This window comes from Thiocystis violacea (genome assembly GCF_016583565.1).
Taxonomy (GTDB): Bacteria; Pseudomonadota; Gammaproteobacteria; order Chromatiales; family Chromatiaceae; genus Thiorhodococcus; species Thiorhodococcus violaceus_A.
Map to the genome: position 1 here is coordinate 1 of NZ_NRRF01000007.1, position 57,671 is coordinate 57,671.

Below are 57,671 nucleotides of genomic sequence, written 5' to 3' on the forward strand. Positions count from 1 at the left end.
CGCTTGTCCGGTTCTGAGAGGGGCCGGGTCGCAACTTGGACCACGGGCGAGATCATGTGGCACCGCCAGGAAACTAGGCGGCAAACAGAGAACACAAACGTCGCCCTACCGTCCGGGGAGTGCCCGGTCTACTCAAAACCCCGCTCTTCCGCTCTTCCGCGCTCTTCCCGCTCTTCCTGTCTTCCTGCGCTCTTCCTGAGCCCGCGTGACCCCGTGACCTTGTGCCACTTATAGTCTGTAGACCTATTGTCATCATGGCATAGATAATTCCTGGATGAAAGACCCCAAAGCACTCCTTGGTGAAAATATAAAGAAACACCGCCTTGAAAGAAATCTTTCTCAAGAGCAGTTAGCTGATCTTTGCTCACTGCACAGAACTTATGTTGGCTCCATTGAGAGAGGCGAAAGGAACGTTAGCTTGGAGAACATTGTTCTTATTTCCAAAGCGTTAGGAATAAGCCCTTCAATCCTTCTTCAAGGAATTAGTTAGTGATGAGCGACTCCCCGTATTCGGGAAAGGATAAGTCAGATTGGGCATCAATCACAGAACAACTCATAAAAGACCACCCGTTAGACGAAAACTCTCTTGTAGAGATGATTCTTAATGCCTGGAACAACATCTTTGAAACATCGATTGGGCGACACAATCTTAAAATTGGCGATCACATATTTCCAAAGCCCCAAGTTATCGGTGCGCTAATGCACGAACTAATTCCAGCGGAGATGGCTGCAACCTACCCGAAAGAATGGAGAGGTGAAAAAGATGCTGGTGACAAAGATATTGTTTATATTCCCAATGATTACTACTCGATAGAACTGAAAACGTCTTCCAATCCGAGCCGAATATTTGGTAATAGAAGTTATGCGCAAAAACCGACGCAAGGCAAAAAAGGGAAAGATGGTTTTTATATCGCCGTAAACTTCGAAAAATTCTCAAAAACCAACACTAAACCCGAGATTTTAGTAATACGCTTTGGTTGGCTTGATCATACAGACTGGAGAGGGCAAAAGGCCGAGTCCGGGCAGCAATCGAGTTTAGCACCGGAAACCTACGATCTTAAATTCAAAACGCTTTACCTAAAAAGCTAATGCGGTTTGTGCTTCACTAGCCTCTTTATCAGCCAAGTAGCTTTCAATTCGACTCTCAGCATAACCGATATATTTTTCTTCCAACTCGAAACCAATAACGAAGCGATTATTTCTTAGAGCGCATTCTGCTGTACTCCCCGATCCCATAAAAGGATCAAGTATCACATCACCAGCGTTGCTAGAGGATTTGAGCATTCTCTCAACCAAAGCCGTTGGGAATTGGGCCGGATGTGGGGTGCGTTCTACAGAGGAGCGGTTTTTACCTGACGTTACTTTGGTTATTTGCCAAACATCTGTAGGGTTTTTTCCGAGCGGATTGCACTTCAATTTCCCATTCTTTTTTTGGTTTGGATATTTGACATTTGGATCGCGAACATCGTCCAAATTGAACGTATAGTTATTCGGATCTTTAACATACCAAAGTAGTTTTTCGTTTCTTGGAGAGAAACGCTTTCTACATGCAACCCCCGCTGCATAGTTCCAAACTACTTCCTGTAGCAAGTAAAATGGTGTTCTATCCCACAGCAGATAAGGGATGGGTACAGCCAAGCCTTTCCCTTCCACTTCAAAATATCCAACATTTAGCCAAAATGTGCCATCTGGACAAGTGATTCGATGAATCTCACCTATCCAGTTTTCGCACCAATTAAGATAGTCGTTTATATGGGCAAGATCCTCGTATTCCTTGCCAATATTGTATGGAGGCGAGGTGATGGTAGCATTGATGATTCCTTCAGGAAGCTCTTTCATTCCTTCCAGACAATCACGTTTGTATATGGCTACGCCATCAGTTTCAAATGATGGCGCTCCCAATATGGACCTAATTCGATTGAAGTTTTCAGCACTCATGATGCTACTTATAGTATTCATCATCGGGCGGAGTGTCAACGTAAGATTCTCTCGAACGAGGCTTCAGAGAGGAGCGGGGGTCTTCCCTTTTGCCCTCTTGACATCCGCTGCTTGAACGATCTTGCTCACGCGCGAGTAGTGGATGCCGAAGAAGTCTCCAATGTCCTGCAGCGTATAGCTCCCGCTGCGATAATCGGCGACGATGGCCGCGTTGCGCCGCGGGTCGTCGCGGACATACTCGGGTAACGGCTTGGGGGGAGGCCGGTGCTTTGACCGCGGCACCTCGCGCAGGTCGCGGTTCTTCGGTAACTGTTGCCGCAGAGACTCCACGAAGCTGTCCGAGCCGAGGAATTCTTTGCTCCCAGGGTGCAGGTTGACACTTTCCTTCCGCGACGAATCGAGCGTAATGCGCGACGGCTTCCTGCCGGCGCTCGCGTGGTAGAACAGGCGTGGGCCTGCTACTCGAACCCATACCGAAATTCCCCCGCCTCGACGCCGATCTCCACCCGTGCGATCGGCTTGCCTTCCATCATGCGCGTCAGGAATTCCTCGCTGATTCGGGGTAGGACGGTGTTGGTCAGGATGGCGTCGATCATGCGCCCGCCGCTTTCCAGCTCGGTGCAGCGGGAGGCGATGAGCTTGACGACGGCGTCATCGTAGGTGAAGGGCACCCGATGATTCTCCTGCACCCGTTTGGCGATCCGCCCGAGCTGCAGCCGGGCGATGGCGCCGATCATCTCGTCGTTGAGCGGGTAGTAGGGGATGGTGACCAGCCGGCCGAGCAGGGCGGGCGGGAAGACCTTGAGCAGCGGTTCGCGCAGCGCCTTGGCGATGTCATCGGGCTCCGGCATCAGCTCGGGGTCGCTGCACAGGCGCATGATCAGCTCGGTGCCGACGTTGGTGGTGAGCAGGATGAGGCAGTGCTTGAAGTCGATGACGCGCCCCTCGCCGTCTTCCATCCAGCCCTTGTCGAAGACCTGGAAGAAGATCTCGTGCACGTCCGGATGGGCCTTCTCGACCTCGTCGAGCAGCACGACCGAGTAGGGCCTGCGCCGCACGGCCTCGGTGAGGACGCCGCCCTCGCCGTAGCCGACGTAGCCGGGCGGGGCGCCCTTCAGGGTGGAGACGGTGTGGGCCTCTTGGTACTCGCTCATGTTGATGGTGATGACATTCTGCTCGCCGCCGTAGAGGGTTTCGGCCAGGGCGAGCGCGGTCTCGGTCTTGCCGACGCCTGAGCTGCCGGCGAGCAGGAAGACGCCGATGGGTTTGTTGGGGTTGTCGAGCTTGGCGCGGGAGGTCTGGATGCGCCGGGCGATCATGTCGAGCGCATGGCGCTGGCCGATGATGCGCTGCTCCAAGGTGTCCGCCAGCTTGAGGATGGATTCCAGCTCGTTCTTGACCATGCGGCCGACCGGGATCCCGGTCCAGCTCTCGACCACGGCGGCGACGGCCTGGTGGTCGACGGTGGGGAGGATCAGGGGATGTTCGCCCTGCAGGCCGTGGAGCTGGGCCTGTAGCTCCTTGAGCTGGGTCAGCAGGGCGTCGCGATCGGCCTCGGGCATGGGTTCGGGCGGCGTGGTGGACTCGGCCTGGTCGGCGGTCTGGACCTGGGTCGTCTCGGCCGCGGCGTCGGCGGCCTCCTCCAGCTCGGTCGCCGTCCCCTCGACCTTGCCTGTCTTGCCCCGCAGTTGGCCGCGGATCTGGAGGATCTGCTCGACCAGCGCCTTCTCCTGCTCCCAGCGGGCTTCGACCTCGGTGAGACGGGTCTGCTCGGTCGCCAGCTTCTCGGACGCGGCGGCTTCACGCTCGGCCGTGTCGATGCCGACGACCGTTTCGCGCCCGATGATGGCCAGCTCGTTCTCCAGCGCGCCGATGCGCTTGCGGCAGTCGTCGACCTCGGGCGGGACGGCGTGCTGGCTGATGGCGACCCGCGCGGAGGCAGTGTCGAGCAGGCTGACGGACTTGTCCGGGAGCTGACGCGCCGGGATGTAGCGGTGCGACAGCCGCACCGATGCCTCCAGCGCCTCGTCCAGGATCTGCACCCGATGATGCCGCTCCATGGTCGAGGCGACGCCGCGCATCATGAGGATGGCCTTCTCCTCGCTCGGCTCGCCGATCTGCACGACCTGGAAGCGACGGGTCAGCGCCGGGTCCTTCTCGATGTGCTTCTTGTACTCGGCCCAAGTGGTCGCGGCGACGGTGCGCAGGGTGCCGCGCGCGAGCGCCGGCTTGAGCAGGTTGGCCGCGTCGCCGGTGCCGGCCGCGCCGCCCGCGCCGACCAGGGTGTGGGCCTCGTCGATGAAGAGGATGATGGGCTTCTGCGACGCCTGGACCTCCTCGATGACCGAGCGCAGACGCTGCTCGAACTCGCCCTTCATGCTGGCGCCGGCCTGGAGCAGGCCGACGTCCAGGGTGCGCAGGGTGACGTCCTTGAGCGGAGGCGGGACGTCGCCGGCGACGATCTTGAGCGCGAAGCCCTCGACCACGGCCGTCTTGCCCACGCCCGCCTCGCCGGTGAGGATGGGGTTGTTCTGGCGCCGCCGCATGAGGATGTCGACGATCTGGCGGATCTCGGCATCGCGCCCGACGATGGGGTCCAGCTTGCCGGTGCGCGCCTGTTCGGTGAGGTCGACCGTGAAGCGTTTGAGCGCATCCTGCTTGCCCATGGAGGCGGGGGCGATGGCGTCGCTCGCCTCGCCCGGTGCCGCCCCGCCGCCGACCTGCGAGCCGTCCTGGGCTGCCATGGCGTCTTCCGGCGAGCCGCCGACGATCTCGCCGAAGCGGTCGCACAGGGTCTCCAGCTTGATCTTGTCGAATTCCTTGGAGATGGCGGGCAGGGCGTTCTTGAGTCCAGGCGTCTTGAGGATGCCGACGACCAGGTGCCCGGTGCGCACCTGGGACTCCTTGAACATGAGGCTGCCGTAGACCCAGCCGCGTTCGACCGCCTCTTCCACATGCGCGGAGAGGTCCGAGATCGAGGTCGCGCCGGCCGGCAGCCGGTCCAGTGACTCGGTGACGTCTTTCACCAGCCGGGCCGGGTCGATCCCGAACGCCTTGATGATGCGGTGCAGGTCCGAGTCCTGGAGTTGCAGGATCTGATGGATCCAATGCACCAGCTCGACGTAGGGATTTCCGCGCAGCTTGCAGAAGACCGTGGCGCTCTCGATGGCCTTGTAGCCGATGCGGTTGAGCTTGCCGAATAGGGCGACGCGACTGATGTCGGGCATGGTGGGTTCCTCTCAGTTGTTCTCGGACTGCGCCCGCTCAAAGGCGTTTGGCGCATGCGCGCGGTCTTGTCGCTCCAGAGGGAGCCGCTTACGCTCCTCGGTTTTTGTTGCGTACGAAAATACGTACGCCTACGCTGTGGGGTATCACAGACTCCTTCGGGGACGACGACATGGATTCCATGAGCTACTCGGCATTCAGGGCGCATCTGGCGGGCACGCTCGACAAGGTCAACGACGATCACAAGCCGGTCTTGATCACGCGCCAGAACGGCAAGCCCGCGGTCGTCATGAGCCTGGAGGATTTCCAGTCCTATGAAGAGACGGCGTACCTGATGAGCAGCCCCAAGAACGCCGAGCGCCTCAGCCGCGCCATTGCCGATGTCGAGGCCGGCCATCTGAGCCAGCACGATCTCATCGACCCATGATCCTTTCCTGGGCGGAAGCCGCCTGGGAGGACTACCTCTATTGGCAGCAGACGGACCGCAAGACGCTCAAGCGCATTAAGACGCTCAAGCGTATCAATACGCTGATCAAAGACATCCAACGCCAGCCGTTCTCCGGACTTGGTGACCCCGAGCCGCTGAGGCACAACTGGTCCGGCTATTGGTCGCGGCGTATCGACCGCGAGCACCGGCTTGTCTACAAGGTGACTGAATCGGCGCTGATCATCGTCCAGTGTCGCTATCACTATTGATCTCTTTCGCTGGCTTTCGCGGCGCTCCGAGCCTTGCTGGGTTGTGGTTCATGCCGCCCGCTTGGTTGGTGGGAGCGGCGCCTCGCCGCGATCCCGCGCCCCGTCGCGCCGGGGCGGCGCTCCCACGTTGTCGCGCGCCTTACGCCGTCGCGGTCAGGAACCGCAGCGGCTGCAGCTTCAAATCATCCGGATCCTTCTCAGGTGTCCCGCTGGTCGCCCAGGTCGTCCAGCCGAGCTGGCTCTGGCCACCGAGCTGCATGGGCGGCGTCTCCTCGCGGCGCAGGATGAGATTCAGTTCCCAATCCAGTTCGTCCCCCAGATAGTTCCGGACGATGGCGACGAGTCTGGCGAGGCTTTCGCCGCCCGGCAGCAGGCGGCGGTAGTCGTCCAGGCCCAGCGGTCCGAGTTGGATGCGGAACTTGTATTGCCGGTCCCAGATCCGTGAGCCGACGATGGTGGTCAGGCCCAGACGGCCGGTTTCGCGCGAGCCGCCGAGCTTCCATTGGGAGTCTTCCGGCAGGTTGAGCCAGTGTCCGATGAATTCCTCGATGCGCGCCGGCAGGCCGAAGAAGTCCGCGATGATGGCCGTCAAGCCCTCCGGGTGCCGGCTCTGGGCGACCAGACGACCGGCGTAGTGGAGCTTGGCCAGGTCCGGCATGGCGTCGCGCGCGCGGAAGGCCGGCATGCCCTGGCCGAAGAGGGCGGCCAGGTAGACGGCGAAGCGGTCGGTCTCCGGGCGGTCGAAGCTGACGGTCGGGCGCCCGTTCGCCCAGGCGCGATAGAAGAGCGCCAGCATGCGGTGATGGAAGATGTCGGCGAAGCGCGCGAAGGTCGGGTCGCCGATGTTGCGCTCGCGCTCGCGGGCGTACTCGCTCAGATGTAGCGGCAGCGGACCGTTGGGGCCGAAGAGGCCGAGAAAGTAGACCGACAGGCGCGGCGGGCGTCCGGCCTTGTCCGGCTTGAAGCTCGCGAGGGTGGAGGGCGCGAAGCTGAGCGAGGGATCCTGCGCGAGGCGCACGGGCTCCTCGGTCGGACGCGATGTCTGACCGATGCGCGGATGGTCGCGATAGGCGCTTTCCAGCTGGCGCAGCGCCTGGAAGAAGCCGAACCCATGGGGCGACTCCTGCAGCGCCCGCAGCAGGGCTAGCTGGTCTGACGTCGGCCGATTCTCGCTGGCCACCGCATGACCTCGCCGTCGTCTGGCGTGTTGATGACTGTCTCCGTGAAGGAATTGATGGAGACGTATTTCGCGAAGAACTGCTCCAGCACGGCGCCGAGCAGGAAGACACCGCTGCCCTCGAAGGCGCTGGAGTCCATCGTCAGCGTCACCTGCAGACCTCTGGCGTAGGTGACGCGGCCGGGATCCGGCAGTCGGCGCGTGATCGGGCTCGTTTGCACGCTCCGCACGCCATCGACCTGGCGCCGTGTGGCGGCGTCCGCCAGATCGCTGTAGAGGGCAAGCAGCTCGCGCAGCGCGTTGGCGCCTTGCTCCGCGTCCTGGTTGCTGAGCGAGAGATAGTTGAGTGACAGGTGGCTGATGAGCCGCCAGGCACTGTCGCCCTTCGGGAACGACGGTCGTGGTTTGGTCGGACCGGCAACGCAGCGGATGGATTGCACCGGCGCGCTGATCTCCAGGGAGAAGTCCGTGTTGCCCTTGCCGAGCGGCAGCTGCAGCGGCAGGTCGCGGTTGGTGCAAAGGGTGCCGATGGCGAGCTGCCGCAGGCTGTGCCGGTAGGGCGCCTCGTCCGCGTCGACCAGGCTGACGAAGACCTCGCTGCCGATATAGCTGGAGCGCGGCCCGCGCAGCTGCTGCTGGGTGGAGGGGACGCGCGGCTCGCGATGGATGCTGTAGTAGGCGCGATGGGCGCGTCCGCCGACGATGTCCTGCGAGGTGTAGAAGGGTAGGAAGGTCTGCTCCGGGTCCGTGTGGGCGCCGATGCCGACGACCTCCTTGATGCCGAAGATCTCATAGTCCAGCGGCCGGGTGCGGTCCGGGATGACGTGGTGTTCATGGCCCCGGTTGCTCAGATGGACGCGGTCGGCGCGCTTGGGGAAGAGGTTGATGGCCGGCGTGCAGTAGAGCGCGAAGTAGGAGGCGTCGAAGGCGTCCTCGTCGAGCAGGCCGCTCTGATCGAGCAGCACGATGATGTCCAGCTGAGACTCGGCGCAGCGTTTGACCGAGTCGCCGAGGTCCGTGAAGTCGACAAAGAGGTAGCGGTCCGGGAAGGCGAAGTATTCCTGGAGCAGACGGTAGCCCTGGAACGACTGAGGCCCATAGGGCAGCAGCGCTTCGTGATCGTCGAAACCGACCCGTCGGATGCTGCCCGGCTCCAGGCGCGTCTGCCATTCGGGCTCGCTCTTGCTGGGTCGGACCACGACCGCCAGTGCGTGGCCCAGCAGCTCTTCGTAGAGGCGCATGCGCAGACCGTCGCCGCCGCGCAGGAAGAGGCGCAGACGCTCCAGCGGCAGTGCGTTGAAGGGAACGCCCGTGGCGCGAAAGCGAAAGCGGATCCCAGCCTTGACCCCTTTGACGCCCTGGGCGCCGACGGCCAGGGCCGCGGGGGTGTTGAGCGGCTTGGCCTCGATCAGCTCGATCGGCCAGAGCGTCAGGTCGCTCGCCGTGCGGTATTCGCAGGCGGTGCGCTCGCCCTTGCCGAGGATGCTGCGCAGGCTGGTGTCGCGCGGGACCTCGAAACCCTTGGCCAGGTCGCCCTTGGACAGGTCCGGCTGGAGCTGGACCACGGTCATGGAGGGGACGGGGGCGAGGTAGTGCGGATAGACCATTTCCAGCAGGTGCTGGGTGAAGCTCGGGAACTCGGCGTCGAGCTTCAGCTGGACCCGCGCGGCCAGGAAGGCGAAGCCCTCCAGCAGGCGCTCGACGTAGGGGTCCGCGCACTCGAAGCCGTCCATGCCGAGACGGCCGGCGATCTTGGGGTAGTCGCGCGCGAACTCGGCGCCCATCTCGCGGATGAACTGCAGCTCGCGGTTGTAGTAGCGCAGGAAATCGGGATCCATTTTAGTGCGGCGGTCCTGACTGCTCGGTCACCTGCACGTCGCCGAGATCCAGGTCCAGCTCGGTCTTGAGATAGATCCGGAGGGGGACGGGCTGCGCCCACAGCTCGCCCTCGATATCGAAGGTGAGCGCGTTGTGGGTCATGCGCTCGGGGTCGACGCGCGCGTGGACCTTCACGGTCTGGCGCAGGATACGCGGCTCGAAGTCCCAGATGGCCTGGCGGACGGCGCGCTCGATGACGGTGATGTCCACCCCGGATGAGGTGAGCCCGGCCATGTCCGGGATGCCGTAGTTCAAGACGGAATGCGCCACCCAGGGGTAGTCGTCGAGATCCTGCACGCTGTCCAGCCGCCCGGCGTTGAGCAGCCAGGCCAGGTCGCGCAGGACGCTCTCGCGCAACTGCCGCATGGAGAGGACGCGCTTCTCGCGCGACTCCTGCTGTTTGTCGGGCTCATCGTCGGTGAGGCGATCCAGGAGCGCAGGCTGCAGACGCTCCTTCTGCGTGAGCTCAGCCACCGGCGGAATCTGCCTCGTTGTCCGGGTCGTCCGCGCCTTCGGCGTGGGTGTCGAGATCGATACGGCGAACGTCCATGAGAGAGAAGTCGCCCGCATCCGTGGTCAGCATCCGCTGGCCGAGCCCCAGGTAGGTGCCGGGTGTGGGCTCCAGCCATTCGGTCTTGCGGGACAGGCGGATCTGCTCGTCCGCGCTGGACTCGGAGCCTGGATAACGTGTCGGGATCAGGCCGACGGATTCGCCGCCATTGGCCCAGGTGAAGTAGGCCGGCATCCAGACGACATCGCGCAGGTCGGCCGGGGCCTCGATCTGGATGGTCCGGATGCGATGGAATGGGATCCAGTAATAGCGGCCCTCGACCACGGCCTCCAGGATGGGGCCGAGGCGGGGGTCGGCGTCCGCGATCCAGGCGAACGCCTGGTCGTCGATCATGCCGCTGGTGGCCGGCGCCGCGGCGAAGGCCTCGTCGCGAAGCCGCGCCGCTTCGCCAAGCTGCCCCGCCGCCGTGCGCTGTAGCGATTCGAGCACCAGCGCCAGCCAGTGCTCCGGATCGCCGAAGATCAACGGGGATCGTTTGCCCGCGAAGATGGCGGCGCGCAGGTTTTCGCAGCGAATGGCTTCGCGATAGGTCTGCACCATGGACAGGGCCGCCGGATCCATCTGGCCCGAGACCTCCAGCTGATTGAGCGCCCGCTCCCAGTCGCCCTGCACGGCCAGCAGTTGGAAGAGGAAGATCCGGTGCCTGGGGTTGGCCGCGTCCTTGCGGACGGCCTGTTTGAGTTCGGCCAGCGCATCGTCCAGCCGGCCCTCGGCGAGCAGTTGCTCCGCGGACATGGCGTGCTCCCCCTGGCTCAGGTCGGTTTGCCCGTCTTGAGGTCGAAGCCCTTGTCCGTGGCCTCGGTCTGGGTACCGCCGGCGTCGAACTGGGTGTACTTCTGGATGATCTTGGTGAAGCTGACCATGAAGCTCTCCATCGGCCGCTCCCCGCCGCTCGAGAGCGAGTAGGAGGAGATGATCGGCTCGTAGAGTTCGTACTTCATGTAGACCTGGTCCGCGCCCTCGCCACCGGTCTGGATGAAGTGCACCTCCGCCATGTCGCAGATCTTCTTGCCGTAGATGGACTGGGCGAAGATCTCGTTGGAGGCGATGTCGGCGTCCTTGGAGCAAGCCACCTCGCTGAAGTTTGGGGTGCTGGTCTCGCGGTCCTTGCCCGAGCCGCTGACGGTGATGGTGCGCGCCACTCCAAGCTGGATGGAGGTCAGATTGATCCAGTCCTCATGGCCGGATTGCTGCGCGTCGCCTTTGATGATGCCGCCGAAGTCGATAAGGATCATGGTGAGCTCCTCAATTGTCAGTTGGCAGTTGTCAGTTGTCAGTGGACAGTTGTCAGGCTTATTTCTTGCCTGACGGCAGTTTGGAGACCAGGCGCAGGGAGACCGTCAGGCCCTCCAGCTGGTAGTGCGGACGCAGGAAGAACTTGGAGCTGTAGTAGCCCGGATTGCCCTCGACCTCCTCGACGACGACCTCCGCGCCGGCCAGCGGTCGCCTGGCCTTGTCCGACTCCGTGGCGGTCGCGGGATTGTTGAGCACGTACTTGCCGATCCAGTTGTTGAGCCAGGTCTCCATGTCGGCGCGCTCCTTGAAGGAACCGATCTTGTCGCGGACGATGCACTTCAGATAATGCGCGAAGCGGCAGGTCGCGAAGAGATAGGGCAGGCGCGCCGAGAGGTTGGCGTTGGCCGTGGCGTCTGGGTCGTCGTACTCGAAGGGCTTCTGCAGCGACTGGGCGCCGATGAAGGCCGCGAAGTCCGAGTTCTTCTTGTGGATGAGCGGCATGAAGCCGTTCTTCGCCAGCTCCGCCTCGCGGCGGTCGCTGATGGCGATCTCGGTCGGGCACTTCATGTCCACGCCGCCGTCGTCGGTCGGGAAGGTGTGGGTCGGCAGACCTTCCACCGCGCCGCCGGACTCGATGCCGCGGATGCGCGAGCACCAGCCGTAATACTTGAAGGAGCGGGTGATATTGGTCGCCATGGCGTAGGCCGAGTTGGCCCAGGTGTACTTGTTGTGGTCCGCGCCCTCGGTGTCTTCCTCGAAGTCGAACTCGTCGACGGGGTTGGTCTTGGCGCCATAGGGCAGGCGCGAGAGGAAGCGCGGCATGGCCAGGCCGATGTAGCGCGCGTCGTCCGATTCGCGTAGCGAGCGCCAGGCGGCGTACTCGGGGGTCTGGAAGATCTTGGTCAGGTCGCGCGGATTGGCCAGCTCGCGCCAGGAGTCCATCTGCATGACGGCGGGATCGGCCCCCGCGATAAAGGGCGCGTGCATGGCGGCGCAGACCTTGGAGATCTCGCCCAGGCACTCGACATCCGGCGGGCTGTGGTCGAAGTGGTAGTCGCCGACCAGGCAGCCGAAGGGCTCGCCGCCGAACTGGCCGTATTCTTCCTCGTACATCTTCTTGAACAGCGGGCTCTGATCCCAGGCCGTGCCCTTGTACTTCTTCAGGGTCTTGTGGACCTCTTTTTTGGAGATGTTCATGACGCGGATCTTGAGCATCTCGTCCGTTTCGGTGTTGTTCACCAGGTAGTGCAGGCCGCGCCAGGCGCCTTCCAGTTGCTGGAAGTCCTCGTGGTGGAGGATGAGATTGACCTGCTCCGTGAGCTTTTTGTCGATCTCGGCGACGATGGACTCGATGGTGCGGAGCACGTCCGTGGAGACGACCACGGTGCCGGCCAGCGCCTGCTCGGCCAGCGTCTTGACGGCCTCGGTCACGGCCTCCTTGGCGCGCTCGGACTTGGGTCGGAACTCCTTCTCCAGCAGGGCGCTGAAGTCGCCGGCTTCCAGGGCTTCGCCGGCGGCTTCCGGCTGGACTTGGGTGTCTGCTTCGGCCATGGTCAAGCCTCCGTCTTCGCAGATTCGTCAGCGGCGTCGGGTGCGTCCGCATCGCCCTTGGGCTTGGGGGCGGAGGCCAGCGCCTGCAGCAGCGCGGGATCCTGCAACGCCTTGGCGATGAGTTCTTCCGCACCGGACTTGCCGTCCATGTAGCTCATGAGGTTAGAGAGCTGCTCGCGCGCCTCCAGCAGCTTGCCGAGCGCGCCGACCTTGCGGGCCACGGCCGCCGGGGAGAAGTCGTCCATGCTCTCGAAGGTGATATCGACGCTCATGTTGCCTTCGCCCGTCAGCGTGTTGGGAACCTGGAAGGCGACACGTGGCTTCATCGCCTTGAGTCGATCGTCGAAGTTGTCGACGTCGATCTCGAGAAACTTGCGGTCGGCAACGGCGGGCAGGGGATCCGCGGGCTTGCCGGAGAGGTCGGATATGACGCCCATGATGAAGGGGAGTTGGATCTTCTTCTCCGCGCCGTAGAGCTCGACGTCGTATTCGATCTGGACCCGTGGTGCGCGATTTCTGGCTATGAATTTCTGGCTGCTTTCCGCCATGGGAGTCCCCCTCGTTGGCTGGTCTCAGGTCAGGGGTCTGGGGAAACGTCGCTTGACGCCTTACCCCGGCCCCCTAGTTGTCGGATTGTGGGCCGCGAATCACCTGCGCTTGCGAGAGGCCGTCCGGGGCCAGGTCTTCCAGGATCTCCAGAAAATCCTTGGAGACCAGTCGTTTCGCTCGAACCAGCAGCAGAGGGATGGGGCTGGAGGGCTCCTGGCGACGGTAGTAGTCGATCAGGAGGTCCAGGGCTCGCACCACGTCTGCACGGTTGTTGATCGCGCCCAGGTTGGCATTAGCAATCGCCTTGCCAGATGTGGCTCGATCCTCCGTTTCGGCCCCGGTTCCGGTCTCCGCGCATTCCCCGTCTTCCGCGTCAGGCGCGATGCCCGCCCGCTCCGTCAGCGGCTTGAGCACGGCCTTGCGCGCGGTCTGAATGAGTTCGCTCAGTGGCTCGAGATCCGGGGCCGCGTCGATACCGACGCGCTCGGCGAACTGGGTCTCGATGACGCCGGTGAGCGCGAGCGCACCCTCGATCGAGGCCATTGTGGCCTGCAGTCGGTCCAGATCGACCTCCTGGAAGGCGGCCTCGATCAACTGTAGCTCGGGAATTGGGGCCTTGCCGTCCTTCGGGGCCGGCAGCTCTTTGTTCGCGATCTGCAGATCCCGCAGGCTGAAGCGGCCGATCCCGCGCGCGTCGACCAGGGGTGCGGAGCGCAGGCCCTCGAGGGTCGACTCGGCGTCGGCGAGCGTGATGATGGTGTTGACGCGCAGCGTCGGGTCGTTGTCGTCGTCGGGATCGAGTTGGGGGTGCAGGCTCTCCCAGTGCTGTTCGACCAATCCCGTGATGAGCATGAGCCCTTCATGGAAACCGCTCCAGCCATGGGTGTGGGCGAGGGCACGCGCGAGATGCGTCGCGACCCTTAGATCCTTGGTTCTGGCCAGGAGGTCGACGGCTTGGCGTTCGACCTCGGCCCAATCGGGCTCCTCGGCCGGGATGATGGTGTCGCCGAACTGCTGCTCGGGTTTGCCTTCGGTGGCGCGTTCCAGCGCGCCGTAGGCCGGGTCGTATTCGAGGTTGTCGCCGCAGGGGGCGTCGGGAGAGATCACCGCGAGCAAGCCTTGGATGTCGATCAAAGCCGTACTCCTGTGCATCGTCGGGGTCCGAGCAGGGGCTTCGCCAGGGAGCGCCTGCGCAGGACCGCTGCTGCGCGAACGGGTTGCCGCCTGGCACAAAGTATAGGCCACTGAATGCTTGGCTGGTGGCGACAGTCCGCGATTGGTCTCGCGTTGGGCATTCGCTACGCACAGGACGGAAGACGCCGCGGTCAATAACCTTCTGTGATACTCGGGATAAGCTGAGGCATTCCGATCTTGCTGTCAATGGCCGTCAATTCGCGTTCGCTTGCGGCCTATCCCTGGGCCGTTCGTAGGCCGGGCCAACCTGAGCCGATCGGCTCGAAATGGCTGGTCCGGCGTCTGTTGAGTGCGGCCTGCCGTCTTCGGTTGTTATTGAAAATCAAGCGATTGATGACTTGGCATGGGTTCTGTAATGGGTGAGTTACCAGAGACGTGAATGGGACGATGAGTCAGAACCCGTTGAGTCAGAACCCATTGGGCGCACTCGGAGAACCCTGAACGCAACGACATCCGACCTAGGAGTTCACCATGATCCTTATCGACTTCGGCGGCATCATCAAAGGCGACGCGCAGCAATCCGGCCATGAGGACTGGATCAACCTGACCTCCATCCAGCTTGGCGTGGCGCGCACCATCACCGTCAGCGGCTCGGGCAAGGACCGCGAGACCAGTACCCCAAACTTCAGCGAGGTGGCTTGCTCCAAGGACGCCGACATCGCCTCCAACGAGATCTTCGCCCAGTCCATCTACGGCAAGAAGATCTGCGACATGGCGGAGGTGCACTTCATCCAGACCGGTGGCGAGGGCGCCGATCAGGTCTACATGAAGTACGAGCTCTACGAGCCGATCATCTCCTCCTACTCGCTCTCGAGCGGCGGGGAGCGGCCGATGGAGAGCTTCATGGTCAGCTTCACCAAGATCGTCCAGAAGTACACCCAGTTCGACGCCGGCGGCACCCAGACCGAGGCGACCGACAAGGGCTTCGACCTCAAGACGGGTAAACCGACTTAAGGGGCGGACTGGATGACCCGAGGCTGATGCCTTGCGACCTGGCGAGCCGGATGCCGATCCGCTCGGTATCCGGTGACGCAGGTCGACCCTTTCTTGGCAAGTGGGCTTGGCCGCGGAGTGCGGCGGAAGGGGCAGGGAGTCGATTCGCTTCAAGATTTTCGAGGTCCATGCGGGTTTCCGCTGCGCCGAGAGCAACATGCAATGCACTTGATCTTGGATTGTCTACTCTGTCTTCTATGCGTCTCCGCGGTCTTTTTTGTCTACGCGATCATCAGACCCGCTGAAATCGCGTACTCTCGGAGATCATCCGACCAGGGATTATCCGACCAGCGCCCATCCGACGCAGACACCGAGGAGCATCCGTCATGCCGTCCGGTTCGGAATACAGTCAAAACGCCAGGCTGATCGGGCTCACCACCCCGCTGGGCGAGGATGTCCTCCTGCTGCGCGGCATGGTGGCGCAAGAGCGGTTGAGCGCCCTCTTCGAATTCGAGCTCGACCTCCTGAGCGAGAACGATCAGATCTCCGCCGCGGACCTCCTGGGGCAACCCGCGACGATCCGGCTCGAGATGCAGGACCAGACCCCGCGTTTCTTCAACGGTGTCGTCAGCCGCCTGTCCCATGTCGGTTTCGAGGGCAGGCTGGCGCGGTATCAGGTGACGCTGGTGCCTTGGTTGTGGCTGCTCACCCGCACCTCGGACTGCCGCATCTTTCAGGAGATGACGGCGCCGGACATCATCAAGCAGGTCTTTCGGGATGCCGGTTTCACGGACTTCGACGATCGCCTGAGCGCGCAGTACCGCACCTGGGAATACTGCGTCCAGTATCGCGAAACCCACTTCAACTTCGTGAGCCGCCTCATGGAGCAGGAGGGGATGTACTGGTATTTCACGCACGAGGACGGCAAGCACACCCTGGTCATGGCGGACGGCTACAGCGCGCACCAGAGCGTGCCGGGGTATGCCGAGATTCCCTACCATGCCGCGGATATGGCCGCCGAGCGCGACGAGGATTTCATCTTCGAGTGGTCGATCTCCGCCGCGGTGCGCCCTGGCGCCTTCGTGCATGACGCCTTCGATTTCAAGAAGCCGAGTTCGGAGCTGCGCACCTCCTCGGCGATGGCGCGCGAGCATCTGCACGCCGACCACGAGATCTATGACTACCCCGGCGAGTATGTCGCGGTCGGCGAGGGCGAGCGCTATGCCGGCGTGCGCATGGAGGAGCTGCAATCCGACCGCGAGGTCGCCTACGGGCAGAGCTTCGCGCGCGGCCTGTCCGTCGGCTACCTCTTTCGCCTGAACGACTATCCGCGGGCCGATCAGAACCGCGAGCACCTGGTCATCTCCGCCAAGCATGAATTGCAGGGCGACGAGTTTCAGACCTCGGGTGCCGCGAGCAGCGGCATCCTCTATCGCTCCAGCTTCACCGCGATGGACGCCAGGGAGCCTTTTCGGTCCTTGCGTCTGACGCCGAAGCCCGTCGTCCAGGGACCACAGACCGCGACCGTGGTGGGACCCTCGGGCGAGGAGATCTGGACCGATGAGTACGGCCGCATCAAGGTCCAATTCCACTGGGACAGGTACGGGAAGATGGACGAGAACAGCTCCTGCTGGATCCGCGTCTCCCAACTCTGGGCCGGTGGCAAGTGGGGCGCGATGCACATCCCGCGCATCGGGCAGGAGGTCATCGTCGACTTCCTCGAAGGCGATCCGAACCAGCCGATCGTGACCGGGCGCGTCTACAACGCCGATCAGCCCGTGCCCTACGAGCTGCCCAAGTACGCGCGCTACTCGACCATCCGCTCCCACACCACCAAGCAGGGGACGGTGAGCGATTTCAACGAGCTGCGTTTCGACGACCTCAAGGACAAGGAGCAGGTGTTCCTGCATGCGCAGCGGCGGATGGACGTGCGCGTGAAGCGCAACAAGTACGAGACCGTTCAGGGGGCGAGCAACACCCAGATCGGCGGCGGGCACGTGCTGACCATCGGCAAGTCCTTCGATCTCCACGTGAAGGAGGACGTCTATGCGCGCACCGACGGGGAGATCGATCTTGGCACGGGCGGCGATCTGCTGGTGGATATCGGCGGCGCAGCCAAGATCCACGTCTCCCAGACGGTCGAGCAGAACGCCACCAGCATCCTGCTCGAGGGCAGCCGCCACGTCACCCTCAAGTGCGGCGGTTCCTTCGTCAAGGTCGCGCCGGACGGGATCACCATCCAGGGACCCATGATCCGCGTCAATTGCGGCGGCAGCACGCCAGGCGCCGCGAGCTTCGACATGACGGATCCGCTGGATGCGGCCGGTGCCGATACCGGTGTCCCCGGCTATGTCGACAACCTCCCGCGCGGTGGCGGCGGCGGTCGCCGCACCCGCCATGTCAGCCCGGAGCGTGCGCGCGCCATCACCCGCAACGCGGACGGCTCGGTCAACTACGGTGGTTCTGGGATTCGGATCTCGGGCTCCGACAGCTTCGTGAACAGCACGGTCGCCACCCTGGATTCGCTCGACGGCACCCAGACCGGGCATCAACTGATCGACAACCTGCAGGGCAACGGCCATGTCGCCTCCATCGAGGAGAACGCCGCCGCGTCCGCCGCCGGGGGCGGTGGCATGACGACCATGACCTCCGCCAACGGCTTCCCCTCCGGCACCAGCGTCAACATGGGGAGCGCGGGCGTCCAGACCTCGGACGGTTCCGGCTCCGACAGCGTGGTCAACTGGCAGCCGGGGGCCAATACGCAGTACACGGACGCCGCCGGCAATACCCACACGCAGCCGGATGAGGCGCTCCTGGGACATGAGCTCAACCATGCCGACCACAACGCGCGTGGCGTCAACGGTTCGGCGACGCCGGATCCGGCGGATCCGACGGGAAATCAGGAGGAATCGCGCACCATCGGTCTCAACGATCACGCCGATGAGCCGGTGAGTGAGAACAACATCCTGCGTGACATGGGTGAAGACTGGAGGCGAACGGATCATGACACGACCGCGCGGACCGTCCCCTGATCGATGGAGATCCCGGTTAGGCCCGGCCCAACTGGCCGGCCTGCTCCTGATGCAGCTTTGCGGAGGATTGACGATGACTGAGAGTGCGCTCGCCGTGGAGCTCCAGGCGCAAGTGAACAAGCAGACGGCGACCGAATTGACCCTGGCCTACGAGCTTCGCAATAGCACCGGATCGCGGATCTTCGTTTTCGACCATCTGCTGTATTTCGACGCCAAGGGCGCGACCCGGCGCGCGGATACTGGCGCCTATGTCTTTCAGGACGGCGGCGGCGTGGCACGGGTCGTGCGCGGCTTCATCGCGCCGCCCATGTTCATGTCCGTCGCGCGCCGCCCACCGATCGTGGCGTCCGCCATCAACCCCGGCTGGGCGAGTGCCGGGGTCATCAAGCTGGCGCTGCCGCTCGCGGAGGCCAACGCCTACTTCCCGCCGCAGGTCTGTGATCCCGCCTCGGCGCGGCCCATCACGCGGCTGCGGGTCCAGATCGGCTGGGTCGAGGAGCGCGAGGGGGTCAAGACCGGCCCCTTCGAGATCGACCACAAGTCGCTCGTTCGGCTGATCGGCGGCTGGGGCTCGCCCCTGCAGCGGACCGCGCAGATCGATGTCCTGGTGACCGGGATCAGGCTCTGCCCCTATGTCGGGCAGTTCGATCGTCCGCAACTGCAACACTGAGAGGAGACGCCGATGCCGCAAGGTCCAGCCGCGCGTTTGACGGATTCGGTCGCGCACCCCTTGCCGCCCGTGCTGACGGGAGGCCCCGGGAGCCCGAACGTCCTCATCGGCATGCGCCCGGCCTGGCGCGGCCTGCCGCTCGCCGCGGTGGCCGCGCTGCAGGCCGCGAAAGCGACCGCGGATGCGGCGATCCAGACGGCCCAGGCCGCCACGGTGGCCGCGGCCGGCACGCCGGGCGCGCCGGCCGCCTATGCGGCCGAGCAAGCCGCCAAGGGCGCCGCTCTATCGGCCATGAGCGCCGCCATCACGGCCGCGGCGGCGGGAGGAACCGATATCCACGCCTGCGCGACGCCCTCGCCGGTGCCACCGCACGGGCCGGGTGTCGTGATCAACGGCTCGGCGAGCGTCCAGATCAACAATCTGCCCGCCTGCAGGCTCGGTGATACCTTGCTGGAGGCCATCGGTCCGCCCAACACCATCACCAGCGGCGAGATGACGGTCATCATCGGCGGGTGAGGCGGACAGGCGCATGAGGTCTCTGCCATGACAGATCAGAACAAGGGTGCGGTGGCCGGGCGTCTTCCGGGGTCCATTGGCGTCCGTCCGGCGACCAGTGCGCGCACCGCCGCCTCGCCATCGCCCGCGCTCCTGGAGCAGCTCCACCACTACCGCTATCCCGTCCGCCGGCGGTTGCAGTGCTGTTTCTTCTGGACCAGCAACGCCCTCAAGAACAACGCGCCGGCCTATGTGGCGGCGGCGAACGCCCGGCTCGACGAGCACAACCTGGTGCTCGATATCTGTCCCGGTGTCGAGAAGACGGCCGCGCACACCGTGACATTCAACGAGTTGGTCAATACCTCGCACGAGGAGGAGCTGCGCAATCTGGTGCACAAGGCGCACGATCATGAGGGCCGTATCCCCGTCATCTTCTGCCGCTTCGCCGGGGCGCTCGGCGGCGACTCGGACACCCTGGGATACCTGGTGCGGCTGGAGAATTGGCTGCCCTTCATTCTGATCAATGCGGACAAGGATTCCGCGGACGGGGTGACCCTGCTGCACGAAATCGGCCATGCCTCCGGCTGTGGTCACGAGCAGTCGGCCAAGGGGGATCTCTATCCGAACTTCATGAGCTACCCGCCGCCGCCGCGCACGGGCATTCTGCGCAAGCAGGTGATCCGGCTAGCGCGCAGCTATTTCGCCCGCGATGCGTGACGCGCACGCGAGCCAGTGTGCTGGGCGCTAAAGGATACGGCTGTCCTGGTGCGGGGAAGCGCGGGAGAATGGCGCTGCGTGGTTTCGGCGCGATGCGTCTCTCGGACGGCACGCATCGGGGCCTTCTCGAACTCCGGACGAGCCGCGGCGGCGCGCCCGGAGTCAAACGACTGTTGGAGACTCACTGATGCTCATCGATCGCTCTCGTCCTTTGCATCCAGCTGCGCCCGCGCCTCGCGCTCGGTGGCGAACCCTCTGTTTCTGCGGCGGCGTGCTCTCCCTGCCAGGCACGCTGTTGGCGCAACCGGCGATCCCCGTCGGTCCAGACAATGCTGGACCCGTCGCGCCTCTGGTGTCCTCCTACGACGACGCCTTGAGTCTCACGACCGTCAATGGGGCTATTGCGGGCGAGGCGATTCTGGCCACCTGTGTGACCGGACGCAACGCCGACGGAACCGCGCGTAATCAGAAGTTCCAGGACGACTGCGATCTCATCGTCGGCGGTGCCTCTCAGGACGAGATGGGCAGCGCGGTGGCGCTCGAGCAGTTGGCCGCCGATCAGATCAATGCACAGAATTCGGCGGCGGTGCGCGCCGCAGGCGTCGGTGTCGCCATGGTGCAGAACCGCCTGCAGCGGATCAGACTGGCGGAGCGCGCTGGCGATGAGGATCCCTTCATGATCGCCTCGCGGGGCGTGCTGTCCACGGCATCGGGCGGGGCTGCCAGCGCGGACCTCGCGGCGGGTCCCTTCGGCGGCTTCTTCAACTACGAGTACGCGGGCGGCGATGAGGACCAAACGGCCTATCAGCCGGGCTACGACTTCTCGCGCTGGTCCCTGGCGGCGGGCATGGACTATCGCGTCAATGAGCGCCTCGTCAGCGGCCTGGCCGTGCGCTATTCCAACGAGGACGCGAACTTCGACAGCAATCGCGGCGAGCTAACCGGGGATTCCTGGGGGCTCCTGGGCTATGCCTCCTATTTCCTGCCGAGCGGCCTCTTCATCGACGGCTCGATCGGCTACGCCAACACGGGCTATGAGCTGGAGCGCCGCATCGATTACAGCATCGCCGGGAGCACGGCGCATCAACTCGCGAAATCGGACCCGGACGCGGATGTCTGGAATCTGAGTCTCGGTGCCGGCTACGACCTCTTTCTCAACCCCTTCACCCTCACCCCCGCGCTGCGCCTGAGCTATGTCGAGAACAGTGTCGACGGCTATCGCGAGACCATGTCCGACCCGACGGGCGTCGGCGGCGCGATGGCCCTGGCTGTCGATTCCCACACCTACGATTCCCTGACCTCCAACCTCGGCGTGCAGATCTCGCGGGCCATCAGCACCGAATCCGGCATTCTCCTGCCCCAACTGCGGATTGGCTGGATCCACGAATTCCAGAACGACCAGACGCGCGTGGGTGCGACCTTCGTCAACGACATCAACCAGCAGCCGCTCTACGTCCTGACCGACAAGCCGGACCACGACTACTTCGACCTGGGGCTTGGGCTGTCCGGCCAATTCTCCAACGGACGCTCGGCGTTCATCGCCTACAACACGCTGCTCGGCTACGAGGACGTGAACTATCACGCGATCACCGCTGGTGTGCGCTTGGAGTTCTGAGACGGGGGTGTGCAATGCCGTGGGCGGGCGAGCCGATGGTGCTCGCCACGCCCGCACAGAGCGCGAGCCAGGCTGCTCGCGCGCTCATCCAGTGGCCATCGCCTCCCTCTCCGCCCGATGGCGTCCGCTGCGATGACCCCGCTCGATGAAACCCGCTATGCGCCGCGTCCAACGCGCCAGGCGCCATTGCCCGCGTTGCAGCTCGACTACCTGGATGCGCGCGGCCAGCCACGTCGGATGCGGCTCTCGGACGCCCTGATGGTGGGCCGCGCGGACGACTGCGGTCTGCGCCTAGAGCACCCCCTGGTCAGCCGGCAGCACCTGGTCATCTTTCCCGAGGCGGGGCGCTGGTGGCTGCGCGACCTGCAGAGCAGCAACGGCACCCTGGTCGGTGGCCGGCCGATCGAGAGGCTGCCCTTGAACGGCGTCATCACCCTGGAGCTTGGCTCCGGCGGCCCCCGTCTGAGGCTCTCCCTGGCCGAGCGCCCGTCCGAGCCCGCGCCGCCGTCGTTCGAGGCGGTCTCGCGGCACTATTTTCAGGAGGATCGACCCGGCGGCGTCGGCGAGCACACGCGCTTCATCCGTCTGGCCTTTCACGACCTGAAGCGCCGTCAGCGCCGGCTCTATCTGGGACTGATCAGCCTGTTCATGCTGCTGCTGATCGCGGTCGGCGGCTATGCGCTCTTCCAGCACCAGCAGTTGGTCAAGACGGCGCGTCTGGCCAATGACGTCTTCTATGCGATGAAGGAGCTGGAGCTGCAGATCGCCGATCTGGAGGCCGGGATCGACGCGGACGCCTCGGCCGAGCTCAAGGCCCAGGTCGCCGACTCCAAGCGTCAGCTCATCGCGATGCGCGAGCGCTACGACGTCTTCGTCGAGCAGGTTCAGGCGGCGCGGCCGATCCCGCTGGATTCCGAGGACACGCTGATCCTGCACATCGCCCGGATCTTCGGCGAGACGGAGGTGGACGTGCCCAAGGACTTCGCGGCCGAGGTGAAGGCATACATTCGCAAGTGGCAGTCGTCGCCGCGGATGAGTCGCGCGATTCGCCGGCTCAAGGAGAACGGCTATGGCCCCATCATCCGCCGCGAGCTGGAGGCGCAGGAGCTGCCGCCCCAGTTCATGTACGTCGCGCTGCAGGAAACCAATTTCCAACCCCGTGCCGTGGGTCCGCCGACGCGCTATGGCCGCGCCAAGGGGATGTGGCAATTCATTCCGGCGACCGCTAAGCGCTACGGTGTCCAGCCGGGACCGCTTCAGCAGACCGGCCAGTACGACCCCGAGGACGAGCGTCACGACGTTGCCAAGGCCACTCGCGCGGCGGCCAAGTACCTGAAGGACATCTACCGCACCGATGCCCAGGCGTCCGGGCTGCTGGTCATGGCCTCCTACAACTGGGGCGAGGGCAACATCATCAAGCGGCTGCGCCAGATGCCCAAGAACCCGCGCGAGCGCAATTTCTGGAAGCTGCTGCGCGACCACAAGATCCCCAGGGAGACCTACGACTACGTCTTCTATATCGTCTCCGCCGCAGTCATCTGCGAGAACCCGGCCCTGTTCGGGTTCGACTTCGCGAACCCCCTGGCACCGGGATGAGCGATCTCGGGGCGATGCTCCTGCGCGCCTCGCTGCTGCTGTCGGCGGTCACGGTCGCGATGGTTGGCTGCGTCGCCACCCATGGCGAGCTGGCCCCGGATCGGATCGCCGCCGCTCATGGGATGCAGCGGCGTGTGATTCATAGCCAGCGCTTCGAGCACCTCGCCTACATGCAGGGCGATCTGGAGTCCGCGCGCGAGGTCCACCTCTATCTGGAAGGAGATGGGGTTCCATGGCGCGGCCGTTACCAGGTCTCACCCGATCCGACACCTCGCAATCCACTGGCGCTGCGACTCATGGCCTTGGATCCCGCCCCGTCGGTCTACCTCGGTCGCCCCTGCTACTTCGGCTTCGCAACGGCGGACGGCTGCAATGCGTGGCTCTGGACGCATGCGCGCTATGGCCCGGAGGTCGTCGAAAGTCTGGTCGAGGCGATCGAGCGTCTGCTTCCGCCGGATGGCGGGCGCCGCCTCACCCTGGTGGGCTACAGCGGCGGCGGTGTGCTCGCCGCCCTGGTCGCGCCGCGCCTCAAGGGTCGGGTTCGGCTGGTCACCCTGGCCGCGAATCTCGACATCGACGCCTGGGCCGACCGTCACGGCTACAGCCGTCTGAGTGCATCCATCAACCCGGCGGATCAGCCGCCCATCGACCGCGCCATCACACAGCTCCATCTCATGGGGTCGGAGGATCGGGAGGTTCCACCCGCGACCATCGCGCGCTTCATCGCGACCAACCGCGGCGCGCGGACGCAGCTCGTCCCAGGCTACGATCATCGCTGCTGCTGGATCCAAGGCTGGCCGGGGCTGCTCGATCGATTGGATGACTGACAGCCTGCACCAGGAGAGTGCGTATGGGGTACCATCAAGGGGCAGGGTGCGCGGGGGTGGATCGCGCGCGCAACCGAAAAGTACATGTTTTGCAGGTGTTTACCGACTGGCTTCGGTCTTGCTTCACACCAACCTTCACCATGTCGTCAGATCAGCAGCCTATCCGCGGGCCGGGCTCGATCCCCTGGGAGCACCCATGCGCACTCGGCGCGCTTCCCAGACTGACTAGCATGCGGGATTGCGATTTCGCTGACGGCACTCTTCAAATTCTGCGAGGAATCCCAGCGATATGAGCAGTGTTCACGACGGCGCCAAACGTACCGGCAATCAGAGACTGCTTCGGTGGGTCGACGAAATCGCCGCCCTATGCAATCCGGACCGTGTTTACTGGTGTGACGGCAGTCAGGAGGAGTACAACCGGCTGTGCGAGGAGATGGTCGAGACCGGCTCCTTCGTTCGGCTCAACCCAGAGAAGCGTCCGAACAGCTATCTCGCCTGCTCGCATCCCAGCGATGTCGCCCGCGTCGAGGATCGCACCTTCATCTGCTCGCGACGCGAGGAAGATGCCGGACCCACCAACAACTGGATGGATCCGCGCAAGGCCAAGCCCCTGCTCAAGACGATCTTCAAGGACTGCATGCAGGGCCGCACCCTCTACGTCATCCCCTTCAGCATGGGACCCTTGGGGTCTCCGATCGCCCATATCGGCGTCGAGATCACAGACTCGCCTTACGTCGTGGTCAATCAGCGCATCATGACTCGGATGGGTCAGGCCGTGCTGGATACGCTTGGCGATGAGGGTGAGTTCGTGCCCTGCGTGCACTCCGTGGGTGCCCCGTTGCGGCCGGGCGAGCAGGACGTGCCCTGGCCCTGTGCCTCGCGTGTCGAGGACAAGTACATCAGCCATTTCCCGGAGACGCGGGAGATCTGGTCCTACGGCAGCGGCTATGGCGGCAACGCCTTGCTCGGCAAGAAGTGCTTCGCGCTGCGGATCGCCTCGGTCATGGCGAGAGACGAGGGTTGGCTGGCCGAGCACATGCTGGTCATGGGTGTCGAGTCTCCAGAGCACGAGAAGCTCTATGTCGCCGCCGCCTTCCCGAGCGCCTGCGGCAAGACCAACTTCGCGATGCTCATCCCGCCCAAGGGCTACGAAGGCTGGAAGGTCACGACCATCGGCGACGACATCGCCTGGATCAAGCCGAACGAGGACGGGCGCTTCTACGCCATCAACCCCGAGTACGGCCTCTTCGGCGTCGCCCCGGGCACCAACGCGACCTCCAATCCCAATGCCCTGGCGGCCCTCAAGGACAACAGCATCTTCACCAACTGTGCCCTGACGGATGACGGCGACATCTGGTGGGAAGGGCTGACCGAGGAGCCCCCGGAGCATCTGATCGACTGGCAGGGCAATGACTGGGTGCCCGGCTGCGGCAGGCCCGCGGCCCATCCGAACGCCAGGTTCACCGCTCCGGCATCGGCCTGTCCGTCCATCGACCCGGAGTGGGAGAATCCGCGCGGCGTCCCGATCAGCGCCTTCCTCTTCGGCGGGCGGGTCAGCAAGCACTTCCCGCTCGTCTTCCAGAGCTACAACTGGGAGCACGGCGTCTACATGGCCGCCACCATGGGCTCCGAGGCGACCGCCGCATCCATCGGCCAGGCCGCCATGCGCCGTGATCCCATGGCCATGCTGCCCTTCTGCGGCTACAACATGGCCGACTATTGGCGCCACTGGCTACGGATCGGCCGCAGTCACGTCTCCACGCCGCCGCGCATCTTCCGCGTCAACTGGTTCCGCAAGGACGAGCATGGCCGCTTCATGTGGCCGGGCTTCGGCGAAAACATGCGGGTGCTGGAGTGGGTCGTGAAGCGCTGCAACCATCAGGGCGCGGCGGTCGAGAGCCCCATGGGTTGGATACCGGACTATGACGCCTTCAACTGGGACGGCCTGGACTTCGACCGCAAGACCTTCTACGCCATCATGAACATCGATCGCGAGCACGCACGCCAGGAGACCAACGACCAGGAGGAACTCTTCACCCGCTTCGGCGACCACCTGCCGCGCGAGATGGAGATCGAGCGCGAGCTGCAACTCGCCCGCCTCTTTCACTCCCCCAAGGTCTGGGATCTGTCGGCAACCTCGCGGGACTGAGGTAGGTGGACAAATAGGTGGGAGCGGCGCCTCGCCGCGACCGCGCGCCGATCGCGCCGGGGTAGCGCTCCCACCTTGGCGGCTGACAGCTGATTGCTGACAGCCCTTGCCTGGCTCAATAGAACTCCCACCGAACACCCGCGTCGATCAGGTGATCCGTCCAGTCGCTCTTGTCGATCAGGGTGCTGTAGTTGATGAAGGACGACACGCCTTTCGGGAACACCGCTGAGAGGCCCAAGCTGATGCGGAAGTAGTCCCGGTCCGGATCATCCGTATTGATGAGGAAGGTCGTGCTCGTCGGATCCGCGGCGAAGCGGGCCGACAGGGCCGAGGCGTCGTTGTCGTACTCATGCTCCCACTCGATGCGGGCCTGCGGCACCAGCACGGCCGTCTCGGTGTTGAAGACACGCGAGATGCGCGCGCCCAGTGTGGAGGTGACCGAGGTCGCGTCGAATCCGTCCATCTCCAGATTCAAGCCGCCCGCGTCCGTCTCACGATAGCTATCCACGTCGACGCTCAGATAGGCGACCCTGCCGTAGACGCCGTAGGCGAAGGGACCCTCGTTGATGTCGTAGCCGGTGCCCAGGCTGGCGCCGAACTGGGTGCCGCTGAAGGCGGCCCTGGCCTGGCGGCTGACCGTATCCAGCGATGAGGTGATTTGGTAGTCGATGTTGCGCTTGGAGTCGTAGTCGTTCCAGCCGTACTCGACGATGGCGTCCAGGTAGAGCCGTTCGGTGAGATAGCTGGTCGCATAGGCGGCGAGGTGCCAGGTCTCGGTATCCAGGCCGCCGTCGTCGGAGTCGAAGTTCACGTTGTTGGTTGCATAGCCGAAGGCGCCGCCGGCGATCAGATCCTCGGTGAAGCGGTAGTCGACACCGCCGGTGATGCCGGTCGTGCTGTAGTCGAAGCCGGTCTCGTTGGCGGTCTTGTCCTTGTCGCCGAAGTTGACGGTGCCGTTGAGGAAGAAGCCCCATTTGCCGAAGGTTCCGTCGGCACTGGCGCCACTCCCGCTCGCACCGGATGCGAGCGCGGCCAGCTGCCTGCCGGAGAGGCTCTCGCCGTCCATGTTCAGCGCGAGCGATCCGAAGTCGATGCCCTTGGAGCCGGCCCGCAGCGCGGCCAGGCGGGAGCCGACATTGGCCATCTGCTGCGTGCCGGTCTCGATCCCCGCGGTCTTGGCGGCGGTGGCCTTTTCGTTGGTGACCTGCTCCAGGGTGTTGGGAATCCCCGCCGCGCGCGGATTGGACAGCATGTTGGAGCATTGGGTGAGCAGGTCTTCCTGCGCGGCCGTGCGCTGCGACATGGACGCCAGCTGCGGACAGACGGTCTCGATGGCCTGCGCGACGCTGCGCTGGTTCGGGGTGAGTCCGGGAAGTGTCGAGAGCGTGTTGGACGCGGTCACGTTTGCCTGCACCGCGACGAAGGTCGCGTTGCCCAAGGCGTCCGTGATGCGGATCCGGTTGACGAAGGCGAGGTCGGATTGTGCGCTCGCCGGGATGTCGACCGAGTACTCGGCCGATCCGGCGGCGGAGAGCTGGGCGGGCGCGACGCTGCCCACGATGCCGCCGCTGACGCCGACGACGCTCAGCACGTAGGGCGCACGGCCGCCGCTGACGCTGAAGCTCTTCGTGACCGTGCTGGCGACGTTGACCAGCGAATTCGCGCTCAGGGAGATGTCCGACGGACTCGCCGACAGGGCCGGGCCGACAGGGGCATTGACGCTCAAGGTCAGGGTTGAGGTCGCGCTTTGCTGCAGGGTTCCCAGACCGCTGTCCTTCACCTCGACCGTCGCCGAATAGGTGCCGGACTCGGCCGTGGTCGGGATGGCATAGCTGAAGGTCAATGTTCCACCTGCGCCAGGTCCGGAAAGCTGCGCCCCGGTGGGACCAGAGACGATCTCGGCCGTGTAGCCGGGGATTCCGCCGGAGAGGGTCCAGGTCGCCTCGACCGTGTCACCGGGCTGGAATTCACCGAGATTCTGGGAGCTTGGGCTGAGGACGAGTGGGTCGGCGGTGAGGTTGACGTTGACCGCGACGGTTGCCGAGTTGTTGCCGCAGGCGTCGCCGCTGGAGGCGCCGTTGATCGTGAGCGTGTCCGAGAAGTCGCCGGTCGCGCTGGCCGGGATGGTGTAGCTGATGACGCCGTTGGACAGGCTGACGGTCGTGCCGCTGGCGCTGGTCACCTGATAGGGCGAGACGCCGCCCGAGACCTGGACCGACAATGACTGTGTGCTGCCGGGCGTCCCCGCGATGCGGGTGCCTGCAGGGCTCGCGACGAGCGGGTTGTTGACCGTGATCCGGATCGGGGTCGTCGTGCTTTCCTCGGCGCGACAGAAGAACTCCGCGCCGTCTTGGACACAGTCCCGCTCCCAGATGACGTCGAGGCTGTCCGAGAGGACCGAGCAATGCTCGGCGTCGGTCGGCACTCGAACGTCGACGAAATCGCCGGTCGGTGTCAGCGTCTTGGACCCTTGGATGGTGCCGTTGTCTTCCGTCCAGGTCGCGCTGCTGAGACGCTCGTAATAGGTGGTGGCGTTGGCGGTGTCTGGGCTCGTTCTGGGGGGCGCGGGCTCGATGTCGATTCTCAGGGCGGATCCAGGTGTCAGCACCTCGTTGGGCGACGCTGGACTGAACGTCGGCTCGGCGTGCGCGGCCCCCATCGTCAGACTCGCCAGCAGCGTCGCGGCCGCGAAGGCGCCTGCGCGGAATGTTGAGCGTCTGCCTGCGCCGCTCACCTCGATATCTCTGGTCATCATGTACGCCCCCATGGATCAGGATCTTACTGTTTGGTCCAAACCCGATATCACGACTCCAGTCAGGTGTTTGATTGGAAAGTCGGACATCAGGCTTGTACGAACGTCTGCGGTGTCTCGCCTTGGCATGCCTAGCGCTGCTGGAGAGAGCCTTGTCGTGCGAGTGCGGTTGCCGTCCGGCCTGGCGAATGTTGCGTTTCCGCAACAATAAAGTCGGCGTGACCGCGCCGGCTCGGTTGTGACTCTCGATCTTATAATCACAACAATTTGATCTGGAGAGCTTTTTTTTGCCGTTCCGCCGTAGGTCTGAGTTGATGCGAGAATCGCACGGTTTTCATTCTAGACTATTTCGCCCGATTGTCCCCTCTGCCGGGTCGCCTTGGAGATGCGCGCAAGCATGACCCTCGCGCGAGTCGCCGAGGGCCATCCGATCGCTATACTGAAAACCAGGTCCACACTCAGACTAAAGCCAAGGTGAACCAGATGCTTCGGGACTTCGGTAAAGCTGTGCGCGTTTCAATCTGCTCCGGCCTGCTCGTGATCGGTGTAGGAGGTTGCGTCAACACACAAGAGACGAGCGACGTCGCCGGCATCGAACCCATCGCGCCTGGGCGCGGGGTCGACGACTACGTTTTGGTCGACTGTCTGCTGCCGGGCCAGATCCGCCAGCTGGGGACCCGCATGACCTATCTGGCCCCACGGCGCATGGTCAAGTCCACCAAGTCGGACTGCGGCATCCGGGGGGGCGAGTTCGTCCTCTTCGACCGCTCGGACTATGGCAGCGCCTTGCAGGCGCTCCTGCCCAAGGCGCAGGGTGGGGATCCAGTCGCCCAGACCTATGTGGGTGAGATCTATGAGAAGGGGTTGGGGCTTTCCGCTCCTGACTACGCCAACGCGGCCAGCTGGTATCAGCGGGCGGCGGTGCAGAGCCACAGCCCGGCTCAGACCTATCTCGGCTCCTTGTACGAGCGCGGGCTGGGTGTGCCGACGGACAAGGCGAAGGCGCTCGACCTCTACCGCCAGGCCTCCGGGCTGACCGAGGATCGGCTGATCTTCGAGTCCAAGCTCAAGGCGGAGCGGGCGGCCTTCCAGCAGGAGATCGCGGTGCGCAATCGGGTTGCCGCGTCACTGCGCACCCAGTTGCGTCAGGCGTCCGCGAGCAAGCCGAGTCCCCGCAAGACCACCTCGGGCGGTGGCGGGGCGACGCGCGCGCAGTTGGCGCGTCAGGCCAAGAGCCAGCAGCGCGATGCCCAGAGCGAGGCCGATCGCGTCAAGAAAGAGATCCATGCCATCGAGCAGATCAAGCAGAGCGATGCGGATCGCGGGGCGTCCGGGGACAACGGGAAGACGGCACAGCTCGGCAAGCTCGAACTGACACGGCGGGAGCAGTACCGGTCGCTACTCGATACCTCGCGTCAGCTGTCTCAGGTGGATTAGGGCGGCGGGTTCAGTCCTGGTCTTTCTTGGCGGGGCCGTCGTGTGCCAGCCGAAAGCCGACGAAGCTGAAGCGTGACTCGGGGAAGTTGCGATTGCGGTAGGCGCAGCGGACCAGGGCGGGGCCGCTGTTCCAGGCGCCGCCGCGCATGACCCGTGGCCCGTCGAGCGTTGCGGGGGCGCAGAGCAGCTCGTTGCCGCGGTAACCGGCGTCGTACTCGGAGCAGGTCCACTCCCAGACGTTGCCGAGCAGATCGAAGAGGCCCCAGGGGTTCGGTCTTAGGCTGCCGACGGGTGCGACCCATTCCTGTCCGTCACCGCATGCGAAGCCGAAGGCCCAGCCCGCTTTCTTGTCCGCGGAGTTGGAGTAGAGGCAGGCGTCATTGCCCTCCGAGGCATCGCCCCAGAAGCGCGCGCTGGTCGAGCCGGCACGCGCGGCGAATTCCCACTCCGCCTCGCTCGGCAGGCGGAAGTGGCGACTGGTCTTTTTATTGAGCCAGGCGAGGTATTTCATGGCGTCGTTCCAGCTCACGCAGCTGACTGGATCGGCGTCGCCCGTGGCTTGGTACTTGTTGGGCTTACGCCAACTCGCCCAGGGCTTGGTGCCCCAGGTGCTCGGTTTGTCGTTGCGGTCCAGGGCCTCGCAGCCATTCATGTTGCCGGCCCCGCGCTCGGCGTCCGTGCGGTAGCCGGTCGCCTTGACGAAGGTGGCGAACGCCTTGACGGTGACTTCGAAGCGTCCGAGCTGGAAGTCCTCCACGCAGGCGCGATGTTGGCGTTCATCCAGCTCCCGACCTTCCTCGCTCTCCGGGCTCCCCATCTCGAAGCAGCCGCCGCGGATGTCGACCATCTCCGGCAAGACATCACGCCGGCGCTGCAGATCCTCCTGCAGGCTCGCAAGTTTGGCGTGGTCCGGGCTGATTCTCTGCAGGCGTGCCAGCGCGGCCTCGGCATCGTCCAGCCGGTAGCTGTCGAGCAAGGGCGGGATCAGCGCGGCGACCCTGTCCCCCAATGCCAGCACGGCCGAGGCTGCCCGCGCATTGGCTGGCTCCAGGGCGAGGATCTGCTGGTAGCACGCGTGGGCATCCAGCGCATTCGCTAGCGTCAGCTCAGCGGGTGGGAATCGGGCATCACAGTCCGCCAACCGCTCCGCGATCTGCTGTAATTTCGCCTGGATGTCGCGGATGCGCTCGCGCAGCTCGGACAGGCCGGCGTGCGTCGGCAGGATCTTGAGACCTTCCTCGACCAATGCGAGGCTGGTGTCCCGGTCGCCCTTGTCGAAGGCTGCCAGCGCGCGGCTCAGGAGGTCATCGGCGCGGCGCTGGCGCTCTGCGTCCTGTGCGGCTTGGATGCCTTCCTTGAGCTGCTTGAGATCGGCATCCTCGGGATCCAGTGCGAACCCCTGCTCAACCAGCGCCAGTGCCTGTTGATGGTTGCCGCTCGCGAGCTGTGCCTTGGCGTCCTTGACGATGGCGGCGATCTGTTGGCGCTTGCGTTGATCGCGCTGTCGCTTGACGGATTCGCGTAGGTCCAAGAGCCGCGCATTCCGCGGGTGGCTTCCCAGCGCGAGGTCAATGGCATCCCGTGCCTGCTCCAGCTGCTCGGCGGCGATCAGGTCCGTGATGTGATGCAGGACATCGTCCAAGTCCTGTTGCTTCGCCAGCTTGTCCGCGACCTCTGCCTTCAAGGCGAGCAGTCCACTGTGGTCGGGCACAAGCGCCAGGCCCTCGTCCGCGAGCCGCCTGGCTTCGTCGAGCTGGTTTGCATCCATGGCGGCGCGTGCGCGTGCGAGCAGATCCTCCGCCCGCCGTGCGCGCTGTGCGTCGATCGCCTGCTCCAGCTCCGCCTTCAGCGCCGTGAGATCGGCGCGCCCGGGCATCAGCGTTAGCGCCTCCTCGACCTTCGCCAGGCTTTCCGGCAGCTGGTTCTCGCGCCTCAGCGCCTGGGCTTCGGCGAAAAGCCTGTCGGCGCGGGCGCGATGCTCGACCAGCGACTTGAGCGTCATGAGCCGGGCGTCGTTCGGCGTAATGGCGAGTCCAAGCTGAAGCGCTCGCAGGCTTGAGTCGAGTTCGGACTTGAGGAGGTGCCTGATCGCGAGGTCTTCGTACTGCGCGGCCGTCTCCGGGCGATTCGGTGGCGGTGCCGGTAGCTGCGCCAGGATGGCCGTGCGCGGACCCTCGTTGATGCGGGGGACGATGATGACGGCGCCGATGCCCAGCACGAGGATGATGCCGATGAGGGCGAAGAGGTCCCGCTTCCTGCGGCGAGCCGGCTTGGCGGGCGGTGCCGTGGGGCCAGTGTCGTGGCCGCGCGGGACGATGCGCGTGGCGTCATCCTCGGCCAGGGTCGAGGTGGTGGTTTCCAGGGACTCGAGCGCGCGGATGAGCTGACCGGCGCTGGCGAACCTGTCGTCCGGCTTCTTGGCGATGAGTTTGTCGAGAATCGGCTGGTAGGCGGACAACTCTCGCGGAAGACGCGGGATGGGGTCGTTGCAATGCTTCATCGCGAGACTGACCACGTCGTCCGCCTCGTAGGGCAGGTGCTCGGTCAGCATCTCGTAGAAAACGACGCCCAGGCTGTAGAGGTCGGAGCGGGCATCGAGCGGCTGTCCGGTGCTCTGCTCGGGGCTCATGTAGCGCGGACTGCCGATGACCATGCCGTAGCTGGTGAGCTGCATGGAGTCCGGGTCGCGGGTGACCGCCCGCGCGATGCCGAAGTCCGTGAGCACAGGGGTGCCGTCGCTGCGGAAGAGGATGTTCTGCGGCTTGACGTCGCGATGGATGACGCCGCGCGCGTGCGCCACCGCCAGCGCCTCGGCGATCCGTTTGGTGATGCCGATGGCGCGCGAGGCCGGCATCCCACGCTTGATCTCGTCGGCCACCGTCCCGCCCGGCAGGTATTCCATCGAGAAATAGTGGTAGCCGTCGCTCGAATCGAAATCGTAGATAGTGACGATCTGCGGGTGCTGGAGCTGGGCGATGATCTGCCCTTCCTTGACGAAGCGCGAGGTGAAGTCGCCACCCGTCATGGCGATGGGCTTCATGACCTTGAGCGCCACGTCGCGCGTCAGGCGATCCTGGCGGGCCAGGTACACAGTGGCCATGCCGCCGCTGCCGAGCTCACGGATGATGGTGTACCCAGGGATCTTCACTGATGGGCTGCGTCCGGAGAGAGGTGGGTGAGGGCCAGGAGGCCCGCTCGCTGCATCCTAGCCAGGGGCAACTGGCGGGGCAACCGCGGACGCGCTGTCCGGCCACTGGCATTGCGCTGTCCCCGACTTGTCTATCGCGGGTGAATGCGCTGCAATGTCTTGGCCGTTCTGTCCGATGATCCGTCTCGGCGAGCGGCTTCGATGAGCAGGGCGGCCCTGTCAGAAGCCATCTCGCGGGATCTCATGGCCCCGCGTGGGAAACGCCGCGAGCCGAGGGCTCGCGAGTCCTTTGTCCGGAGAGCCACTGAATGGAGCTGAACCTTCGCGTCACGAACCGTCAGGGGCAGACCTCTCCGCGCGAGGTCACGCTCAGCCTCGCCCAAGGCGGCATCACCATCGGGCGCGGCCTCGGCAACGATCTCTGTCTCGAGGATCCGGAGCGCGTCATCTCCGGCAGCCATGCCAGGATCGAGGCGCGCGACGGCGGCGTCTGGATCACCGACAGCAGCCGCAATGGCACCTATCTCAATCACGCCGCGGACCCGATCCCGTCGCACCAGTCCGTCGCCCTCTACGACGGCGACCGACTCGGGATCGGTCCCTATGACGTGGTCGTCGGCTTCGGTGATGAGTCCGCCTTCAACGACGACGAGATCGCCGACCCCTTCTCCGAGATCGACGCGGCCGACCTGGCCGACCTGGCGCCCAGTGGACCAGCGGCGGACATTCTGGATCTGCTCGGCCCGGGCGGCGGCCACGGCGGGGGCGATCTGCTCCCGGATCTGCCGCCCGAGAGCCAGTCGACTGACCGCCGGCTGCCCGAGGATCCATTCGGCGATGCCTCGGCGCTCGACGAGGGGCTTGCCGGGCCTGCCCAGGAGGCGCCGCCGCGCGGCGCGCCGCATCACCACACCCCGGTCGAGCGGGTCTTCTACCGGCCGGCCGAGCACCAGGCGGCGCCAGAGAACTACGATCTGCTGAACGACGCCTGGATCGGCGTCGAGCGGGACTCGGAGGCGGCCGGCGCGCCGGCGGTGCGGCAGGCTTCGTCCGAGTCCGAGTCCGAGTCCGAGCCGAACGCGGGGCTCGCGCCCGAGGTGGCGCTGCCGGATACCGAGCGAACCGACATGATCCCCGAGCTGCAGGAAGCGGCACCGGTCGCCGCCGCGCCACCGCGCCGTCCCGAGCCGCCGCGGCCGAAACCCTATCCGAGCGGTTCCGCCACGGGCGGCGAGCTGGGCGCCTTTCTCGCCGGGCTGGGTGTCGGCCAGGGCGCCCAGGTCCAGGATCCCGAGGCCTTCATGCGTCTGTCCGGCGAACTCCTGCGCGCCCTGGCGACCGGGCTCGTCCAGACCATGATGGGACGGGCGCAGTTCAAGAGCGAGCTGCGGCTGGGCGTGACCAGCATCCGGGCGGCGCAGAACAATCCCTTCAAGTTCTCGGTGGATACGAGCGATATCCTCGACCGGCTGCTGTTCAGGCCGAACCCCGGCTATTTGCCGGCCGTGGCCGCCGCGCGCGAGGCCTTCGAGGACGTCCAGGCGCACGAAATGGCCATGACCGCTGGATTGCAGGCGGCGCTGCGTGCCTTGTTCGCGCGTTTCGAGCCGTCTCGGCTCGAGGAGCGGCTGGGGCGAGCATCGGGGCTGGACCAGGTGCTGCCCATGGCGCGCAAGGCGAAATACTGGGATCTCTTCAATCAGGAATACGGCAAGGTTGCGGCGGATGCGTCGGAGGACTTCATGCAACTCTTCGACGACGCCTTCGCGCGTGCTTACCTGGAGCAGATCGAGCGTCTGCGCGCGGCGCGCGGCGGCGCTCGGGGATGAGCGCACTGAACACGCGATTTTGAGCCATAATCAGCGAACCGCACTGACCCGCCAGGAGACTGCCTTGGATATCCCCGCGAGCGATCGGCGCAGAATCATCTTGACGAGCCTCCTCGCCCTCCCAGCCCTGCTCGTCGCCGGCTGCGGCAAGAAGCCCGCCGTCAAGGAGGCGACGCCGCCAGCGCCAACTCCAGCGCCAGCGGCGACACCCAAGCCGACGCCGAAGCTGAGCATCGAGATCCGGGCGGCGGGCGACGCCAACCGGGGACCCGGTGGCAAGGGGCTGCCCGTCGTCGTGCGCGTCTACACGCTCAAGAGCCCCGGTGTCTTCAGCACGGCCGACTTCTTCAGTCTCTACGATCGCGATGCCGAGGTGCTGGGCACGGACCTGATCGCGCGAGACGAGGTCACCCTGGCCCCTGGCCAGTTCCTGCCGCTGGAGCGCGAGCTGGATCCCACCGCCGGCTATCTCGGCGCCATGGCCGCCTTTCGCGATATCGACCACAGTCATTGGCGCGAGTCGCTGCGGCTGAATGCGGGTGTGGACAACAAGGTGCTGATCGAGGTCGGCGCCAAGGCGGTCTCCATCCGTCACCAATAGGAGCCTGCCTTGTCATTCGACAACAAGGTCTTGTGGTCCGAGGGGCTTTTCCTCCAGCCGCAGCATTTCCAGCAGCACGACCGCTATCTGGAGCGCCTGGTCGGCGCCAAGTCCGGTCCCGGCATGCCCTATCCCTGGGGGCTGCGGCGGCTGCGGATCGATGAGGAGCTGCTCGCCTTCGGCAAGGTCGCCCTGGCGGAGGTGGCGGGCCTCCTGCCGGACGGAACCCCGTTCGATGCGCCGGCGAGCGATCCGCTGCCGCCGCCGATCGAGCTCGACGAGAACGTCGCCCATCAGGTTATCTACCTGGCGCTGCCGCTGCGCCAGCCTGGCGCGGCGGAGAGCGGTTCCGTCGCCGAGCCGGAGGCCGTTCTCAGATACCGAGCCAACGAGCTGACGGTGCGGGACAACACCCTGGGGTCGGAGACGGAGGCCGTGGTCGAGGTCGGGCGTCTCGGGCTGCGGCTCATGCTCGAACGCCAGCCGCGCGACGGCTACGCCTGCTGCGGTCTCACGCGCGTGGTCGAGTGCCGCGCGGACCGTCAGGTGCTGCTGGATTCCGGCTTCATCCCCCCGGCCATCGACTTCCAGGTCTCCAGACGGCTTGCCGACTTCATGGAGGAGCTGACCGGCCTCATCCATCGCCAGGCCGAATCGCGCTCGGGGCGGGTCCGTGGCGTCGGCCGCGGCGGCGTGGCGGATTGGGCGGACTTCCTGCTCCTGCAACTGCTCAACCGCGCCGAGCCCGTCGCCCTGCACCTGACCCAGGTGCGGGGGCTGCACCCCGAGACGGTCTATCGCTACTTCCTCGGGCTCGCCGGCGAGCTGGCGACCTTCGCGAGCGACGCCAAGCGGCCCCCGGACTTCCCGCCCTACAGGCACGACGCGCTGGAGACCAGCTTCGGCCCCCTGATCGACCGGCTGCGCGAGTATCTCAACCGCGAATATGTCGAGCGGGCCATCGCCATCCCCATCCAGGAGCGTCAGTACGGCTTCCGCATCGCCCTGGTGGATGACCGCAGCCTCTTGACCGGCTCGCGCTTCGTCCTCTCGGCCAGTGCGAACCTGGACTCCCAGACGCTGCGCAACCGTTTTCCGGCACAGGTCAAGGTCGGACCCGTGGAGAAGATCCAGGAACTGGTCAAGCTTGCGCTGCCCGGCATCATCTTGCGACCCATGCCGACCGCACCGCTGGAAATTCCCTACCACGCGGGATTCGACTATTTCGAGCTCGACCGTGGTAGCGAATTCTGGAAACAGCTCGCCGCCGGGGGCGGTTTTGGGATGCATATCGGTGGAGACTTCCCCGAGTTGAAGCTCGAGCTGTGGGCGATTCGTGAATAGGCGGTAGCGGGGGAGGGTTCGGGTTTCAGTTGTCAGTTGTCAGTTGTCATTTGTCAGAGGCGCGTGAGCCTCGTTTCATGAGCTTCGGGCTCATGAGAAGACGAACATGCTGAGGTACTTGGGTATGGCTGTGAGTGCGCCGTGACGGACGACGATCCCTTCCTTACACCAGGCGATGCAGGTCCCACGGTCATTCGTCCGATCCCGGGTGGACGACGCGCGCCTGGAATGGGGTCCGCGGTGGCCGCGCCGCCGCCGGACGTCCCCAGTGCGCCTCCGAGCTTTCAGGTCGCGGATCTCCCGCTCAGCCTGGACAATCCGCTGGTTGCCTGCGCGACCGGCCTGCTGACCGTCGCGGGTCAGCTGCGCGGCACCCAGTCCCATCCGGATCCAGGTGGGCTGCGCGAGGGACTGATTCGCCAGGTCCGCGCGTTCGAGACCTGCGCCCGCGCCAAGGGGTTCGTGGACGCGGTCGTGCTGCCGGCCCGCTATGTGCTTTGCTCGCTGATCGATGAGTCCGTGCTCGATACGCCCTGGGGAAGTCAGAGCGTCTGGAGCAATCGCGGCCTCTTGATCAGCTTCCATAACGAGGCCTGGGGTGGGGAGAAGTTCTTCTCGGCACTGGATCGGCTGCTGGCCTATCCGGCCGGCAACCTCAACCTGCTGGAACTCATGTACCTCTGTCTCGCGCTCGGCTTCGAAGGGCGCTACCGGGTGCGCGAGGGCGGCGCGGGCCAGTTGGAGCGTGTGCGCGAGCAGCTCTATCAGACCATTCGCAGTCAGCGCGGGGAGCCCGAACCCGAGCTGTCGCCGCACTGGCAGGGTGTGACGCAGCGGCGCGACCCGCTCATCCACCAGCTTCCGCTCTGGGTCTTCGCCTCCATCGCCGCCCTCATCCTGCTTGCGCTCTTCGCCTATTTCACGTTCGCGCTCAATCGTCTGTCCGACCCCGTCTACCTCTCGCTCGGCGGCCTGGACAAGGGTCTTCCGGTCCTGACGGAGCGCCCGCGGCGCTCGCCGCCCGAGACCCTTCCGGAGCAGCCAACCGGGGTGCCGCCGCTGACGTTGCGGATCCTGCTGGCGGACGAGATCGCCGCCCGGCAACTGGAGGTCGTCGATCGGCCGCAGGGTCAGGTCGTCATCATCCGCGGCGACGACCTCTTCGCGTCCGGCAGCAGCGCCGTGCGCGCGCCCTATATCCCGCTGCTCAGGCGCATCGCCGAGGCCCTGGCCCAACTGCCAGGGGCCGTGCTGGTGACCGGCCATACGGATAGCGTCCCCATCAAGACGCTGCGCTTCCCGTCGAACTGGCACCTCTCGCAGGCACGCGCGGACCATGTCCGCGACCTGCTCGTCCAGGTGGCCGGCAACCCCGCGCGCTTCACGGCGGAAGGCCGCGCGGACACCGAGTTGCGGATTCCGGAGAACCCCAAGGATGCCCGCAATCGGCGCGTCGAGGTGATGCTCATGACCCCGGTCCGTCGCGTCGACGGCGTCTCCTCGGTCGCGGGGGTCCGCCCATGAAGTCCTTCTTCAAGTTCTTCATCTCCGCACGCTTCCTCGCCCTCCTCGGGCTGGTCGCGCTGGCGCTGCTGATCTGGTACCTGGGGCCGCTGATCAGTATCGGGGGTCAGGAGCCGCTGGCCTCGGCCGGGCGGCGCTGGATGGTGATCGGGACCCTCTTCGGCGTGTGGGGACTGTCGCAGATCGGCTCGGCGGTGCGCTCGCGCATCCGCAACCGTAAGCTGATGGAGCAGCTTGCCGCCGGGTCCGAGGCCGAGCCGGACCCCGCCAAGCTGGCCTCCGAGGAGGAACTTGCCGCCCTGCGCGAGCGTTTCGACCTGGCGCTGGCAACCCTCAAAGGCTCCGAGGGCAAGCACAAGCTGGGCGGGCGCTGGGTCTACCAGCTGCCCTGGTATCTCATCATCGGACCGCCGGGCTGCGGCAAGACGACCGCCCTGGTCAACTCGGGATTGCGCTTCCCCCTGGCCGACGCGCTGGGTCAGGACGCGATCCACGGCATCGGCGGCACCCGCAATTGCGACTGGTGGTTCACGGACGAGGCGGTGCTGATCGATACCGCTGGGCGCTATACCACCCAGGACAGCTACGAGCAGGTCGACAAGGCCGCCTGGCAGCATTTCCTCGAACTGCTGAAGAAGCACCGGCCGCGCCGACCCATCAACGGCGTGCTGGTGGCGGTCAGCCTCGCGGATCTCATGCAGCAGACCCAGGCCGAGCGCGCCGCACACGCCAAGGCCATCCGGCAGCGGGTCCAGGAGCTGTGTCAGGCCTTCGGCCTCGCGGTGCCCGTCTACGTGCTCTTCATGAAGTCCGACCTGGTCGCCGGCTTCACCGAGTTCTTCGGGGACCTCGGCAAGGAGGCCCGCGAGCAGGTCTGGGGCATGACCTTCGCCTTCGATCAAGCCGAGACGGCCGCGCCGTCCATCATGGCCTTCCCGCGCGAGCTGCAGGCGCTCATGGAGCGGCTCGATCAGCGTCTGCTGGTCCGGCTGGAGCAGGAGCGCGAGCCGCACAAGCGCGCCCTGGTCTTCAGCTTTCCGCGTCAGCTCTCCGGGCTCGGCGAGGCCCTTGAGCGCTTCCTGACCGACGCCTTCGCCCCCTCGCGCTTCGAGATCCGGCCGCTGGTGCGTGGCGTCTATTTCACCAGCGGCACCCAGACGGGCACGCCGATCGATCGCATCCTGAGCGCCTACGCGGCCAACTTCGGTCTGGGGCGACAGGGTCTGATGCCCTTCCGCGGGACGGGTAAGAGCTTCTTCCTGACGCGGCTGCTGCGCGACGTCGTCTTCCATGAGGCCGGGATCGCCGGGCTCAATCTGAGGCTGGAGCGACGCCGTGTCTGGCTGCGGCGCGGGGCCTACGCCGGGGTGGCAGCGATCTTCCTGGTCGCGGCGGCGGCCTGGGCGACCAGCTATTCGCGCAACCGCCTCTACATCGAGGACGTGGACCAGCGTGTGGTCGAGATCGAGGCGCAGATCGATGCCTTGGCGCCCGAGGAGCGCAATGCACTGGGTGTGCTGCCGCTGCTGGACGCCGCGCGCGAGATTCCCCGCGGCTATGCCGAGCGCGACGCCTCCGTGCCCCTGACCATGGGGCTCGGGCTCTATCAAGGCGACAAGCTGGGCTCGCAGGCGCAGCGCGCCTACCTGCGCATCTTGAACAAGGCTCTGCTCTCGCGCGTCATCCTGCGCCTGGAGGAGCAGATCCGCGGCGCCGGCGGCGATCCCGAGTACCTCTACGACGCCTTGCGCGTCTATCTCATGTTGGGCAGCGAGGAGCACTACGACGCCGAGGCCGTGCAGCTCTGGGTGGGGCGCGACTGGCAGAGCAGCCTGCCGCGCGAGACGACCACGGAGCAGCAGGAATCCCTGCGCGATCACCTGGCGGCACTGCTCGCCCGGCGTCCGGTTCCGCTGCCGATCGAGCTCGATGGCGAGGTGATCGCGCAAGCGCGGGCCATCCTCAACCGCACGCCCCTGGCCGACCGGGTGTACGCCAGTCTCAAGCGCCAGGGCGTGGGCGACGACCTCCCGGATTTCACCATCAGCGACGCCGGCGGGGACTTCGCCAAGCTGGTCTTCGTGCGCAGCAGCGGGCGCCCGCTCAACCAGGGCATTCCGGCCCTCTACACCTTCGACGGCTATCATCGCGGCTTTGCCGAGACCAGCACGCACCTGATCGATGCCGCCGCGGCGGACAGCTGGATCCTGGGTCCGGGTGCGCGCTTGGAGCCCGGCTCGAAGGAGGCGCGGCGCCTGCTCGATGAGGTGCGCAGCCGCTACCTCAACGACTACGTCATCCAATGGCAGAGCCTGCTTGAGGACGTCGACCTGGTGGCGGTCCGGGATCTTCAGCACGCCGCCGAGATCTCCCGCATCCTCGCGGACCCCAAGGAATCCCCCATGCGGCGCCTGCTGATCGCGGCCGCCCAACAGACGGAGCTGGATCGCACACCCGCGCAGGCCGAGACCGCGGCGTCCGAGGAGAAGGGCAAGGACGGCAGCGCTGGCCTCGATGGATTCCGCCGTCGCGTCGACCGTTATTTCGAGGGCGACGTCGAGCCTGCCGCTCAGGGTGATGTGCCCGAAGCCTATGTCACGCGCCGCTTCGCCTGGCTGCATGACTTCGTGCGCGCCAACGAGCAGGGACAGGCGCCCATCGACCGCCTGCTCGAGACCCTGAGCAAGCTGAATCTTCAGCTGCAATCGGTCGGTGCGGCCATCGCCTCTGGCCGTGCCTCCCTGGTGACGGGCGACTCACCCGAGATCAAGGAGGCGCGGGCGCTGGTGCCTCAGCTGCCGCCGGTCGTGAGCAAGTGGATCGGCACCCTGGTGCAGGACAGCTCCAACCTCTCCGCCAACCGGGCGCGCGCGCTCCTCAACAACGTCTGGACGGCGGAGGTGCTGCCCTTTTGCCGCGAGGCGATCAACGACCGATATCCCTTCGTGCGCGGCAGCGCGCGCGAGACGACGCTCTTCGATTTCGGCCGCCTGCTCGGCCCCGGCGGTCTGATCGACAGCTTCTTCAAGGACAACCTCATGGCGATGGTGGATACCGCGCGGCCGACCTGGCGCTGGGCGGACCCCAACATCGGTATCCCCAACGACGCCCTGGCCCAGTTCCAGCGCGCGGCCGTGATTCGCGAGGCATTCTTCATGAGCGGGGGCAAGACGCCGGACGTGGCCTTCGAGATCAAGCCGGTCAGCATGGACGCGCGCGTTACCCAGTTCCTCCTGGACCTCGGCGGGCAGATCGTGGATTACCGGCACGGTCCGCTGCGTGGGCAGTCGCTGAAGTGGCCGGCGCCCGAGGGCATCGAGCGGGTGCGTCTGGTGTTCGTGGACAGCTCGGGCAGCGGCCCGAGCACGACAGAGGAGGGGCCCTGGGCCTGGTTCAAGCTGCTGGACCGCTCCTCGCTGCGGGCGACCAATCAGCAGGAGAAATTTCTCGTCAACTTCGCCCTGGCGGGCCTGTCGGCGCAGTTCGAGCTGCGCGCGGTGAGCGTGCGCAATCCCTTCAAGCTCGATGAAGTTCGGGCCTTCAACTGTCCGGGGCGGCTGTGAGCGGCAAGGACCAACCCGCTCCGGGCTTCTACGGCAAGCTGCCGGGTCTTGGCGATTTCGTGAGCCGCCGCCTGCCCGTCGACTTCACCCAACCCTGGGATCTGTGGCTGCGCGAGTCGCTGGTGAGCAGTCAGACCCAGATGGGCGAGGCCTGGCTGGATATCTATCTCACGAGCCCGCTGTGGCGCTTCGTGCTCTCATCCGGTGTCGCCGGACAGAACGGCTGGGCCGGCGTGCTCATGCCGAGCGTCGACCGGGTCGGGCGCTATTTTCCCTTCACCCTGGCCTGCCCGCTGCCTGCGGGGACGGATCCTGTCTGTCTGCTCTGCGAGCCTGCCTGGCTGGAGCGCGCCGAGGAGCTGGCCCTCTCGGGTCTGGAAGACGACTGGAACATCGACGTCTTCGATGCCGAGGTCGTGGCGCTCGGGGCGCCGCAGCCCGTGGGTCTTGCCGCGGATGCGGCTTCGGCCCCGGGCGCGCCCATGCGCCACAACGCCTGGCGCGCCTCGGCGGTCTCACCGGCGGACGTGCGCCAGGTGATCCCGGGGCTCTTGGGCCGGGCGCTGAATCAGATGTACTGCGCCTATAGCCTCTGGTGGTCGTGCGGCTCGGAGCGGGTCGCGCCGTCGCTGCTCACCTGCCAAGGGCTGCCCCCGGCGGATGGCTACGCCGCGTTGATCGGCGGGGACTGGAGCGGGAACGGTTGGTGGGAGCTTGGGGTCGGAATGCCAAGCCCTCAGCCGCAGGATCCAGCATGACCAAGGCCACAGCAAGCATCACCTGGAAGTCCGGCGGCGCGAGCCATCCGGGCCGCGTCCGCGGCTACAACCAGGACGCCTATCTCGACCGTCCCGAGCTGGGTCTCTGGGTGGTGGCGGACGGCATGGGCGGCCATAGCTCGGGAGGAATGGCCAGCAGCCTCATCGTCGAGCGCCTGGCGATGCTCTCGCACCCGCGTCTGCTCGGGGTGGCGGCCGACGAGGCCGGCGACATCCTGAGCCAAGTCAACCAGCAGCTCGTCGCCGAGGCGCAGCTGCTCCAGGGCGACATCATCGGCAGCACCGTGGTCATCGTGATTGCGGTGGGCGATCATTGCGTGCTGCTGTGGGCGGGCGACAGCCGAGCCTATCGGCTGCGCAACGGCGAGCTGCTGCAGCTGACGCTGGATCACACTCAGGTGCAGGAGATGGTCGATCAGGGCATCCTGACGCCCGAGCAGGCCGAATCCCACCCGCTCTCGAACGTGCTGGTCCGGGCCGTCGGCGGCGATATCGATCTGGCGCTGGACCGCCGGGTGGAAGCCCTGGCCCAGGGCGACCGCTACCTGCTCTGCAGCGACGGTCTGGTGAAGGAGCTGAGCCTGGAGCGGATCCGCGAGATCCTGGCCGAGCCAGAGCCGGCCGGTGTCGCCCAGACCCTGGTCGAGGCCGCCTGCGAGGCGGGCGGGCGCGACAATGTCACGGCGCTCGTCATCGATTTCGGTTCCTGCCCAGCCTGAGCCTTGGTTCTCCCGCACGTCCCGGTCATTTCGATGCTTCAAGTTCGTAGGGACAAGCACAGCGCAGCCCCCTGACGGCGTCGCGGGATTCGGTGGGCTTTCATGATCGACGCCGACACCGACCTTGGTCATCGTGCGGCCTCCTCGTGGCGGTGCTCTTGTCGGATGCTGAGTCGGGTCCCGAGACAGGCCGAATCCTGTTCAAGCCGATGCCGGACCAATGCGGCATCCGCCTCTTTCAGGCGGCTGGTCTGACGCAGGGTGCGCAGCCACTGTTGCAACCCTGAACCGCTGATGCGCCATTCGAGGTGATTGGGGATGATGCCTTTCAACCGCTCGCTGGGCCTCGCCGGTGCGGCCTGTGCGCTGATCGCGATGCTTCTGGTCTCTGGCCTGTACCCCTACGACCGGCCAACCTGGCTGCTCGAGGTGTTCCCGGTGATGGTCGCCTTGCCCCTGCTCTGGGTGACCTATCGGCGGTTCCCGCTGACGACCCTGCTCTACGTCTGCATCTTCGTCCACGCCCTGGTGCTGATCGGCGGCGGCGCCTACACCTACGCGCGCGTCCCCCTGGGGTTTGCCATCGCCGATCTGCTCGATCTGAGCCGCAACCCCTACGATAAGATCGGGCATTTCATGCAGGGCTTCGTCCCGGCCCTGGCGGCGCGCGAGATCCTGATTCGCGGTGCCTGGGTGCGCGGGCGGCGAATGCTCGCCTTCATCGTCGTCTGCATCGCCCTGGCGATCAGTGCCAGCTACGAACTCATCGAGTGGTGGACCGCGTTGGCGATGGGGCAGGGGGCCGATGCGTTCCTGGGCACCCAAGGCGATCCCTGGGACACGCAGTCCGACATGTTTTTCGCGCTCATCGGCGCGGTCAGCGCGCTGGGGTTCTTCGCAGGCATCCATGACCGTCAACTAGCCGGCCTCATCGGCGATGCGCAAGGCTCCGGGGGGCGGGAATAGCGCAGGCGCGGCTCCGTGCGCCTTGTTCAGTCATCGCCCTTCACGGAGAATGCGGGGCCGTTGCAAGGTTGCCAATCATGGGGCTGGGCCTATGTCGGATAAGCGAACCTCGATTCACGGCCAGTGGTCGTCGCGTTTCATCTTCATTCTCGCGGCGATCGGCTCGGCGGTCGGGCTCGGGAATATCTGGAAGTTCCCCTACATCTCCGGCGAGAACGGCGGCGGTGCCTTCGTGCTCGTCTATCTGGTCTGCATCGCACTGATCGGTGTGCCCATCATGATCGCGGAGATCCTGCTCGGGCGGCGCGGTCGACAGAGCCCCATCAATACCATGCGCGCCCTGGTCGAGGACGAGGGGGCGCACCGCGCCTGGTCGCTGCTCGGCTGGGGTGGTGTGATCACGGGGTTCCTGATCCTGTCCTACTACAGCGTGATTGCCGGATGGGCGCTGGCCTATGTGTTCCGCACGGCCGCGGGCAGCTTCACCGGTGCCAGCGCGGAGACGGTGAGCGCCCTGTTCGACGGGCTTCTGGCCTCGCCCGGATCCATCCTCATGTGGCATAGCCTCTTCATGGTCATGACCATGTTCGTCGTGGCGCGCGGCGTTCGCGGCGGACTCGAGAAGGCGGTGACCGTCCTCATGCCGGCGCTCTTCCTGCTGCTCTTGGTGATGGTCGGCTATGCGATGACCCTTGGGGCCTTCTCCGAGGGATTGGCGTTCCTGTTCAGCCCGAACTTCGACAAGGTCTTCTATGACTGCGCGCTCGATGCGGCGGGGGGCGAGGCGTGTCACTTCACCGGTGAGCCCATGCTCATCGCCCTGGGTCATGCCTTCTTTACGCTGAGTCTCGGGATGGGCGCCATCATGGTCTACGGCTCCTACATGCCGAGCGGGGCGTCCATCGCCCGCGCGACCTTCGCCATCGTGGTGGCGGACACGGTCGTCGCCTTGCTGGCGGGGATGGCGATCTTCCCGATCGTCTTCGCCAACGGCTTGGAGCCGGCCGCCGGGCCTGGCCTGATCTTTCAGACGCTGCCGATCGCCTTCGGCGCCATGCCGGCGGGACAGCTGTTCGGTACCCTCTTCTTCATCCTCCTCGTCTTCGCGGCCTGGTCGTCGGCGATCTCGCTCATCGAGCCGGCGGTTGCCTGGTTGGTCGAGAACCATGGGATGAAGCGCATTCCAGCGGCGGTGTTCCTTGGCATCCTGGCCTGGCTGCTCGGGATTGGCAGCGTGCTCTCGTTCAATGTGCTCTCTGGTGAGGAGTTCCAGCTGTTCGGCAAGACGGTGTTCGATCTGCTCGACTATCTGACCGCCAACATCCTGCTGCCGCTGGGTGGCCTCTTCATCGCGCTCTTCACCGGCTGGGTGATGTCGCGCGCCGCCTCCGTCGACGAGCTGGGGATGGGGGAGGGGATCGGCTACAAGACCTGGTGGCTCCTGGTCCGCTTCGTCTCGCCGTTGCTGGTGCTCGTCGTCTTCTTCAATGCGATCGGGGTCATCTGATCGCTACGAGAGCGGGCGTCTCATGGGGTCAGTCTCCACGGAGCAGACCGAGCCGATCGAGGCGCGATGGTCGAACCCTACACAGCGCCACGGCACCTGGTCCATTAGGGCCTGTGCCGCGGCGCATCTTCTTCGGCGCGTGGCCTTGTCTGGACCCGCGCCGAAACTAACGCTGATCGAGGTTTTCGCGGATGCTGCATGAATTCATCGACTGGATTCTGGTGACGGTCGAAGGCTGGGGGTACGCGGGTATCTTCATCCTCATGGCCCTGGAGTCCACCGTCCTGCCGGTGCCGAGCGAGCTGGTGCTCATCCCGGCCGGCTATCTGGCCTATCAGGGTCAGATGGGCCTGGTTCCCATCTTTCTGGCCTCGACGATCGGGAGTCTGGTCGGCGCGTCCATCAATTATGGTTTCGCGCTCCTGGTGGGGCGGCCTTTCCTTGAGCGCTATGGTCGGTACTTCTTCGTGCGTCCCGCGCTGCTGCACAAAACGGATGCCTTCTTCGAGCGCCATGGCGCCATCTCCACCTTCACCGGGCGGCTCATCCCAGGGATTCGCCATCTCATCTCACTGCCCGCCGGGCTCTGCCGCATGAAGTTCACCACCTTCGCCTTCTATACCTGCCTCGGCGCCGGCTTCTGGTCCGCCATCCTCATCGCCTTCGGCTATTTCATCGGCGGCAATGAGCAGGTGATCCACGACAACCTGCCTCTGGTGACTGCCGCCGTTCTGGTCTTCGTCGGCTTGACCCTGGCGGGCTACTTCGTCTGGCAGCGCCGCCAGCCGGCGCGCTAGGAATGAGGCGGTTGCCGACCCGCGTGGTGCTCGACGTGGGTCGCTATCCCCGCTGATCGTCGGCGATCGGAATCTGTACCTCGTTACGCCGCAGGAAGCCAGGGGTGAAGGGGTCGTTGTAGTAGGCGTAGACCGGGGGCGCCACGGCCTGGAGTCCTTGTTGCTCCATCCACGCCCGCAGCGCCGCTTCCTGCGCGGCGATGCTGTCGTCCGTCGTCCTGCCGCTGAAGCGCACGGCCGCCACCCGCTGTGGGGGAAGTTGCTGCAGCTGCACATCGGAGGTCGCTGGCGGCGGCAGGGCCTTCAGGGCATAGGCTGCCGGCATGATGAAGCGCACCTTCCATTCGCCGGGGGCGGCTTGCGCCTGCGTCACAGGCGCCGTCATGGGGATGCGCTCGCGCGCTTGCTGGGTTACGGGGGCGGTCATGGCGACTCGTTCGCCAGCCCGCTCCTTGGCGAAGATGTAGCTCGCGAGCGGCGAGAAGCCCGCGCTCAGCGCGGCTTTACGCTGACCGGTGCGCGCCACTTCCGCCACCACCATGGCCGGGTAGCGTCGAAGCTCGATCGGCCCGTCGGTTCTTTCGACCTGGTAGTCCGGCGTTTCGACGTTTTGCACCACGAAGACGAAGATCGCCATGGCGGCGATGGCGAGCAAGGCGAGGGAGGAGAAAGCGATGAGAAGGATTTTCATGATCGATCGAAAGGCCTGATCTGGATGGACATCGAAGCGTGCCGCGGCATGCCGTCGGTGTTCATCTATGGCCGCCGATGTCGATTTCATCCATTGATCCATCAGCGTGCATCCGCCAGCGACTGGAGATCAGGGCGCTGTCGAGTGCTTGGGGTCGAGAGGCGAATCGTCCGAGTGCTGACGCGAGCAGGATCCGAAGGCGATGGCGATGGCGATGGCGATCCTGGGGCCGGACGCTGGCGGTCGCCGGTGCCTTCCTGACTCACGGCGAGCCTGGCCGAGTTCCCTCAGACCGGCTCGTCCACGAGTCGCTGCATCGCCTCATCGGACCACTTGATCGCCTCCAGATAGGCCGAGGGGTAGGCGTCGTAGGGGATCGTGCATTCCGTCAACCCATCCCAATCGCCTTGTTGATAGGCGATCACCTGTTGCAGCAAGGCGCCTTGCGGACCCTCGCCGTCGAGGAGCGCGAGCTTGATCGGCAGGCTCAGGCAGAGATCGTCCAGCAGGGTCAGCATGTCGCTGTCGAGCAGGGCGTCGATGATGGAGAAGAGGCCCACGACGAACATCTGGTGGTGGATCTCGGGCAGGAAGCGTTTGGCCAGGCATTCGCACATGCGCGCGCGCAGCATGCCGGTAACGACCAATTCGTCCGGTTTGCCGATCGCGACTCTGCCCATCAAGATCAAGCTGGCCCAGTCGCGCATCCGATCCAATCCGACCACGACCAAGGCATCCCGCAGCGACTCGACTTCACGCCGCTGGGCGAAGGCCGCACTGTTGACGTAGCGCAGCAGCCTGTAAGCGAGCGCAACGTCCTGGGCGAGGATGCGCTCCACTTCGCCGAGATCAATGTCGGGATCCTGCAGCTGATGGACCAGCCGCAGCACCACGGCGGCGTTGGCGCTGAGGGCGCGCTGCTTCACCGTCTTCGGGCGGCAATAGAAGAAGCCTTGAACGTAGTCGAATCCCAGCGACAGGCACAGGCTGTGCATCTCCTGGGTCTCGACCTTTTCCGCCACGACACCGACGTCATAGGCACGCAGGTGATCGAGCTGCTCGCGGAGCTGGTCTGGGTCGTGGCGCAGCACATCGAGCTTCACATAATCGGCCAGCGCCAGCAGTGGCTCGCGGTCCGGGCCGAGGGTGAAGTCATCCAGGGAGATCTTGTGCCCCAGTTCCTTGAGGCGCCTCAGCCCGTCCAGCACCTCGGCGTCTGGCTCGACGTCCTCGAGGATTTCCAACACCAGCTGACCCTCGAAGAAGGGCAGCAGCGAGGGCTCGACGATGAAGCGGCGGGGGATGTTGACGAAGGCGAGCGCACTGCCGACCAGCGTGTCGATCCCGATCTGAAAGAAGCTCCCGCTGATGACGGACGCGGATGCCAGGTCGGCGTCATGGATACGGGCATAGTCGACATTGGCGTGCCGGTAGAGGAGTTCGTAGCCAATCAGCCCCATGCCCCGGTCATAGATCGGCTGTCTGGCCACGAAGAACTCTTGTTCATCGTCGCCGCGGCGCGATGAGGCGATGGCCTCTGTTTTCGGCAGTGCTGCGTGACTCATGGATGCGCAGGCCGGGGCGTCCGGAACTTGGCTGTTTCCGCTGTGACCGCGTTGGGTGTTTGGCGCATCTCGCGGGCGATGGCGGCCAGCGCATCGCTGATTGCGCGAGCATTGCAGGGTTTCCGCACGAGTTTCGGCGATGCGCTGCGCGATCTCATCCGCGATTGACTCCTGTTCAGTGGTCAACGACTGCATCTGTGCGAATGCACTCGAGAGTGACTGGATGCGCTCCGCCGCGCTGGCGAGCTCGCGGCATTGCGTGTTAGCGGATTGGTTGGCGCGGCGATGGGCTTGATCTGGTCCAGTCGATCGACGATACCACGCGAATTGCTTGCCACCGAACCCAGCTTCCCATCGAACCCACCTTGCCACCGAATGCCTGATCGCGCCCCATGGCGTCTTCGCCGAGGCGAGAAGTGTCGCCCTCGCTCTGGGTCAGATCCTGGAGCGTGCGCTGCAGCCCTGTCAGCGGCTTCAGGAGCAGCAGTCTGAGGATCAGCATCAGGATGAGGCTCACGGGCACCAGGGCGCCAGGGCACGAGGGTGACGTTCACGAGCGTGCGACCAGGGCCGTCTCGCGCTGTGCCGGTACGTCGCGGCTCAGCTCGAACACAGCCACTGTCCGGCTGAGGGTCTCGGCCTGATCCTCCAGGCTTTCCGCCGCCGCGGCGGCCTGCTCGACCAGCGCGGCGTTGCGCTGGGTCATCTCATCCATCTGGGCGATCGCCTGGGTCACTTGCCCGATGCCGTCACCCTGCTCACGGCTTGCGCTCGCAATCTCGGTCACCAACTGCACCACCTGTTGGAAGGAGCCGACGATGGACGCCATGGTCTTGCCCGTGTCGTCGACGACCTTGGCGCCGCCTTCCACCTGGGTTACCGAGCCGTCGATCAAGCCCTTGATCTCCTTGGCGGCCTGGGCGCTGCGCTGGGCCAGACTCCGGACCTCCGCGGCGACCACGGCGAAGCCGCGCCCCTGCTCGCCGGCGCGCGCGGCCTCCACGGCCGCGTTGAGGGCCAGGATATTGGTCTGGAAGGCGATGCCCTCGATCACCTCGATGATGTCGGCGACCTGCCGGCTGGATGCTTGAATCCCGTGCATGGTCTCGGTCAGGCGCTTGACCAGTGCGTTGCCCGCCTCGGCCTGATCGTTGGCCATGTTCGCCAGGTCGCTGGCGCTGCAGGCATTGGCGGTGTTCTGCTGGACGGCGGTATTGATCTGCTCCATGGAGCTGGTCGTCTGTTCCAGGCTGCTGGCTTGTGATTCCGTACGCTCGGACAGATCCGCATTGCCCGCGGCGATTTCCGCGGCGGCGGTGCCGATGGCGTCCGTCGCTTCGAGAATCTTCCCGACCAGGGTGCGGAGTTGTTCGACGGAGGCATTGGTGTCTTCCTTCAACTGGCCGAAGGTGCCTTGATAGTCGTCCTCGATGCGTTGGGTCAGGTCGCCTCGTGCAAGCGCGTTGAGCACGCCAGAGGTGGTGTTCAGCGCGCGCTCCGTGTTGTCGAGCAGGGTATTGATGTCGCGGCCCAGTGCGGCGATGAAGCCCTGTTTGTCACTGAGGTCGATACGTGCATCGAGCACCCCGACGGCCGCGGCCTGAACGATCGTGCCAACTTCTTTCTCGACGCGGACCTCGCCAGTGCGATCGCGCCACTCTTCGACCACACCGAGGCGTTCGCCGTGGGCGTTGAGCACGGGGCTTGCGGTCACCACCAGATGGTGCTCGCCGAGGGCGAGCGCGGTCTCCTCGGGCGCACTGAGTCGATCCACCAGGGCCGCCCGCGCCAGCGGGTCGGCATGCAAGGCTTCGATGGCCGTGCCTTCCGGACGGTCCGCGCTGAAGGCTGGGATGCGCTGGCGCACCCCCTCCTCGACGGTCTTGAGGATGCGCCGTGCCGCCGGGTTGCTGTAGATGAGGGCGCGGCTGGGCTCCGCGATCATGACCCCGGTGCTGACGTTGTCCAGGGCGATACGGATGCGTAGGTTCTCCTCCGCGACGCGGCGATCGGCCTCGATCCGGGCGCGCAGTTGATCCTGCATGCGCTTCATGTTCGCCAGCAGGCTGGTGTCGTCGCCGGCACGCAGCGCGATGGCGTTGTTCAGGTCTCCCTCGGCAATCGCGCGGGTGATGGCGACGGCCTCGGCCGGCTCGCCGCCCAGCCGGCGGATCAGCGAACGGAAGATCCAGATCAGGATCAGCACGGTCGGGATCAGCACACCGATGATGGCGGCGGCCATGCTGAGCAGGGTTTCGTCACGCTGCTGGGCGAAGGGCTGGGTATCCAGACGCACCCGCAGATAGCCGCCGTCTTCGCCGGTCTGCCAGTGGGTATGACAGACGACGCACTCCCCCTCGACCGGCAGGGCGTAGTAGAAGTCCCGATAGCCGTCGCCCGTATCCGACGCGCGGTGTGAATCGGGCGCGAACTGGAGCCCCTCGTCCATGACGAAGTGACAATCGGCGCAGGCTTGGCCGCTGCCCTGATACTCGGCGACGTGCTTTTTCGCCGTCGGGGTGTCGATAACGTCGCGCAGGGTCCAATCCGCGCGCTGGAAGCGGCCCTTGGTGTCGCCATAGCGCGGCTCGTTGATGTTGTTGGTCAGTTGACCGTCGGCCTGCACGAAGGGCAGCCCCAGGCTGGTGAGTCCGGAGCGATAGACCATCTGCCTGAAGCGGGCATAGAGCGCGACATCCATGACGCCGTCGAGCTGGGCGAAGTCGTCGATGGCGCGCTGGAAGCTCTGTCGCTGGCCCTTGTTGATCGACTCATGGGTGTTCTTGACCAAGGTGGTCAGCAGGTGATCTCCGGTCTGCTCGACCCGCGCCTCGGACTGCGCATTGAGATAGAGCCAGGCCAGCGTGAGCGCAATCGTCGCGACCAGCGTCACACCCAGGCCCATCGAAATCAAGGTCCGCGCCAGGATCGACTCGCGCGCCTGACCACCCTTCTTCCGTGAGCGCTTGGACATGCCTAGGCCTCGAATTCGTTCATGATGGAGCGGCGGTCGCCATAGGCGTGCAGCATGATCTGGCGCGGGAAGCGCTCGCCGGCGCAGCCGACGCAGGGGTGACCGGCGCGGATGCAGGTATTGGTGTTGTTGTTATGCCCGAAGCGCATGCAGTCGTTGCGCGTCACCGGCCCCTGGCAGCCGAGCTTGAGCAGACAGCCGTCGTCGCCGATGTGCTCGGCGTAGCGCCGCTCCTGGAAGTCCGAGTAATAGATGCAGCGTTCGTGGACGGTGTGCTGGAAGAACTTGACCGGACGGCCCAGCTCATCCACTTCGGGCGGTGTCCCCAGCTTGATCTGGTGCAGAAGCGTGTAGAGCAGATGCTCCGGCTTCATCGGGCAGTTGGGCAAGCCCACCAGGGGCTTCTCGATGCCCCGATCCTGGATGAATTCCTGCAGCGTCATGGAGCCCGCCAGTGTCCCGCTCATGCGCGGAATACCGCCCAGCGCGGCACAGGTGCCGGCGGCGACCAGCACGCCCGCGCGGGGCGCCAGGCGCTCCACCCACTCGGTCATGGGCCGCTCGCCCATCACGCAGGCGTGCGGTAGCCCCACCGGAATCCCGCCCTCCAGGACCAGGATGAAACCCTCCTCCTGGGTCGCCATGCGATCGAGCACTTGCAGTGCCTGCTCGCCCGTCGCGAGCGAGATGTCGGGGTGGAACACCAGATCGACCACCTGGGTCAGGATCTCGACCACGGAGACCTGCTCGATGTCCAGAAAGGCCGTCGAGCAGCCGGAGCAGGAGGTGCCGTGCAGCCAGAGGACCTTGGGCCGATTGGCCGCGGTCGGCGCGGCCAGCAGCTCCTCGAAGCTGAAGAACTGAGAGGCGCCGGCGGCGACGATGACCTGCCAGAGGCGTTGGATGAAGGCGCGGCGGCTGAGGCTCATGTGCAGCTCTCCCGTGATTCAGTGAACGGAGCAGGCGATACAGGGGTCGCTCGAGCGGACGATGCGGGTCAGCTCGATCGGCTGCTCGGGATCCTGGACGCGCGTGCCGATCAGCATCTGCTCCACCGCGCCGGGCTTGCCGCTGGCGTCGCGCGGGGAGATGTTCCAGGTGGTGGGCACGATCATCTCGTAGTTGCGGATGTAGCCGCTGTCATCGGTCTCGATCCAGTGCGCGAGCCCGCCGCGCGTGGCCTCGGTGAGGCCGACGCCGCGCGCATTGCGCGGGACCGGGCGTTCGACGAAGGCCAGCTCGCCGGGTACGACGGCGGCGATGTCCTGCTCGACGCGGTCGAGGAGGACGAGTGCGTTGATGAGCCGTGCCAGATGGCGGCCCATGACCGAGTTGTAGTCCGCGAGCCCGATGCCGAGCTGTTGGTTGAAGCCGTCCACCAAGGCGGTCAGCGCCGGGTTGGTGCCGGCGCGATAGGTGTTGAGCACGCGCGCGATGGGTCCGACCTCCATCACCTCGCCGCCGTAGCGCGGCGCCCGCGACCAGCTGTACTTGCCGTCCGGCTTGGCTTGCTCGGCCTGATACTGGCTCCAGTCGATGGGGGTCAGCTTGGTGCTGGCGAGCGGCTTCTGGCCGCGGTCGGGCTGATCCGAGTAGTAGGCATGGACGGTGTCCTCGGTGATCCGGCTCAGGTCGAGCGCCGCGTACTGTCCGGCGATGGTCGCGCCGCCCGCGAAACTGTGGTGCTCCCCGTTGGCATCCGGCAGGAAGGGGTAGGACAGCAGGTTGCCGTAGCCCTGGCCCTCCTTGAAGTACTGCGGAAAGGCCTGCGCGACCGCCAGCACGTCGTTGCGGAAGGGGCCGCGAATGAACGCGGCCGCCGGCTTCAGCCAGCTCTGGAACTGCGCGATGGCCTCCAGCGTCGGGATGGTCGTGACGCCGCCGGCCTCGATGGTCACCGGGTGCGGTGCCTTGGCGCCGAACAGCGCGACCATCCGGTGCAGGGTCGCCATGACCGGCAATGCCTCCAGATAGTGTCGGATGGCGCTGAGATTGAGGTCCTGGTCGCGGCTGTAGGCCGCCTCGTAGCGCGGCAGGAAGGGCGTGGCGGGAAACACCTTGGCGCTGCCGAGCTCGCTGCCGACCCAGTCGCGCAGCCCGCTCAGCGCCGGGTCTTGTCCCTTGTAGCCAGTGACCGCGGCGATGTCGACGAAGTCGAGGGCGCAGAGGGTATAGAAGTGCAGCAGGTAGTCCTGCAGGTGATAGCTGCCGACGATGAGGTTGCGCAGGCGCTGGCCGTTGGCGTTGGGCTTGAGCCCCATCGCATCCTCGAGCGCGAGCGAGGCGGCCTCGGCATGGGCGTAGGGGCAGACCCCGCAGACACGCTGCGTCACCTGCTGGGCGACCCGCGCATCATGGCCGATGAGGGCCTTCTCGATACCGCGGAACATGTCCGCCGTGCAGTGGGCGTCGGTGACGACTTGATCTTCGAGGCGGGTGACGAAGCGCAGATGACCCTCGATGCGGGTCATGGGATCGACGACGATGCTGGCAGTCATGAGCGTCCACGAAAAGGATCGTTTTTTGTGGGCCTGACTATAGGCAGGCGAGCCGTCGGCAGACGTGATGAGCGTCACGGATCGGCCGCGGAAATCACCGACGAAGCTTACGGTTGACGAGGATCATTCCGTGGAAATCCTGGCCGATGTCCAGTTCCCGATCTGGATCTGTGAACCGATCGACGGAGTCTGCAAAAAGACCCTCCTCGAATCGGGCATGTCGTTACTCTATTCGCACACACTCATCCTGTGCACGCACTAATCCTGTACACGCACTCGATCCTCTGCTGGAGAACACCGCCATGAGCGCCTCCAAGGCGATCCCACCGAAATCGGCCTCACTCCATCTCTATCCGTCGAAGGATGCGATCAACGCTGCCTCGGCCGTGATTCGGGACGCGAAGATCCCGCATATTCCGGAGGTGGTGCTCGCGCTGCGACAGGAGATGGCTCGCCCCGAGCCCGACTTGCAAGTGGCGGCGAATCTCATCGTGCAGGACGTCGCCATCACCGGCGATCTCCTCAAGGCGATCAACTCGCCGCTCTTCAACCTGGGTGCCAGGATCACCAGCGTTTCGCAGGCGGCCGCCCTGATGGGGGTCAAGCGCTTGACCAGCTATGTCACGGGCGTGGCGATCAACCGCTTGGTCGAGGGGATGGACGTCCGCGTCCATGGCGTGTGGAAGGACATCATGACGCAGGTGCAGGCCATCGTCGCCAGCGCCCAGGTGTCGGCATGCATCAGCCCTGAAGAGGCTTACGTCTTCGGCATCATGCACGATGTCGGCAGCCTGGTCTTCGCCAGCCAATCCGGCGATTACATCTCACAGTGGGTGCGGTTCGGCGATGCGGAGCCGAGCCGCCTGCTGGAGTATGAGCGCACGACGATGGGGGTCGAACACGGTGCCGTCGGTTTCCTGCTGGCGGCCAACTGGAAGCTCCCGGAATACCTGGCCTTGGCCATCTGTCATCACCATGCCGCCGGCGACCTGCAGACGACGGATCCGCGCGTCAACAAACTGATTGCGCTGGCGAAGCTGGGCTACTACCTGGTGGCCCTGTCGCGTGGTCTCCCCGAGCAGCCCGAGCTGCTCGAGTATCTTGATGATGCCGTGCAGGATCTCGATCTCAGAGACGACCAGTTGTCGGACCTCTGCGCGCGCGCCACATCAGGCGCTTGGAATTAGCGCTCGATGCTGGCGCTCATTCGGCCGACCGCCTGTCGGTTGCGTGTCGCGGACCTTGAGACGGCGTGCACAGTAGCGATATCGCCTTATAGTTAGCATTGGCTCGATCGTTAGGAACTGTCCATCAATTGTTTCCCGCTTTCTCGCGGATGACGAAGCTGGAGCTACGTCACCAGGCTCGAATCGGGACGTAGAAGATGGACAGTTCCTTAGCATTGGCTCGCCGCCTTGCTTCCACCCCCTGAACCCTGGCTGGCGCGGATGGATTCAGCCCGATGGTCAGGCTCACCTGCGTTCGGAGCGCATCTCACCCTTCGCGACATGCAGGGTGTCGGGGCTGAATCGACCTTTTTGAGCTGTTTTTCCGAAGAAGACCGCAGACGTCCTCGACGTTTCGCGGTGCCCCCCCTGCAGATCTGAGACAACGACGCTGTCAGCGCTGAAGCATTGAACAGGAGGTAGACAATGACTCGGTATCGCCTGATTGCGTTCCTAATGCCCCTTGTCGGCTGGCTCTCTGTCAGCCTCATTGCCGCCGCGGCCGATCTGCCCGAGATCCAGGCCAGGGGCGAGCTGCGCCACCTGGGGATCCGCTACGCCAACTTCGTGACCGGCGCGGGGGATGGCTTCGATGTCGAGCTGACGCAAGGCTTCGCCAAGTCACTGGGCGTGGATTACCGGCTGGTCTACAGCGATTTCTATTCCGTGATCCGCGACCTGCTTGGCAAGAACCTCGTGCGCTCGGGCGACAGCGTCACCCTGGAAGGCGACTTCCCCATCAAGGGAGACATGATCGCGAGCGGATTTACGGTCCTGCCCTGGCGCGAGCAGATCCTGCTCTTTTCCGCGCCGACCTTCCCGTCCCAGGTGATGCTGATCGCCCGCGCCGACTCGCCGATCCAGCCCATCGCGGGCAGTCACGACCTGGCAAAAGACATCGAGGAGACCAAGGTGCTCATCGGCGGGCGGAGTCTGCTGGTCATGGAGAAGACCTGTCTCGACCCGGCGAACTATGGCCTGAAGGGCCGTGGCATCGAGCTGCGCGCCGACACCAAGACCAGCAACATCAACGAGATGGTGCCGGCCCTGCTCCACCTGGACGCGGATCTGTCGCTCCTGGGCGTGCCTAGCCTCATGCTCGACATGCAGAAGTGGGCCGGCACCTTCAAGGTCATCGGCCCCATCTCGCAGGAGCAGGCGTTGGCCGCGGCCTTTCCGCGGGACGCGCCGCGGCTGCGCGACGCCTACGACGCCTATCTGCGCCAGATCAAGGCCGACGGAACCTACGACCGGCTGGTGAAGAAATACTACCCGGGCGTGCAGCGGTACTTCCCCACGTTCTTCGCTGGGCACGACTGAGGCGAGGGGAGTCGAGGGTGTCTTCCTTACAAGCGCGTCGACACTGGCTCTTTCTGGTCGCCGCGGTCTTTTCCCTGTACCTCGTGCTCCTGCTGACCAACGCCTATCAGTCCCAACGTCAGCTGCGCGCCGCCGCGGAGGCGCGCCTGCTGGCCGAGTCGCGGCAGACGGCAACGCTCATGGGCGACTTCCTGGCGGACCAGCGGCACTTCGTGCTCGGCCTCGCCGAGATCCACGAAGTCGAGACCTTTCTCGTGAACAAGGCCCTCGGCATGTCCATGCGCTATGGCCTCAATGCCAACCTCTCCGCGATCGAGGAGCGCTTTCGTCACACGCTGGCGCAGAAGCGCCTGCTTGGCGCGCCAGTCTATGAGCGGATCCT

At 65.2% G+C, this 57,671-nt stretch carries 46 protein-coding genes (1 of these 46 running past the window's edge); 27 read left to right on the forward strand and 19 right to left on the reverse strand.

Translation table 11 applies throughout. The features are described from left to right. The first annotated feature begins 274 nt into the window (after positions 1–274). Positions 275–490: a helix-turn-helix domain-containing protein gene (locus CKO23_RS04500; protein WP_200328567.1), complete on the forward strand. Its 216-nt coding sequence runs from the start codon at positions 275–277 to the stop codon at positions 488–490. Positions 491–492: 2 nt separating this feature from the next. After that, positions 493–1,089 (forward strand): ScaI family restriction endonuclease, encoded by a 597-nt coding sequence (locus tag CKO23_RS04505; RefSeq protein WP_200328568.1) that lies wholly within the window; start codon positions 493–495, stop codon positions 1,087–1,089. Here the strand turns inward: CKO23_RS04505 and CKO23_RS04510 are convergent. The 3 genes from CKO23_RS04510 to tssH form a co-directional block, all read right to left on the reverse strand. Further along, positions 1,078–1,938: a DNA-methyltransferase gene (locus CKO23_RS04510; protein WP_200328569.1), complete on the reverse strand. Its 861-nt coding sequence runs from the start codon at positions 1,936–1,938 to the stop codon at positions 1,078–1,080. The genes CKO23_RS04505 and CKO23_RS04510 overlap by 12 nt on opposite strands. Before the next feature lie 63 nt (positions 1,939–2,001). Continuing rightward, complete coding sequence (locus CKO23_RS04515) at positions 2,002–2,268, reverse strand: hypothetical protein (RefSeq protein ID WP_200328570.1); 267 nt, start codon at positions 2,266–2,268, stop codon at positions 2,002–2,004. A 128-nt stretch (positions 2,269–2,396) separates the two neighbouring features. Next, entirely contained in the window at positions 2,397–5,165 is a 2,769-nt protein-coding gene (gene tssH / locus CKO23_RS04520; RefSeq protein WP_200328571.1) for a type VI secretion system ATPase TssH, read from the reverse strand. 179 nt (positions 5,166–5,344) lie between these two features. On the opposite strand from tssH, the gene CKO23_RS04525 reads away from it, so the two are divergent. Together CKO23_RS04525 and CKO23_RS04530 are read left to right on the forward strand one after the other, a co-directional pair. Then, positions 5,345–5,590: a type II toxin-antitoxin system Phd/YefM family antitoxin gene (locus CKO23_RS04525; RefSeq protein ID WP_200328572.1), complete on the forward strand. Its 246-nt coding sequence runs from the start codon at positions 5,345–5,347 to the stop codon at positions 5,588–5,590. Further along, positions 5,587–5,859, forward strand: a complete 273-nt coding sequence (locus CKO23_RS04530; protein WP_200328573.1) for a Txe/YoeB family addiction module toxin — start codon at positions 5,587–5,589, stop codon at positions 5,857–5,859. Before CKO23_RS04525 ends, CKO23_RS04530 begins: the two co-directional genes overlap by 4 nt. Before the next feature lie 139 nt (positions 5,860–5,998). Here the strand turns inward: CKO23_RS04530 and tssG are convergent, their stop codons facing one another. The 8 genes from tssG to tssA all read right to left on the reverse strand — a co-directional run bounded on the left by tssG (position 5,999) and on the right by tssA (position 13,955). Continuing rightward, positions 5,999–7,039, reverse strand: a complete 1,041-nt coding sequence (tssG, locus tag CKO23_RS04535; protein WP_200328574.1) for a type VI secretion system baseplate subunit TssG — start codon at positions 7,037–7,039, stop codon at positions 5,999–6,001. Continuing rightward, positions 7,003–8,874, reverse strand: a complete 1,872-nt coding sequence (gene tssF, locus CKO23_RS04540) for a type VI secretion system baseplate subunit TssF (RefSeq protein ID WP_200328575.1) — start codon at positions 8,872–8,874, stop codon at positions 7,003–7,005. The genes tssG and tssF overlap by 37 nt, the downstream gene beginning before the upstream one ends. Before the next feature lies 1 nt (position 8,875). Continuing rightward, complete coding sequence (tssE, locus tag CKO23_RS04545) at positions 8,876–9,388, reverse strand: type VI secretion system baseplate subunit TssE (protein WP_346014565.1); 513 nt, start codon at positions 9,386–9,388, stop codon at positions 8,876–8,878. After that, complete coding sequence (locus CKO23_RS04550) at positions 9,381–10,220, reverse strand: type VI secretion system accessory protein TagJ (protein ID WP_200328577.1); 840 nt, start codon at positions 10,218–10,220, stop codon at positions 9,381–9,383. Before CKO23_RS04550 ends, tssE begins: the two co-directional genes overlap by 8 nt. 17 nt (positions 10,221–10,237) lie before the next feature. After that, positions 10,238–10,720, reverse strand: coding sequence for an Hcp family type VI secretion system effector (locus tag CKO23_RS04555; RefSeq protein ID WP_200328578.1), 483 nt, complete (start codon positions 10,718–10,720; stop codon positions 10,238–10,240). Positions 10,721–10,778: 58 nt separating this feature from the next. Further along, entirely contained in the window at positions 10,779–12,272 is a 1,494-nt protein-coding gene (gene tssC / locus CKO23_RS04560) for a type VI secretion system contractile sheath large subunit (protein ID WP_200328579.1), read from the reverse strand. Positions 12,273–12,274: 2 nt separating this feature from the next. After that, positions 12,275–12,820, reverse strand: a complete 546-nt coding sequence (tssB, locus tag CKO23_RS04565) for a type VI secretion system contractile sheath small subunit (RefSeq protein ID WP_200328580.1) — start codon at positions 12,818–12,820, stop codon at positions 12,275–12,277. A gap of 73 nt (positions 12,821–12,893) precedes the next feature. Beyond that, positions 12,894–13,955: a type VI secretion system protein TssA gene (gene tssA / locus CKO23_RS04570; protein WP_200328581.1), complete on the reverse strand. Its 1,062-nt coding sequence runs from the start codon at positions 13,953–13,955 to the stop codon at positions 12,894–12,896. A 531-nt stretch (positions 13,956–14,486) separates the two neighbouring features. Here tssA and CKO23_RS04575 point away from each other — a divergent pair. The 9 genes from CKO23_RS04575 (at position 14,487) to CKO23_RS04615 (ending at position 26,049) form a co-directional block, all read left to right on the forward strand. Continuing rightward, on the forward strand, positions 14,487–14,969 hold the full coding sequence (locus CKO23_RS04575; RefSeq protein ID WP_200328582.1) for an Hcp family type VI secretion system effector: 483 nt from the start codon (positions 14,487–14,489) through the stop codon (positions 14,967–14,969). 365 nt (positions 14,970–15,334) lie between these two features. Next, the gene (gene tssI, locus CKO23_RS04580) at positions 15,335–17,980 is read left to right on the forward strand and encodes a type VI secretion system tip protein TssI/VgrG (RefSeq protein WP_200328583.1); all 2,646 of its coding nucleotides are present in this window, start codon (positions 15,335–15,337) and stop codon (positions 17,978–17,980) included. A gap of 73 nt (positions 17,981–18,053) precedes the next feature. Continuing rightward, positions 18,054–18,650, forward strand: a complete 597-nt coding sequence (locus CKO23_RS04585) for a hypothetical protein (protein ID WP_200328584.1) — start codon at positions 18,054–18,056, stop codon at positions 18,648–18,650. 12 nt (positions 18,651–18,662) lie between these two features. Beyond that, positions 18,663–19,166 (forward strand): PAAR domain-containing protein, encoded by a 504-nt coding sequence (locus CKO23_RS04590; protein WP_200328585.1) that lies wholly within the window; start codon positions 18,663–18,665, stop codon positions 19,164–19,166. A gap of 27 nt (positions 19,167–19,193) precedes the next feature. Next, positions 19,194–19,862 carry a hypothetical protein gene (locus CKO23_RS04595; RefSeq protein WP_200328586.1) on the forward strand — a complete coding sequence of 223 codons (669 nt, stop codon included), beginning with the start codon at positions 19,194–19,196 and terminating at the stop codon, positions 19,860–19,862. Positions 19,863–20,133: 271 nt separating this feature from the next. After that, on the forward strand, positions 20,134–21,477 hold the full coding sequence (locus tag CKO23_RS04600; RefSeq protein ID WP_200328587.1) for an autotransporter domain-containing protein: 1,344 nt from the start codon (positions 20,134–20,136) through the stop codon (positions 21,475–21,477). 132 nt (positions 21,478–21,609) lie between these two features. Further along, positions 21,610–23,073: a transglycosylase SLT domain-containing protein gene (locus tag CKO23_RS04605; protein ID WP_200328588.1), complete on the forward strand. Its 1,464-nt coding sequence runs from the start codon at positions 21,610–21,612 to the stop codon at positions 23,071–23,073. Further along, positions 23,070–23,900, forward strand: coding sequence for an alpha/beta fold hydrolase (locus CKO23_RS04610; protein ID WP_200328589.1), 831 nt, complete (start codon positions 23,070–23,072; stop codon positions 23,898–23,900). Before CKO23_RS04605 ends, CKO23_RS04610 begins: the two co-directional genes overlap by 4 nt. A 289-nt stretch (positions 23,901–24,189) precedes the next feature. After that, complete coding sequence (locus tag CKO23_RS04615) at positions 24,190–26,049, forward strand: phosphoenolpyruvate carboxykinase (GTP) (RefSeq protein WP_200328590.1); 1,860 nt, start codon at positions 24,190–24,192, stop codon at positions 26,047–26,049. 115 nt (positions 26,050–26,164) lie between these two features. Here CKO23_RS04615 and CKO23_RS04620 read toward each other — a convergent pair whose 3' ends face one another. Then, entirely contained in the window at positions 26,165–28,801 is a 2,637-nt protein-coding gene (locus CKO23_RS04620; protein WP_200328591.1) for an autotransporter family protein, read from the reverse strand. A gap of 507 nt (positions 28,802–29,308) precedes the next feature. On the opposite strand from CKO23_RS04620, the gene CKO23_RS04625 reads away from it, so the two are divergent. Further along, positions 29,309–30,238: a tetratricopeptide repeat protein gene (locus CKO23_RS04625; RefSeq protein WP_346014566.1), complete on the forward strand. Its 930-nt coding sequence runs from the start codon at positions 29,309–29,311 to the stop codon at positions 30,236–30,238. Between the two features lie 10 nt (positions 30,239–30,248). Here CKO23_RS04625 and CKO23_RS26520 read toward each other — a convergent pair whose 3' ends face one another. Continuing rightward, entirely contained in the window at positions 30,249–33,386 is a 3,138-nt protein-coding gene (locus CKO23_RS26520) for an SUMF1/EgtB/PvdO family nonheme iron enzyme (RefSeq protein WP_200328593.1), read from the reverse strand. 308 nt (positions 33,387–33,694) lie between these two features. On the opposite strand from CKO23_RS26520, the gene tagH reads away from it, so the two are divergent. The 10 genes from tagH (at position 33,695) to CKO23_RS04680 (ending at position 47,015) form a co-directional block, all read left to right on the forward strand. Further along, positions 33,695–35,215 (forward strand): type VI secretion system-associated FHA domain protein TagH, encoded by a 1,521-nt coding sequence (gene tagH, locus CKO23_RS04635; protein WP_200328594.1) that lies wholly within the window; start codon positions 33,695–33,697, stop codon positions 35,213–35,215. Positions 35,216–35,279: 64 nt separating this feature from the next. Beyond that, positions 35,280–35,816 carry a type VI secretion system lipoprotein TssJ gene (gene tssJ / locus CKO23_RS04640; protein ID WP_242482214.1) on the forward strand — a complete coding sequence of 179 codons (537 nt, stop codon included), beginning with the start codon at positions 35,280–35,282 and terminating at the stop codon, positions 35,814–35,816. A gap of 9 nt (positions 35,817–35,825) precedes the next feature. Then, positions 35,826–37,160, forward strand: coding sequence for a type VI secretion system baseplate subunit TssK (gene tssK, locus CKO23_RS04645; RefSeq protein ID WP_200328596.1), 1,335 nt, complete (start codon positions 35,826–35,828; stop codon positions 37,158–37,160). Positions 37,161–37,388: 228 nt separating this feature from the next. After that, a complete protein-coding gene (gene icmH, locus CKO23_RS04650) occupies positions 37,389–38,684 on the forward strand; it encodes a type IVB secretion system protein IcmH/DotU (protein WP_207168431.1) in 1,296 nt (431 codons plus the stop codon). Beyond that, positions 38,681–42,247: a type VI secretion system membrane subunit TssM gene (tssM, locus tag CKO23_RS04655; protein WP_200328598.1), complete on the forward strand. Its 3,567-nt coding sequence runs from the start codon at positions 38,681–38,683 to the stop codon at positions 42,245–42,247. The genes icmH and tssM overlap by 4 nt, the downstream gene beginning before the upstream one ends. Next, on the forward strand, positions 42,244–43,005 hold the full coding sequence (gene tagF / locus CKO23_RS04660) for a type VI secretion system-associated protein TagF (RefSeq protein ID WP_200328599.1): 762 nt from the start codon (positions 42,244–42,246) through the stop codon (positions 43,003–43,005). Before tssM ends, tagF begins: the two co-directional genes overlap by 4 nt. Then, positions 43,002–43,745, forward strand: coding sequence for a PP2C family protein-serine/threonine phosphatase (locus CKO23_RS04665; RefSeq protein WP_200328600.1), 744 nt, complete (start codon positions 43,002–43,004; stop codon positions 43,743–43,745). Before tagF ends, CKO23_RS04665 begins: the two co-directional genes overlap by 4 nt. Positions 43,746–44,063: 318 nt before the next feature. After that, positions 44,064–44,711 carry a DUF2238 domain-containing protein gene (locus CKO23_RS04670; RefSeq protein ID WP_242482215.1) on the forward strand — a complete coding sequence of 216 codons (648 nt, stop codon included), beginning with the start codon at positions 44,064–44,066 and terminating at the stop codon, positions 44,709–44,711. Positions 44,712–44,802: 91 nt separating this feature from the next. Then, positions 44,803–46,218, forward strand: a complete 1,416-nt coding sequence (locus tag CKO23_RS04675) for a sodium-dependent transporter (RefSeq protein ID WP_200328601.1) — start codon at positions 44,803–44,805, stop codon at positions 46,216–46,218. Positions 46,219–46,409: 191 nt separating this feature from the next. Beyond that, the gene (locus tag CKO23_RS04680; protein ID WP_200328602.1) at positions 46,410–47,015 is read left to right on the forward strand and encodes a DedA family protein; all 606 of its coding nucleotides are present in this window, start codon (positions 46,410–46,412) and stop codon (positions 47,013–47,015) included. A 43-nt stretch (positions 47,016–47,058) separates the two neighbouring features. Here the strand turns inward: CKO23_RS04680 and CKO23_RS04685 are convergent, their stop codons facing one another. From CKO23_RS04685 to CKO23_RS04710, 6 genes are all read right to left on the reverse strand, one after another. Beyond that, on the reverse strand, positions 47,059–47,706 hold the full coding sequence (locus CKO23_RS04685; protein ID WP_200328603.1) for an SOUL family heme-binding protein: 648 nt from the start codon (positions 47,704–47,706) through the stop codon (positions 47,059–47,061). 287 nt (positions 47,707–47,993) lie between these two features. Next, the gene (locus CKO23_RS04690; RefSeq protein ID WP_200328604.1) at positions 47,994–49,271 is read right to left on the reverse strand and encodes an EAL and HDOD domain-containing protein; all 1,278 of its coding nucleotides are present in this window, start codon (positions 49,269–49,271) and stop codon (positions 47,994–47,996) included. A 262-nt stretch (positions 49,272–49,533) separates the two neighbouring features. Beyond that, positions 49,534–49,788, reverse strand: coding sequence for a hypothetical protein (locus CKO23_RS04695; protein ID WP_200328605.1), 255 nt, complete (start codon positions 49,786–49,788; stop codon positions 49,534–49,536). Positions 49,789–49,821: 33 nt separating this feature from the next. Beyond that, positions 49,822–52,245 carry a methyl-accepting chemotaxis protein gene (locus tag CKO23_RS04700; RefSeq protein ID WP_200328606.1) on the reverse strand — a complete coding sequence of 808 codons (2,424 nt, stop codon included), beginning with the start codon at positions 52,243–52,245 and terminating at the stop codon, positions 49,822–49,824. Positions 52,246–52,247: 2 nt separating this feature from the next. Continuing rightward, the gene (locus tag CKO23_RS04705) at positions 52,248–53,174 is read right to left on the reverse strand and encodes a hypothetical protein (protein ID WP_200328607.1); all 927 of its coding nucleotides are present in this window, start codon (positions 53,172–53,174) and stop codon (positions 52,248–52,250) included. 18 nt (positions 53,175–53,192) lie between these two features. Next, complete coding sequence (locus tag CKO23_RS04710) at positions 53,193–54,743, reverse strand: nickel-dependent hydrogenase large subunit (protein ID WP_200328608.1); 1,551 nt, start codon at positions 54,741–54,743, stop codon at positions 53,193–53,195. A 302-nt stretch (positions 54,744–55,045) separates the two neighbouring features. On the opposite strand from CKO23_RS04710, the gene CKO23_RS04715 reads away from it, so the two are divergent. The 3 genes from CKO23_RS04715 to CKO23_RS04725 all read left to right on the forward strand — a co-directional run. Next, positions 55,046–55,930 carry an HDOD domain-containing protein gene (locus tag CKO23_RS04715; protein ID WP_200328609.1) on the forward strand — a complete coding sequence of 295 codons (885 nt, stop codon included), beginning with the start codon at positions 55,046–55,048 and terminating at the stop codon, positions 55,928–55,930. A 465-nt stretch (positions 55,931–56,395) separates the two neighbouring features. Then, positions 56,396–57,289: a transporter substrate-binding domain-containing protein gene (locus CKO23_RS04720; protein WP_200328610.1), complete on the forward strand. Its 894-nt coding sequence runs from the start codon at positions 56,396–56,398 to the stop codon at positions 57,287–57,289. A 17-nt stretch (positions 57,290–57,306) separates the two neighbouring features. Then, on the forward strand, positions 57,307–57,671 hold the start of the coding sequence (locus tag CKO23_RS04725; RefSeq protein WP_200328611.1) for an EAL domain-containing protein. 2,395 nt of this gene lie beyond the right edge of the window; the window shows 365 of its 2,760 coding nt (coding positions 1–365); it begins with the start codon at positions 57,307–57,309; its stop codon lies beyond the right edge, outside the window.

What these genes read in the sequence shown, in the direction of transcription:
- CKO23_RS04500 (WP_200328567.1), top strand. Translation starts at nt 275, where the DNA reads ATGAAAGACCCCAAAGCACTCCTTGGTGAAAATATAAAGAAACACCGC.
- CKO23_RS04505 (WP_200328568.1), top strand. Translation starts at nt 493, where the DNA reads ATGAGCGACTCCCCGTATTCGGGAAAGGATAAGTCAGATTGGGCATCA.
- CKO23_RS04510 (WP_200328569.1), bottom strand. Translation starts at nt 1,938, where the DNA reads ATGAGTGCTGAAAACTTCAATCGAATTAGGTCCATATTGGGAGCGCCA.
- tssH (WP_200328571.1), bottom strand. Translation starts at nt 5,165, where the DNA reads ATGCCCGACATCAGTCGCGTCGCCCTATTCGGCAAGCTCAACCGCATC.
- CKO23_RS04525 (WP_200328572.1), top strand. Translation starts at nt 5,345, where the DNA reads ATGAGCTACTCGGCATTCAGGGCGCATCTGGCGGGCACGCTCGACAAG.
- CKO23_RS04530 (WP_200328573.1), top strand. Translation starts at nt 5,587, where the DNA reads ATGATCCTTTCCTGGGCGGAAGCCGCCTGGGAGGACTACCTCTATTGG.
- tssF (WP_200328575.1), bottom strand. Translation starts at nt 8,874, where the DNA reads ATGGATCCCGATTTCCTGCGCTACTACAACCGCGAGCTGCAGTTCATC.
- CKO23_RS04550 (WP_200328577.1), bottom strand. Translation starts at nt 10,220, where the DNA reads ATGTCCGCGGAGCAACTGCTCGCCGAGGGCCGGCTGGACGATGCGCTG.
- CKO23_RS04555 (WP_200328578.1), bottom strand. Translation starts at nt 10,720, where the DNA reads ATGATCCTTATCGACTTCGGCGGCATCATCAAAGGCGACGCGCAGCAA.
- tssC (WP_200328579.1), bottom strand. Translation starts at nt 12,272, where the DNA reads ATGGCCGAAGCAGACACCCAAGTCCAGCCGGAAGCCGCCGGCGAAGCC.
- tssB (WP_200328580.1), bottom strand. Translation starts at nt 12,820, where the DNA reads ATGGCGGAAAGCAGCCAGAAATTCATAGCCAGAAATCGCGCACCACGG.
- CKO23_RS04575 (WP_200328582.1), top strand. Translation starts at nt 14,487, where the DNA reads ATGATCCTTATCGACTTCGGCGGCATCATCAAAGGCGACGCGCAGCAA.
- tssI (WP_200328583.1), top strand. Translation starts at nt 15,335, where the DNA reads ATGCCGTCCGGTTCGGAATACAGTCAAAACGCCAGGCTGATCGGGCTC.
- CKO23_RS04585 (WP_200328584.1), top strand. Translation starts at nt 18,054, where the DNA reads ATGACTGAGAGTGCGCTCGCCGTGGAGCTCCAGGCGCAAGTGAACAAG.
- CKO23_RS04590 (WP_200328585.1), top strand. Translation starts at nt 18,663, where the DNA reads ATGCCGCAAGGTCCAGCCGCGCGTTTGACGGATTCGGTCGCGCACCCC.
- CKO23_RS04595 (WP_200328586.1), top strand. Translation starts at nt 19,194, where the DNA reads ATGACAGATCAGAACAAGGGTGCGGTGGCCGGGCGTCTTCCGGGGTCC.
- CKO23_RS04605 (WP_200328588.1), top strand. Translation starts at nt 21,610, where the DNA reads ATGACCCCGCTCGATGAAACCCGCTATGCGCCGCGTCCAACGCGCCAG.
- CKO23_RS04610 (WP_200328589.1), top strand. Translation starts at nt 23,070, where the DNA reads ATGAGCGATCTCGGGGCGATGCTCCTGCGCGCCTCGCTGCTGCTGTCG.
- CKO23_RS04615 (WP_200328590.1), top strand. Translation starts at nt 24,190, where the DNA reads ATGAGCAGTGTTCACGACGGCGCCAAACGTACCGGCAATCAGAGACTG.
- CKO23_RS04620 (WP_200328591.1), bottom strand. Translation starts at nt 28,801, where the DNA reads ATGACCAGAGATATCGAGGTGAGCGGCGCAGGCAGACGCTCAACATTC.
- tagH (WP_200328594.1), top strand. Translation starts at nt 33,695, where the DNA reads ATGGAGCTGAACCTTCGCGTCACGAACCGTCAGGGGCAGACCTCTCCG.
- icmH (WP_207168431.1), top strand. Translation starts at nt 37,389, where the DNA reads ATGGGGTCCGCGGTGGCCGCGCCGCCGCCGGACGTCCCCAGTGCGCCT.
- tssM (WP_200328598.1), top strand. Translation starts at nt 38,681, where the DNA reads ATGAAGTCCTTCTTCAAGTTCTTCATCTCCGCACGCTTCCTCGCCCTC.
- CKO23_RS04665 (WP_200328600.1), top strand. Translation starts at nt 43,002, where the DNA reads ATGACCAAGGCCACAGCAAGCATCACCTGGAAGTCCGGCGGCGCGAGC.
- CKO23_RS04670 (WP_242482215.1), top strand. Translation starts at nt 44,064, where the DNA reads ATGATGCCTTTCAACCGCTCGCTGGGCCTCGCCGGTGCGGCCTGTGCG.
- CKO23_RS04675 (WP_200328601.1), top strand. Translation starts at nt 44,803, where the DNA reads ATGTCGGATAAGCGAACCTCGATTCACGGCCAGTGGTCGTCGCGTTTC.
- CKO23_RS04680 (WP_200328602.1), top strand. Translation starts at nt 46,410, where the DNA reads ATGCTGCATGAATTCATCGACTGGATTCTGGTGACGGTCGAAGGCTGG.
- CKO23_RS04685 (WP_200328603.1), bottom strand. Translation starts at nt 47,706, where the DNA reads ATGAAAATCCTTCTCATCGCTTTCTCCTCCCTCGCCTTGCTCGCCATC.
- CKO23_RS04690 (WP_200328604.1), bottom strand. Translation starts at nt 49,271, where the DNA reads ATGAGTCACGCAGCACTGCCGAAAACAGAGGCCATCGCCTCATCGCGC.
- CKO23_RS04700 (WP_200328606.1), bottom strand. Translation starts at nt 52,245, where the DNA reads ATGTCCAAGCGCTCACGGAAGAAGGGTGGTCAGGCGCGCGAGTCGATC.
- CKO23_RS04705 (WP_200328607.1), bottom strand. Translation starts at nt 53,174, where the DNA reads ATGAGCCTCAGCCGCCGCGCCTTCATCCAACGCCTCTGGCAGGTCATC.
- CKO23_RS04710 (WP_200328608.1), bottom strand. Translation starts at nt 54,743, where the DNA reads ATGACTGCCAGCATCGTCGTCGATCCCATGACCCGCATCGAGGGTCAT.
- CKO23_RS04715 (WP_200328609.1), top strand. Translation starts at nt 55,046, where the DNA reads ATGAGCGCCTCCAAGGCGATCCCACCGAAATCGGCCTCACTCCATCTC.
- CKO23_RS04720 (WP_200328610.1), top strand. Translation starts at nt 56,396, where the DNA reads ATGACTCGGTATCGCCTGATTGCGTTCCTAATGCCCCTTGTCGGCTGG.